This window comes from Bifidobacterium sp. SO1, assembly GCF_018555335.1.
Taxonomy (GTDB): Bacteria; Actinomycetota; Actinomycetes; order Actinomycetales; family Bifidobacteriaceae; genus Bifidobacterium; species Bifidobacterium simiiventris.
On record NZ_JAFEJR010000001.1, the window covers coordinates 57,672 to 115,342 of the forward strand.

49 protein-coding genes, 4 tRNA genes and 1 pseudogene (1 of these 54 only partly in view) are annotated in these 57,671 nt (G+C 64.7%); 25 read left to right on the top strand and 29 right to left on the bottom strand.

Annotated elements, in window-relative coordinates; genetic code table 11:
- Both JS541_RS00250 and JS541_RS00255 read right to left on the bottom strand, forming a co-directional pair.
- Window positions 1–232, bottom strand: partial view of an ABC-F family ATP-binding cassette domain-containing protein gene (locus tag JS541_RS00250; protein ID WP_214372327.1) — the start only. 2,015 nt of this gene lie to the left of the window's left edge; 232 of the gene's 2,247 nt are visible here — the first part of the coding sequence; the start codon lies at window positions 230–232; its stop codon lies off the left edge, out of view.
- A 99-nt stretch (window positions 233–331) separates the two neighbouring features.
- The gene (locus JS541_RS00255) at window positions 332–1,057 is read right to left on the bottom strand and encodes a type 1 glutamine amidotransferase (RefSeq protein WP_214372328.1); all 726 of its coding nucleotides are present in this window, start codon (window positions 1,055–1,057) and stop codon (window positions 332–334) included.
- Between the two features lie 114 nt (window positions 1,058–1,171).
- Between JS541_RS00255 and cysS the strand changes: the two genes are divergently transcribed.
- On the top strand, window positions 1,172–2,803 hold the full coding sequence (gene cysS, locus JS541_RS00260) for a cysteine--tRNA ligase (RefSeq protein WP_214372330.1): 1,632 nt from the start codon (window positions 1,172–1,174) through the stop codon (window positions 2,801–2,803).
- 154 nt (window positions 2,804–2,957) lie between these two features.
- Here the strand turns inward: cysS and JS541_RS00265 are convergent, their stop codons facing one another.
- Window positions 2,958–3,863 carry a cation transporter gene (locus JS541_RS00265; RefSeq protein ID WP_214372331.1) on the bottom strand — a complete coding sequence of 302 codons (906 nt, stop codon included), beginning with the start codon at window positions 3,861–3,863 and terminating at the stop codon, window positions 2,958–2,960.
- A gap of 438 nt (window positions 3,864–4,301) precedes the next feature.
- On the opposite strand from JS541_RS00265, the gene ffh reads away from it, so the two are divergent.
- The 8 genes from ffh (at window position 4,302) to JS541_RS00305 (ending at window position 13,513) form a co-directional block, all read left to right on the top strand.
- A complete protein-coding gene (gene ffh, locus JS541_RS00270) occupies window positions 4,302–5,942 on the top strand; it encodes a signal recognition particle protein (RefSeq protein WP_214372333.1) in 1,641 nt (546 codons plus the stop codon).
- Window positions 5,943–6,060: 118 nt separating this feature from the next.
- Complete coding sequence (locus tag JS541_RS00275) at window positions 6,061–7,185, top strand: endonuclease/exonuclease/phosphatase family protein (RefSeq protein WP_214372334.1); 1,125 nt, start codon at window positions 6,061–6,063, stop codon at window positions 7,183–7,185.
- A gap of 182 nt (window positions 7,186–7,367) precedes the next feature.
- Window positions 7,368–7,814: a 30S ribosomal protein S16 gene (rpsP, locus tag JS541_RS00280; protein WP_214372335.1), complete on the top strand. Its 447-nt coding sequence runs from the start codon at window positions 7,368–7,370 to the stop codon at window positions 7,812–7,814.
- 2 nt (window positions 7,815–7,816) lie between these two features.
- Entirely contained in the window at window positions 7,817–8,050 is a 234-nt protein-coding gene (locus JS541_RS00285; RefSeq protein ID WP_094729693.1) for an RNA-binding protein, read from the top strand.
- An 8-nt stretch (window positions 8,051–8,058) separates the two neighbouring features.
- The gene (gene rimM, locus JS541_RS00290; protein ID WP_214372336.1) at window positions 8,059–8,667 is read left to right on the top strand and encodes a ribosome maturation factor RimM; all 609 of its coding nucleotides are present in this window, start codon (window positions 8,059–8,061) and stop codon (window positions 8,665–8,667) included.
- Window positions 8,668–8,720: 53 nt separating this feature from the next.
- A complete protein-coding gene (locus JS541_RS00295) occupies window positions 8,721–10,604 on the top strand; it encodes an ABC transporter ATP-binding protein (RefSeq protein ID WP_214372337.1) in 1,884 nt (627 codons plus the stop codon).
- Entirely contained in the window at window positions 10,601–12,451 is a 1,851-nt protein-coding gene (locus JS541_RS00300; RefSeq protein ID WP_214372338.1) for an ABC transporter ATP-binding protein, read from the top strand. The genes JS541_RS00295 and JS541_RS00300 overlap by 4 nt, the downstream gene beginning before the upstream one ends.
- A gap of 63 nt (window positions 12,452–12,514) precedes the next feature.
- Window positions 12,515–13,513 carry a tRNA (guanine(37)-N(1))-methyltransferase gene (locus tag JS541_RS00305; RefSeq protein ID WP_214372339.1) on the top strand — a complete coding sequence of 333 codons (999 nt, stop codon included), beginning with the start codon at window positions 12,515–12,517 and terminating at the stop codon, window positions 13,511–13,513.
- A gap of 180 nt (window positions 13,514–13,693) precedes the next feature.
- Here the strand turns inward: JS541_RS00305 and JS541_RS00310 are convergent, their stop codons facing one another.
- The 4 genes from JS541_RS00310 to rpmB form a co-directional block, all read right to left on the bottom strand.
- Window positions 13,694–14,296, bottom strand: a complete 603-nt coding sequence (locus tag JS541_RS00310) for a nitroreductase family protein (RefSeq protein ID WP_214372340.1) — start codon at window positions 14,294–14,296, stop codon at window positions 13,694–13,696.
- 271 nt (window positions 14,297–14,567) lie between these two features.
- Window positions 14,568–15,227, bottom strand: a complete 660-nt coding sequence (gene rsmD / locus JS541_RS00315; protein WP_214372737.1) for a 16S rRNA (guanine(966)-N(2))-methyltransferase RsmD — start codon at window positions 15,225–15,227, stop codon at window positions 14,568–14,570.
- Window positions 15,228–15,440: 213 nt separating this feature from the next.
- Window positions 15,441–18,029 carry an ATP-dependent DNA helicase RecG gene (locus JS541_RS00320; RefSeq protein ID WP_214372342.1) on the bottom strand — a complete coding sequence of 863 codons (2,589 nt, stop codon included), beginning with the start codon at window positions 18,027–18,029 and terminating at the stop codon, window positions 15,441–15,443.
- A 121-nt stretch (window positions 18,030–18,150) separates the two neighbouring features.
- On the bottom strand, window positions 18,151–18,345 hold the full coding sequence (rpmB, locus tag JS541_RS00325; RefSeq protein ID WP_152357804.1) for a 50S ribosomal protein L28: 195 nt from the start codon (window positions 18,343–18,345) through the stop codon (window positions 18,151–18,153).
- 321 nt (window positions 18,346–18,666) lie between these two features.
- On the opposite strand from rpmB, the gene JS541_RS00330 reads away from it, so the two are divergent.
- The 3 genes from JS541_RS00330 (at window position 18,667) to JS541_RS00340 (ending at window position 21,849) form a co-directional block, all read left to right on the top strand.
- Window positions 18,667–19,743 carry a PfkB family carbohydrate kinase gene (locus tag JS541_RS00330; protein WP_214372343.1) on the top strand — a complete coding sequence of 359 codons (1,077 nt, stop codon included), beginning with the start codon at window positions 18,667–18,669 and terminating at the stop codon, window positions 19,741–19,743.
- A gap of 176 nt (window positions 19,744–19,919) precedes the next feature.
- Entirely contained in the window at window positions 19,920–21,218 is a 1,299-nt protein-coding gene (locus tag JS541_RS00335; RefSeq protein WP_214372344.1) for an MFS transporter, read from the top strand.
- A gap of 145 nt (window positions 21,219–21,363) precedes the next feature.
- Entirely contained in the window at window positions 21,364–21,849 is a 486-nt protein-coding gene (locus JS541_RS00340; RefSeq protein WP_214372345.1) for a hypothetical protein, read from the top strand.
- Here the strand turns inward: JS541_RS00340 and JS541_RS00345 are convergent.
- Window positions 21,846–22,019, bottom strand: coding sequence for a chemotaxis protein (locus JS541_RS00345; protein WP_214372346.1), 174 nt, complete (start codon window positions 22,017–22,019; stop codon window positions 21,846–21,848). The genes JS541_RS00340 and JS541_RS00345 overlap by 4 nt on opposite strands.
- A 114-nt stretch (window positions 22,020–22,133) precedes the next feature.
- Between JS541_RS00345 and JS541_RS00350 the strand changes: the two genes are divergently transcribed.
- Entirely contained in the window at window positions 22,134–22,499 is a 366-nt protein-coding gene (locus tag JS541_RS00350) for a VOC family protein (protein WP_214372347.1), read from the top strand.
- A 50-nt stretch (window positions 22,500–22,549) separates the two neighbouring features.
- Here JS541_RS00350 and JS541_RS00355 read toward each other — a convergent pair whose 3' ends face one another.
- From JS541_RS00355 to JS541_RS00375, 5 genes are all read right to left on the bottom strand, one after another.
- A complete protein-coding gene (locus tag JS541_RS00355) occupies window positions 22,550–23,098 on the bottom strand; it encodes a GNAT family N-acetyltransferase (protein WP_214372348.1) in 549 nt (182 codons plus the stop codon).
- Between the two features lie 136 nt (window positions 23,099–23,234).
- A complete protein-coding gene (locus JS541_RS14965) occupies window positions 23,235–23,852 on the bottom strand; it encodes a sugar O-acetyltransferase (RefSeq protein ID WP_214372350.1) in 618 nt (205 codons plus the stop codon).
- Window positions 23,853–24,151: 299 nt separating this feature from the next.
- Complete coding sequence (locus JS541_RS00365) at window positions 24,152–25,282, bottom strand: helix-turn-helix transcriptional regulator (protein ID WP_214372351.1); 1,131 nt, start codon at window positions 25,280–25,282, stop codon at window positions 24,152–24,154.
- Between the two features lie 186 nt (window positions 25,283–25,468).
- Window positions 25,469–26,353, bottom strand: coding sequence for a class I SAM-dependent methyltransferase (locus tag JS541_RS00370; protein WP_214372353.1), 885 nt, complete (start codon window positions 26,351–26,353; stop codon window positions 25,469–25,471).
- A gap of 42 nt (window positions 26,354–26,395) precedes the next feature.
- A complete protein-coding gene (locus JS541_RS00375) occupies window positions 26,396–27,631 on the bottom strand; it encodes a beta-propeller fold lactonase family protein (RefSeq protein ID WP_214372355.1) in 1,236 nt (411 codons plus the stop codon).
- A 178-nt stretch (window positions 27,632–27,809) separates the two neighbouring features.
- On the opposite strand from JS541_RS00375, the gene JS541_RS00380 reads away from it, so the two are divergent.
- A complete protein-coding gene (locus JS541_RS00380; protein WP_214372356.1) occupies window positions 27,810–29,654 on the top strand; it encodes an AMP-dependent synthetase/ligase in 1,845 nt (614 codons plus the stop codon).
- A gap of 294 nt (window positions 29,655–29,948) precedes the next feature.
- On the opposite strand, the gene JS541_RS00385 is transcribed toward JS541_RS00380, so the two are convergent.
- From JS541_RS00385 to JS541_RS00405, 5 genes are all read right to left on the bottom strand, one after another.
- Window positions 29,949–30,021, bottom strand: a tRNA-Ala gene (locus JS541_RS00385).
- Window positions 30,022–30,051: 30 nt separating this feature from the next.
- Window positions 30,052–30,124, bottom strand: a tRNA-Val gene (locus JS541_RS00390).
- Window positions 30,125–30,184: 60 nt separating this feature from the next.
- Window positions 30,185–30,256: transfer RNA gene (locus tag JS541_RS00395), tRNA-Val, on the bottom strand.
- 50 nt (window positions 30,257–30,306) lie between these two features.
- A tRNA-Gly gene (locus JS541_RS00400) sits at window positions 30,307–30,379 on the bottom strand.
- A 131-nt stretch (window positions 30,380–30,510) separates the two neighbouring features.
- Window positions 30,511–31,704, bottom strand: coding sequence for a pyridoxal phosphate-dependent aminotransferase (locus JS541_RS00405; protein ID WP_214372358.1), 1,194 nt, complete (start codon window positions 31,702–31,704; stop codon window positions 30,511–30,513).
- A gap of 293 nt (window positions 31,705–31,997) precedes the next feature.
- Between JS541_RS00405 and JS541_RS00410 the strand changes: the two genes are divergently transcribed.
- Together JS541_RS00410 and JS541_RS00415 are read left to right on the top strand one after the other, a co-directional pair.
- Window positions 31,998–33,203, top strand: coding sequence for a DUF2974 domain-containing protein (locus tag JS541_RS00410; protein ID WP_214372360.1), 1,206 nt, complete (start codon window positions 31,998–32,000; stop codon window positions 33,201–33,203).
- A 192-nt stretch (window positions 33,204–33,395) separates the two neighbouring features.
- Complete coding sequence (locus tag JS541_RS00415) at window positions 33,396–34,046, top strand: TetR/AcrR family transcriptional regulator (RefSeq protein ID WP_214372361.1); 651 nt, start codon at window positions 33,396–33,398, stop codon at window positions 34,044–34,046.
- A gap of 467 nt (window positions 34,047–34,513) precedes the next feature.
- Here the strand turns inward: JS541_RS00415 and JS541_RS00420 are convergent, their stop codons facing one another.
- Window positions 34,514–35,800 (bottom strand): Mbeg1-like protein, encoded by a 1,287-nt coding sequence (locus JS541_RS00420; RefSeq protein ID WP_214372362.1) that lies wholly within the window; start codon window positions 35,798–35,800, stop codon window positions 34,514–34,516.
- Window positions 35,801–35,921: 121 nt separating this feature from the next.
- Here JS541_RS00420 and JS541_RS00425 point away from each other — a divergent pair, with 121 nt between their 5' ends.
- Window positions 35,922–36,695, top strand: coding sequence for a mechanosensitive ion channel domain-containing protein (locus tag JS541_RS00425; RefSeq protein ID WP_214372739.1), 774 nt, complete (start codon window positions 35,922–35,924; stop codon window positions 36,693–36,695).
- Between the two features lie 64 nt (window positions 36,696–36,759).
- On the opposite strand, the gene JS541_RS00430 is transcribed toward JS541_RS00425, so the two are convergent.
- The 4 genes from JS541_RS00430 to JS541_RS00445 all read right to left on the bottom strand — a co-directional run bounded on the left by JS541_RS00430 (window position 36,760) and on the right by JS541_RS00445 (window position 40,714).
- Complete coding sequence (locus JS541_RS00430) at window positions 36,760–37,899, bottom strand: D-alanine--D-alanine ligase family protein (protein ID WP_214372363.1); 1,140 nt, start codon at window positions 37,897–37,899, stop codon at window positions 36,760–36,762.
- 104 nt (window positions 37,900–38,003) lie between these two features.
- Complete coding sequence (nudC, locus tag JS541_RS00435; protein ID WP_214372364.1) at window positions 38,004–39,110, bottom strand: NAD(+) diphosphatase; 1,107 nt, start codon at window positions 39,108–39,110, stop codon at window positions 38,004–38,006.
- 36 nt (window positions 39,111–39,146) lie between these two features.
- Entirely contained in the window at window positions 39,147–40,001 is an 855-nt protein-coding gene (locus tag JS541_RS00440) for an alpha/beta hydrolase (protein ID WP_214372365.1), read from the bottom strand.
- Window positions 40,002–40,087: 86 nt separating this feature from the next.
- A complete protein-coding gene (locus JS541_RS00445) occupies window positions 40,088–40,714 on the bottom strand; it encodes an NUDIX hydrolase family protein (RefSeq protein ID WP_214372366.1) in 627 nt (208 codons plus the stop codon).
- A 242-nt stretch (window positions 40,715–40,956) separates the two neighbouring features.
- Here JS541_RS00445 and trxA point away from each other — a divergent pair, with 242 nt between their 5' ends.
- Complete coding sequence (gene trxA / locus JS541_RS00450) at window positions 40,957–41,304, top strand: thioredoxin (protein WP_214372368.1); 348 nt, start codon at window positions 40,957–40,959, stop codon at window positions 41,302–41,304.
- A gap of 67 nt (window positions 41,305–41,371) precedes the next feature.
- Here the strand turns inward: trxA and JS541_RS00455 are convergent, their stop codons facing one another.
- Window positions 41,372–42,601, bottom strand: coding sequence for an ROK family protein (locus tag JS541_RS00455; protein ID WP_214372369.1), 1,230 nt, complete (start codon window positions 42,599–42,601; stop codon window positions 41,372–41,374).
- Between the two features lie 417 nt (window positions 42,602–43,018).
- Between JS541_RS00455 and JS541_RS00460 the strand changes: the two genes are divergently transcribed.
- From JS541_RS00460 to pgl, 4 genes are all read left to right on the top strand, one after another.
- The gene (locus JS541_RS00460) at window positions 43,019–43,933 is read left to right on the top strand and encodes a DMT family transporter (RefSeq protein WP_240539185.1); all 915 of its coding nucleotides are present in this window, start codon (window positions 43,019–43,021) and stop codon (window positions 43,931–43,933) included.
- Window positions 43,934–44,072: 139 nt separating this feature from the next.
- Window positions 44,073–45,626, top strand: a complete 1,554-nt coding sequence (gene zwf, locus JS541_RS00465) for a glucose-6-phosphate dehydrogenase (RefSeq protein WP_214372371.1) — start codon at window positions 44,073–44,075, stop codon at window positions 45,624–45,626.
- Window positions 45,623–46,609 (top strand): glucose-6-phosphate dehydrogenase assembly protein OpcA, encoded by a 987-nt coding sequence (locus JS541_RS00470; RefSeq protein ID WP_163231804.1) that lies wholly within the window; start codon window positions 45,623–45,625, stop codon window positions 46,607–46,609. The genes zwf and JS541_RS00470 overlap by 4 nt, the downstream gene beginning before the upstream one ends.
- Before the next feature lie 294 nt (window positions 46,610–46,903).
- Window positions 46,904–47,704, top strand: coding sequence for a 6-phosphogluconolactonase (gene pgl, locus JS541_RS00475; protein ID WP_214372372.1), 801 nt, complete (start codon window positions 46,904–46,906; stop codon window positions 47,702–47,704).
- Window positions 47,705–47,931: 227 nt separating this feature from the next.
- Here pgl and gndA read toward each other — a convergent pair whose 3' ends face one another.
- From gndA to JS541_RS00490, 3 genes are all read right to left on the bottom strand, one after another.
- Window positions 47,932–49,380 carry an NADP-dependent phosphogluconate dehydrogenase gene (gndA, locus tag JS541_RS00480; RefSeq protein WP_214372373.1) on the bottom strand — a complete coding sequence of 483 codons (1,449 nt, stop codon included), beginning with the start codon at window positions 49,378–49,380 and terminating at the stop codon, window positions 47,932–47,934.
- Window positions 49,381–49,598: 218 nt separating this feature from the next.
- Entirely contained in the window at window positions 49,599–50,933 is a 1,335-nt protein-coding gene (locus JS541_RS00485; protein WP_163231809.1) for a gluconate:H+ symporter, read from the bottom strand.
- Window positions 50,934–50,971: 38 nt separating this feature from the next.
- Window positions 50,972–51,745 (bottom strand): SDR family NAD(P)-dependent oxidoreductase, encoded by a 774-nt coding sequence (locus tag JS541_RS00490; protein WP_214372374.1) that lies wholly within the window; start codon window positions 51,743–51,745, stop codon window positions 50,972–50,974.
- A 332-nt stretch (window positions 51,746–52,077) separates the two neighbouring features.
- Here JS541_RS00490 and JS541_RS00495 point away from each other — a divergent pair, with 332 nt between their 5' ends.
- A complete protein-coding gene (locus tag JS541_RS00495) occupies window positions 52,078–53,100 on the top strand; it encodes a LacI family DNA-binding transcriptional regulator (RefSeq protein WP_214372375.1) in 1,023 nt (340 codons plus the stop codon).
- Window positions 53,101–53,256: 156 nt separating this feature from the next.
- Window positions 53,257–54,315: a bile acid:sodium symporter family protein gene (locus tag JS541_RS00500; protein WP_214372376.1), complete on the top strand. Its 1,059-nt coding sequence runs from the start codon at window positions 53,257–53,259 to the stop codon at window positions 54,313–54,315.
- 152 nt (window positions 54,316–54,467) lie between these two features.
- Here JS541_RS00500 and JS541_RS00505 read toward each other — a convergent pair whose 3' ends face one another.
- Both JS541_RS00505 and JS541_RS00510 read right to left on the bottom strand, forming a co-directional pair.
- Window positions 54,468–55,655, bottom strand: a complete 1,188-nt coding sequence (locus tag JS541_RS00505) for an aminotransferase class I/II-fold pyridoxal phosphate-dependent enzyme (RefSeq protein ID WP_214372377.1) — start codon at window positions 55,653–55,655, stop codon at window positions 54,468–54,470.
- Window positions 55,656–55,914: 259 nt separating this feature from the next.
- Window positions 55,915–56,454: pseudogene (locus JS541_RS00510) on the bottom strand (very short patch repair endonuclease); the annotation flags it as partial.
- A 72-nt stretch (window positions 56,455–56,526) separates the two neighbouring features.
- On the opposite strand from JS541_RS00510, the gene JS541_RS00515 reads away from it, so the two are divergent.
- The gene (locus tag JS541_RS00515; protein ID WP_214372379.1) at window positions 56,527–57,582 is read left to right on the top strand and encodes a Gfo/Idh/MocA family oxidoreductase; all 1,056 of its coding nucleotides are present in this window, start codon (window positions 56,527–56,529) and stop codon (window positions 57,580–57,582) included.
- Window positions 57,583–57,671 lie beyond the last annotated feature (89 nt).

Genomic DNA, 57,671 nt, shown 5'->3' on the forward strand with positions numbered 1-57,671 from the left:
GATCGCGCTGGTCGAGCATGCCGAACGTCAACCCGTTACGCTTGGTGACGCGGCCCGAATCCGGCTCCTGCGTGCCGCGGAACAGATGCAGCAGCGTGGACTTGCCGTCGCCGTTGCGGCCGACGATGCCGATACGGTCGCCTTCGAACACGCCCTGCGTCACATCGGTGAAGATGGTTTTGGTGGCGAAGGCGAGCGAAACGTGTTCCAATCCAATATCGTAAGTCGGCATAACCCACTAACTTAGCGGCACCACCGGGCATTGCCCGCCGCGTTCGCCGACCGGCAGATACGATCGTTCGGTCACGGCCACCCGGTCGCAGCCGTCTGCTCAGCCCAACGACTGCGCGTACGTGTTGCAGCGCGCGGCGAATCCAGAGAACACCTGCTCGGCGAGCGGCAGGATCTGCGGATCATACTGCGCGAAATCCTCACGCAGCTGCGACTTGGAGCCGCCCGCGGCCTTGAGATCCTTGACCATCGACGGCTCGTCCAACCATTCCTCCAAGAGCGGCGCGCTGACCTCGAGGTGGAACTGCAGGCCCAGCGCCGAGGCGAAGCGGAACGCCTGCACCTTGGTGGTGGCCGACCGCGCAAGCAGCTGGCCGTCGGCCGGCAGCCCGACCACGTCGTTGTGCCAGTGCAGCACGTTGATCTGCTTGTCCCACATGGAGAAGTAGTCGTTCTTGTCGACGCGCTTGAGCGGCCCGAACCCGATCTCGGGAGCCTCGCCGCGGCTCAGTTTCGCGCCGAGCGCGGTGGCGATGATCTGGTGGCCGAGGCACACGCCGAGCACCGGCTTGCCCACGCTCACCGCAGCCTTGGCGAGCTTCGCCTCGACCTTGAGTCCCGGGTATTCGTCATAGTCCTGCGCGCCCATCGGCCCGCCCATGATCACCACGCCGGCGATCTCGTCGAAATCGGGCAAATCAGGCTTCTTTTTCTTCGCGATGTTCAGCGTCTCGCTGCCCATACCAAGCTCTTCAAGGTACGTCAGGATGCGCCCCGGCTTCTCCCACGGGACGTGCTGCAGAATCAACACTTGCGGTTGCGTCATGCTTCCTATTGTGACATCACCCACGTAAACAGACGTTCACGTTTTGCACACAACCGTCACCGAAGCGGCAAAAACACTTGTGCGATGTCGGCCAACACGAATACGCTCGGCAGTATGACAGAAGCTCAAGAACCGCATGATTCCAACATTTCCGGAACCTCGGCCGTCGCCAAGGCCGCTGCCGGACTCAAGTTGTACGACACCGCGACGCATGCCGTGTCACATTTCGAACCGATCAAGCCCGGTCAAGTGGGCATCTATGTGTGCGGCGCGACCGTGCAGTCGTCCCCGCATATCGGCCATATCCGCGCGGCCGTCGCGTTCGACGTGATCCGCCGCTGGTTCCTCAAGCTCGGCTACCAGGTCACGTTCGTGCGCAACGTGACCGACATCGACGACAAGATCCTCGACAAGGCCGCGGCGGCCGGCCAGCAGTGGTGGGCGCGCGCGTACCACTACGAGCGCGAGTTCACGCAGGCGTACGATACGCTCGGCGTGCTGCCGCCGACCTACGAGCCGCGCGCGACCGGCCACATGCTCGACATGATCGATCTGATTCAGAAGATCATCGACAACGGGCACGCGTACGTGGTGCGTGACGAGGACGGCAAACCGACCGGCAACGTGTACTTCGATGTGGCGAGCTGGCCGCACTACGGCGAGCTGACCCACCAGAAGCAGGGCGCGGCGGAAGCCGACGAGGCGGCCGCGGTGGCCGACCGCATGGGCCCAAGCGTGGACGCGGCCGGCAACGACAAGTACAATCCGGTCGATCCGGCCGACATGTCTCCCGACAAGCACGATCCGCGTGATTTCGCGCTGTGGAAGGCCCCCAAGGACACCGACCCGATGGATGCGCGCTGGAACACGCCGTTCGGCACCGGCCGCCCGGGCTGGCACATCGAATGCTCGGCCATGAGCCACCGCTACCTCGACGGCATGTTCGACATCCACGGCGGCGGCCTTGACCTGCGTTTCCCCCACCACGAGAACGAGATGGCGCAGACCCGCGCGGCCGGCTACGATTCGGCGGCGCACTGGATGCACTCGGCATGGGTGACCGCCAAGGGCGAGAAGATGTCGAAGTCGCTCGGCACGGGTCTGTCGGTGCCGAGCGTACTGGCCGAGCATTCCGCGTGGGTGGTGCGGTACGCGCTCGGTTCGGTGCAGTACCGGTCGATGCTCGAATGGTCGGATCAGGCGCTGGTCGAGGCGCAGGCCGCGTACGACCGCGTGTCGAACTTCATCGAGCGTGCGGGCGTGGCGCTGGGCGAGCAGCCGGGCCGCGAGGAGATCGTCGCGGTGAGCGCGGATGCGTTGCCAGCCGATTTCGTGTCCGCGTTGAACGAGGACTTCAACGTGTCGGGCGCGACGGCGGCGATCTTCACCGCGATCCGCAACGGCAACACGCTGCTGAGCCAGCTTGCCGACCGCGCGGATTCCGAGGCGGCGCGCGCCGAGGTGCGCGAGGCGCTGGTGTCCGTACGCGCGATGCTCGACACGCTGGGTCTGGACCCGCTGGCCGAACCGTGGATCGGCGGCGGCACCGCGGCGGGCGCGGCCGGCGAGGGAGAGAACCGCGAGCATGAAGTGCTGGACGCGCTGATCTCCGAGCAGCTCGACGCCCGCGCCGAAGCCCGCAAGGCGCGCGACTTCGCCAAGGCCGATGCGATCCGCGACGCGCTGAACGCGGCCGGCATCGCCATCGAGGACGGTCCTCAGGGCAGCACCTGGAGCCTCAAGTAAGCAACCTCTCTCTCGATCCCCCTTGTCAGGGGAGTTGTCATGCACGGCATGACTAAGGGGCAGCCAAAAGCCTCGGACTGTTCCGTTGCTTCCACGCTCCCCCAGTCAGCTTCGCTGACAGCCCCCTCAAACGAGGGGGCCAAGGATAGGTTTGTCAGTCGAACACGAAATCGACGTCGACAATGTGCAGCCGCCGGGTGAGCTCCGCCTCCAGCGAACGCTTGCACTCGACCAGATCGGCCACGTCGATCGTCTCGCCGGTGCCGGAAAGATACACGTCGACCGTGTAGTTCATGCCGGTCTTGAAGATCAGGGTCTGCTCGTATTCGGTGTTGGCCGGCAGGTGACGCTGCGCGGTGGTCTCCACGAACGCGTTCGTCTCGTCGTCGTCATGCACGCCGCCGACCAGCTCGATGAACGCGTCGCGCAGCACGCCGAACGGCTCCTTGATCGTGCAGGCCACGAGCGCGACGGTGATGAAGAAGTCGCCGGTGAAGTGCAGGAAGTCGAACGGGCCGCTGGTCGGCAGGAACATGAGCACGACGGCGACCACGCCGATGCCGAACGACATCGCGCCGTCGACCAGCGTGCTTTTGCATTCGGCGGTGAGCATGGTGCTCGAGTTGCGGATGGCGCGGTTTTCGCGCCGGTAGTAGACGTACAGGCCGAAGCAGACGAGCACGGTGACGATCTCGTAGATGACGACCGGGCCGGTTTCGATGCGTTCGCCTTGGCCGAGCACGAAGTAGTCGTAGGCGACGCGCGAGACGTCGACGAGCGAGAACAGCAGCAGCGACAGCGTGAAGATGGCCTTGCAGATCGCGTAGATCGGCTCGAGCGCGAACAGGCCGTTGGGGAACCGTTCGGTGGTGCGCACGGTGCGCGAGGACAGGTAGACCGCGACGAGGCCGGAGAGCACGGAGATCGCGGTGAAGGAGAAATCGAGGAACATGGCCTTGAGGCCGGTCATGAAGAACACGGCCATGCCGGCCGCGACTTGCAGCACGTTGACGACGATGCCAACGATCAGGGCTTTGCGTTCTATTCTTTTTTGGGGCATAGGGCGGGCCTTCCATATTGCACGGCATGTCTGCGTTGACCCGTTACTTCACTGGCCGGTTCGGAACGTCGCGGTTCCGGGACGGCTCGATTCGCGAGGGCGCACGGCAGTCTGCGTATAGGTGGTGTCCGTCGGCATTTCAAAACAGCATGAGCATTCCAAAAAACCACGGATTGATTGCCCTTCTAGGATACTGGAAGGTCGCGATTGCGGGTTGCGTTCTGGGCTGAATATGAGACGGAACTTGAGTGATGGACAGTCAAGATTCGCCGCCGGTATATTCGCCGGCACGATGCCGTTGCAGCCGCGCGGCTCCGGCGATGTCCCGGCGGTCGTGCGACGGATCATACGGCCCGTCGAGATGCCGGCCGCACGATCGTCCGATCGAGCCGGCCTCCCGCCCCGTTTTCCCCCGCCACGGCTAGACTGGTGCGCATTATGGCAGCATTTAGTTCTTTGACAGACCGTCTCTCGAATGCGTTCAAGCATTTGAAGAGCAAGGGCAAGCTTTCCGAGGCCGATATCGACGGCACGATCCGCGAGATCCGCCGCGCACTGCTCGACGCCGACGTGGCGCTCGACGTGGTGCGTTCCTTCACCGCCAGAGTCCGCGAACGTGCGCTGGGCACCGAAGTCTCCGACGCGCTCAATCCGGCGCAGCAGGTGGTCAAGATCGTCAATGACGAGCTGACCGACATCCTCGGCGCGGGCGTCGACCGTCCGCTCAACTTCGCGAAGAACCCGCCGACGATCATCATGCTCGCCGGTCTGCAGGGCGCCGGCAAGACCACGCTGGCCGGCAAGCTCGGCTACTGGCTCAAGGACGCCGGCCACACGCCGCTGCTGGTCGCGGCCGATCTGCAGCGTCCGAACGCGGTGACGCAGCTGCAGGTGGTGGGCGAGCGCGCCGGCGTGCCGGTGTACGCGCCGGAGAAGGGCGTGCAGTCCGACGGCGGCGACGCGGTGTCGGCCCCGGGACTGACGAGCGGCGACCCGGTGAAGGTCGCGCGCGATTCGATCGAGTTCGCCAAGCAGAAGCTGTACGACACGGTGATCATCGATACCGCCGGCCGTCTCGGCGTGGACGAGGAGCTGATGAAGCAGGCGCGCGATATCCGCGACGCCGTGCAGCCGAATGAGATCCTGTTCGTGATCGACGCGATGATCGGTCAGGATGCGGTCAAGACCGCGAAGGCGTTCGACGAGGGCGTGGACTTCACCGGCGTGGTGCTCTCCAAGCTCGATGGCGATGCGCGTGGCGGCGCCGCCCTGTCGGTGGCGTCCGTGACCGGCAAGCCGATCCTGTTCGCCTCGAACGGCGAGGGCCTCAAGGACTTCGAGGTCTTCCACCCGGACCGTATGGCGTCGCGCATCCTCGACATGGGCGACATCCTCACGCTGATCGAGCAGGCGCAGAAGCAGTTCGACGAGGACAAGGCGCGCGAGGCCGCGGCCAAGATGGCCGAGGGCGAGTTCGGTCTGGACGACTTCCTCGAGCAGCTGCAGCAGGTGCGCAAGCTCGGTTCGATGAAGTCGCTGCTCGGCATGATCCCGGGCATGGCCGCGCATCGCAAGGAGCTGGAGCAGTTCGACGAGCGTGAGATCGACCGCACGGAGGCGATCATCCGTTCGATGACGCCGGCCGAACGTCGCAATCCGAAGATCATCGACGGCTCGCGCCGCGCCCGTATCGCGTACGGCTCGGGCAATACGGTGTCTGCCGTCAATGCGCTGCTGCAGCGCTTCGAACAGGCCGCGAAGATGATGAAGCGCATGTCGAGCAAGGCCGGCATGGGTGGCATTCCGGGCTTCGGCGGCCCCGCGATGGGCGGTGGCAAGAAGAACGCGAAGAAGGGCAAGAAGAAGGGTTCCAAGTCCGGCAACCCGATGAAGCGTGAGGCCGAGGAGAAGGCGTTGCGCGACAAGCTCGCCGGCAAGTCCAGCGGCTCGTCGTCCGGTTCCGCGTTTGCCAAGAAACCGCAGAATCCGGCGCTTCCGGCCGGTCTGCAGAATGCGCTGGGCGGCAACGGCGAACTGCCGCCGAACCTCGGTGGCGGCCTGTCCGGTCTGCTCGGCTGAGTGCAATCCGGCTGAAACAGCGATACGGCGGCTGCGATTGGCCGTCTATATCCGTTGTGAACTGAGCCCTCGCTTTGACACAGAGCGAGGGCTTATCAGTAATGAAGGAGACGTTGTCATGTTCTGGTTCCTGTGGATCGTGGTGCTGATCTGCGCGGTCTGGGTCGCTCTGTCCGCACTGCCGGCCGGCATGGATGCCCACATGCCGTTGCCGTATCTGATCGCCCTGGTGCCCCTGCTGTGGGTGCCGACGCTTCTGGTGGCCGTCGCGGCCGACGTCATGGGAGAATGGGGGCTGCTGTGCGGCGCGATCGCGGTCGGTCTCGCCTCGCAGCTGCACCAGACCGGATACTGGGCGAACTATTCGACGAAGATGTTCGATGCCCCCGCCCGTCTGACGGCATCCCCCGTCCCGGCCAGGAAACCCGCCCATCGTCAGCCGACCACCGACGAGCTGCTCGCCGAGATCCGCAAGGCGCGCCAGGAGACGGAGATCAATGCCAGCGAGACCGCCGACGACGTCCTCGACCAGCGGACCTCGGCCGCGGCAACCATCAACGTCATGACGCTCAACTGCCGGTATGGCCGCGCCGACGCGAAGTCCATCGTCGCGATGGTCCTCAGCCGCAACATCACCGTGCTCGCGTTGCAGGAACTCACCGACGATCTCGTGCGCGACCTCAACGCCAACGGCCTCGACCTGCTGCTGCCCTACCATCAGCTCGGCGAGAGCAAGGAGACCGACAACGGCGGCTTCAACGGCGTGTGGATTCGCGTCGACCCGAAGGACGCGCAACGTTCCGCGATCGAGATCCCGGCGGCCGACGTGCCGTCGATCACGATTCCGGTCGATTCGATGCGCGACATCACGTTCGTCTCCGCGCATCCGAAGTCGCCGATGCGCGGCTGCCGCGAATGGTCGGCCGGCATCATCGGACTCGGCAAACTCGCACGCAACGACGGCGCAGCCCATCCCGACCGCGACATCGCCGTCATCCTCGGCGACCTCAACTCAGGCACGCAGCATCCGAGCTTCCGCGCGCTGCTCAGGTCCGGCTTCACCGACGCGAACCTCGCCGTCGCGCAGGGACCGCAGTACACGTTCCCGCGCTGGACCGCTTGGCCGCGGCTCATCCTCGACCATGTGCTCGCCTCGAAGGGCGCGTCGTTCACCGACGTGCAGTCCACGGTCATCGAAGGCACCGACCATCTCGCGCTGACGGCCACGCTCACCATCAAGTAGCGAACCAGACCGCTCGCCCGCCCCAGCGTGTCGCGCTATCCACCCCCATGCGCTATAATGGCCCGGTTATTCGCGACCGGCGGTGCCCTCTATCCCGCTTGCCGTGAGGAACATGTGGGCTCGGCGAGCTGCGCCCCACAATGCAAACCGAAACCACGACTCTAGTTACAAGGAGAGCCATTTTGGCAACCAAGATTCGTCTGAAGCGCATGGGTAAGAAGTTCTACGCGTTCTACCGCGTGGTCATCATGGATTCGCGCACCAAGCGCGACGGCCGTGCCATCGAGGAGATCGGTACCTACAACCCGAACACCCAGCCTTCGACCATCGAGATCAATTCCGAGCGCGCCCAGTACTGGCTCGGCGTCGGCGCCCAGCCGACCGAGCAGGTGCTGAACCTCCTCAAGATCACCGGTGACTGGCAGAAGTTCAAGGGTCTCGACGGTGCCGAAGGCACCCTGAAGACCGTTGCAGCCGGCCCGGATGCCGCCGCCCGCGTCGAGGCCGTCGAGAACGAGGCCCAGAAGCTCAAGGCCGCCAAGTCCGAAGCCGACGCGAAGGCCAAGGCCGAGGCCGAAGCCGCCGCTGCCGCCGAGGAAGCCCCGGCCGAGGAAGCGCAGGCTGAGTGATCATGCTCGCGCAGGCTGTGGAACACCTCATCAAGAACATCGTTGATTTTCCGGACGATGTTTCGGTCAAGTCCCACGAGAATCCGCGCGGCGAACTGCTTCGCGTGCGCGTGAATCCCGAGGACATCGGCCGCGTGATCGGCCGTAACGGCCGCACGGCGAACGCGATCCGCACCGTGATCCAGGCTCTGTCCGATCACAAGGTGCGCGTCGACATCATGGACGTGCGCAGGTGAACCCCAACGTGGTGCGAGAAGAATTCTCAGACGACCCTCAGCAGTTCGAGCTGCTGAGGGTCTGTCGTATCGGCCGCGCTCAGGGGCTCAAAGGCGAAGTCAACGTCTACAGCTTCACGGACGAACCGGAATACCGGTTCGCTCCCGGTTCCGTGCTGTACTCGCGCGATGGCGAGAAAGAGTACATCGTGGAACGTTCCCGCTCGTTCAAGAACCGTTGGATCATCAAGCTCGAGGGCGTTGAGTCGCGTGAGGACGCGGAGGCGCTCAACGGCACCGAGCTATTCGGCGAGGCCGACGACCCGGACGACATGCTGGAGGAGGACGCCTGGTATCCGAAGGACCTGATCGGACTCGAGGTCCGCCTAGCCGAGGATAACGGGCTCGGTCTGCCGGCAGGTCAGGTGGTCGGCAAGGTCGTGGACGTGCTCGACGGGTTCCAGTCGCTGCTGAAGGTGCGGCTCGCGAATCCGGTGCGCGATCCCAAAACCGGCGAAGTGACCGAGAACTCGGCGCTCGTGCCGTTCGTGGACGAGCTGGTGCCCGACATCGATCTGGACGAGCAGTATCTGACGATCGATCCTCCCGGCGGACTCATCCCCGGTCTGGAATCCTGACCGTACTCTCTCGCCGGCACGACTACTATCGTCTTCCATAACGGGAGGCGACGGTGAGACTGATATTCCATTATGTCCGGCGGCGTTGGGCCTTGGCGCTCACCGCCGCCGGCTTTTTGCTGATCGAGACGATCGGTGATCTGTTGCAGCCGACGCTGATGTCGATGATAGTCGATCAGGGCGTGGTGCGGCGCGATATCGGCACGGTGTGGCGCTGGGGTGCGGTCATGCTCACAGTCGCCGTGATCGGCGCGGGTGCGGCCGCGATGCGCAACATCTTCGCGTCGCGCGCCTCGCAGCTCATCGGCCGCGACATCCGGTCCGACACATATCGCAAGGTGATGTCGCTCGGATTCGACACGGTCGACCGGCTGCAGCCCGGCGCGATCATCACGCGCATCACCAACGACGTGGTGCAGATCCAGAACTTCGCGCAGGGGCTGATGCGCATCATGCTCAAGGCGCCGATCACCTGCGTGGGCGCGATCGCGCTGATCATCGTGCAGATTCCGGACCAGACGCCCACGGTGGCGGCGATTCTGGCGGTGGCGGCGCTGCTGATCTGGGCGAACATGCATCTGAGCTTCCCCCGGTTCCTGCGCGTGCAGCAGACGCTCGACCGGCTGGGCGTGGTCAGCCGCGAGTTCCTGCGTTCGATCCGCGTGGTCAAGGCGTTCGTGATGGAGCATGAGGAGCGCGCCCGGTTCGCCGGTGCCGCGCGGCGGTTCGCGGATGCGAACGTCGCCGCGACGAGGGTGAACGCGACGTTCGGCCCGATGATCAACCTGAGCGTGAACGTCGGCATCGTGGTGATGCTGTGGCTGTCGCGCACGCAGGACGCGGCGCATATCGGCACGTTGATGGCCTCGATGAACTACATGACGCAGATCCTGTTCGCATTGAACCGCGTGTCGATGATCGTCAATTCGGCGACCCGCGCGAGTGCTTCGGCGTCGCGTATCCAGGAGATCTTCGACTGCCCCAACGAGTTCGCGCAGTCGCCGGATTCCGCCATCGGCACCGATCAGGCCCATGATACGGTCCGCGGTCCGGCTCCCGATTCAAGCAAGCCCTCCGCCGATTCCAACCCAGCCCTCACGTCGGCGCCTACGCCGCCGCTGCCGTCGCACGAACCGGCGACGCGACCCGAATCGTCCGACGGCTCCCCCACCGTCGAATTGCGCAACGTCACCTTCGCCTACGCGCAGTCCGCCGCTCCCGCGTTGCGCGACGTGACGTTCGCCATGCCGCGCGGCGCCACGCTCGGCATCATCGGACCGACCGGTTCCGGCAAGTCCACGCTCGTATCGCTCATCGCGCGCCTGTACGACCCGCAGTCCGGCACGCTCGCCGTCGACGGCCGCGACCTGCGCGCATGGGATGTGGACGAGCTGCGCGCAAGCATCGCGCTCGTCTCGCAGCAGCCGACCCTGTTCACCGGCACGATCCGCTCGAACCTGCGCTGGGGCGACCCTCAGGCAAGCGACGAACAGCTGCGCCAGGCGGCACGGCTGGCCTGCGCCGACGAGTTCATCGACCGGCTGCCGGACGGCTATGACGCACGCGTTGGTCAGGGCGGCGTGAATCTGTCCGGCGGGCAGAAGCAGCGGCTCAATCTCGCCCGCGCGCTGGTGCGCGGGCCGAAACTGCTCATGCTGGACGACTGCACGAGCGCGTTGGATGCAGTCACCGAACATCAGGTGCTGTCAAATCTGCGTACGTTGTCTGCCGCCGCTTCGACCGGCCAGACCAGCGAGCGCCGCCGGACCAGCGTCGTCATCATTTCGCAGCGTATCGCCACCGTGCGCACCGCCGACCGCATCGTCGTCATGGACGGCGGCCGCGTCGCCGGAGTCGGCACGCACGACGAGCTGCTGCGAACGTGCGCACTGTATCAGGCCATCTCCGCGTCGCAACTCGGAGGCAGCCGATCATGAGTCACGCAGACAACGCAACCCCATCATCGCCATCCGCAACCCCATCCCCGACGTTCGACCGCCGCGCGACCGGACCGCAGTTCGGCGGCGGCATGGCCCGTCGCGGCGCGCCGGTCGTCAAACCGCACAACATGCGCGGTACGCTGCGTCGTCTGCTCGACGTGACGCGCGGCCACCGGCGCGGTCTGGGCCGCGTGTTCGTCCTGTCCGGACTGGGCGCCACGTCCGGCGTGCTCTCGCCGCTGCTCATCGGCATGGTCATCGACCGCATCTCGGCCCGCGCGTCGGTCACGTTCGCGCTCGCGCTGCTGGCCGGACTGTACGCGGTCGACTGGCTCATCGACTTCGGCAAGCAGTGGATGATGGCCGCGGTCGGCCAGCGGATCGTACTGCATCTGCGGCTTGCGCTGTTCGAATCAATGGAACGGCTCCCCTTGCGTTTCTTCGACCGGCATCAGCACGGCGAGCTGATGAGCCGCCTGACGAACGACGTGGACAACATCAGTTCCACGATCTCCGATTCGCTCGCCCAGCTCATGGTGTACGCGTTCACGATCGCGGGCACGCTGGCGTGCATGCTGTGGCTGAGTCCGCCGCTGACCGACGTCTCGCTCGTTTCGGTGGCGCTCGTGCTGCTGCTCGCGCGCACCGTGACGCGCCGCACGCGACCGCTGTTCGCGAAGCAGCAGCGCGTGCTCGGCGAGCTCGACGGGCATGTCGAGGAGACGGTCTCGGACATGGCGACCGTGAAGGCGTACGGTCAGGAACAGGCGATGATCGACGATTTCGAACGGCTCAACGACCGGCTGTGCGCGACGGCGACGCGCGCGCAGACCTGGTCGGGATTCATGATGCCGCTGTCGAACGCGATCAACAATTTCGGGTTCCTGCTGGTCGCGGTCACGAGCGGCGTGATGGCGGCCCGCGGCATGATCGGCATCGGCGTGGTGTCGAGCTTCCTGCTGTACGTGCGCCAGTTCTCGCGCCCGTTCGTGGACATCGCGAACATCTACAACACGTTCCAGACGGCGGTGGCCGGCGCGGAACGCATGTTCCAGGTCATGGACGAGGAGCCGGAGCCGGCCGACGCGCCGGACGCGGTGGATGCGGCCGGGCCGCGCGGAGACATCGTGTTCGATCATGTCTCGTTCGGCTACGATCCGGCGCATCCGGTGATCCATGACGTGACGCTGGCGATTCCGGCCGGCGCGCGCGTCGCGTTCGTCGGGCAGACCGGCTCGGGCAAGACGACGATGGTGAGCCTGCTGACGCGCTGCTACGATCCGGACGCGGGGCGCGTGCTGCTGGACGGGCGTGATCTGCGCGATTATCGGATGGCGAGCCTGAGGCATGCGTTCGGCAGCGTGCTGCAGGAGCCGTCGCTGTTCGAGGACACGGTGGCGGCGAACATCGCGTTCGGGCGTCCAGACGCGACGCGCGAGCAGATTCGCGATGCGGCGCGGGCGGCCGGTGCGGACGGGTTCATCGAACGGCTGGAGCATGGCTACGATACGGTGCTGACCGGCGGCGGCAGTGCGATGAGCCAGGGCGAGCGGCAGCTGCTGACGATCGCGCGGGCGCTGCTGGCCGATGCGCCGATCGTGATCCTCGACGAGGCGACGAGCGCGGTCGACACGGTGACCGAACAGTCGATCCGGCGCGCGATGATCCGCATGACCGCGGGACGCACGAGCATCGTGATCGCACATCGCCTGTCCACGATCCGCGATTCCGACCTGATCGTCGTGTTCGAGCACGGCAGGATCGTCGAGCAGGGCACGCACGAGTCGCTGATGGCGGCGGGCGGCGTCTACGCGCGCATGGTGGCCGATCAGACGGCGGGGTGATATTCACGTCGCCGGACGGTCGGACGCATGGCAGAACCAGCCCACACGCTAGGCTAGGGGTTCATGAAGATCGATATCGTTTCCGTGTTCCCGGAGTATTTTGACGTGCTGAACCTGTCGCTGTTCGGCAAGGCGCAGGCCAAGGGGCTGGTCGAGGTGAAGGCGCACAACCTGCGCGACTGGACGCATGACGTGCATCATTCGGTGGACGACACGCCGGTCGGCGGCGGCGCCGGCATGGTGATGAAGCCCGCGGTGTGGGCCGAGTGCCTTGACGATCTGCTAGGCCTTGCGCCGGCGGTCGTGACTGCGCCGTCCGGCGAGTCCGACGAGTCCGACGAGTCCGACGGGGTTCCGGCTTCCGTCTCGCCGGACGATACGACCTCGGCAACCATCCCGACGGAATCGCGGTCCGACGCGCAGTCATCATTCCCGTCATCCCAGCCCTCTGAACAGTCTTCCTCCTCGTCATCTCGAGCGGAGGCGCAGCCGGAGTCGAGAGATCTTCCATCCTCCCCCGTCCTGATCTTCCCCAATCCGTCCGCGCCGCTGTTCACGCAGCGCGACGCGACCGAGCTGAGCCACGCCGGTCACCTGCTGTTCGGCTGCGGCCGCTACGAGGGCTACGATGCCCGAATCCCCGCGTATTACCGTGCGCAGGGCGTGGACGTGCGCGAGTATTCGATCGGCGATTATGTGCTCAACGGCGGCGAGGTGGCCGTGTCGGTGATGCTCGAGGCGATCACGCGTCTGCTGCCCGGGTTCATGGGCAACGCCGACTCCATCGTCGAGGAATCCTACACGGGCGAGAACGCTCTGCTCGAACACCGTCAGTACACCAAGCCGGCCGAATGGCGCGGGCTCAAGGTGCCGGACATCCTGCTGTCCGGCGACCACGGCAAGGTCGATCGCTTCCGCCGCGACGAGGCGATCGCCCGTACGGACGAGATCCGGCCGGATCTGATCGAGCAGCTGGACTGCAAGGCGCTCGACAAGGCCGACCGCAAGACGCTGATGGCACTGGGCTGGGAGGTCTCGGGCGCGCATCCGCGGCGCAAGTAGCGGCGGGCAAACAAAAACGTCACTAAGTTCGAGCGAGCACGATGACGGCTCGAACATAGTGACGTTTCAAGTACCGTAACCGTCACTATGTTCGAGGCGATGTCGTTATCGCTCGAACATAGTGACGGTCAGAAGCAGCCGGAGATGGTCGGATGCGACCACCGGCCAACCACGCATGGCTTACAGGCCGAAGACCTTGACGCGGGCGTCGGCCGGCTGCTTGTCGACCGGGCCGGCCGGCTGGGCGACGGTGCCGAACGGCATCTGGGCCTGCAGCTTCCAGCTTGCGGGCAGGCCGAACTCGGCGGCGACGGCCTCGTCGATCAGCGGGTTGTAGTGCTGCAGGGACGCGCCGAGGCCCTTCTCGGACAGAGCGGTCCACACGGCGAGCTGCAGCATGCCGGCGGCGTCACGCGCGAAGCCCGGGAAGTTGGCGGCGTAGGCCGGGAAGTTCTCCTGCAGCTGCTTGGTCACGTCCTCGTCGTCGAAGAACAGGACGGTGCCGTGGCCGGCCGCGAAGGAGTTGATCTTCGCCTCGGTGGACTTGAACGCCTCTTCGTCATTGACGACCTTGCGCAGGGTCTCCTTGACGATGTCCCACAGCTTCTGGTTGGCGTCGCCGAACAGCACGACGGCGCGCTGCGGCTGGGAGTTGAAGGCGCTCGGCACGGCGACGGTGACGTCTTCGATCAGCTTGACGATGTCCTGATCGGCGATCGGAGAGGCGTTGGTCAGCGCGTACTGCGAACGACGGGCCTGGAGTTCCTCGACAAAGTTCGACATGATGGTTCCTTTCGGGTCATACAATATTCAGATCATCGGTATATCTCGATTCGACATCTCGATTCGAGATATACCATCCGCATACCACGATACGAGATATCGCCGGAACGCCACGCCGGTTTCGCCGAGGGAGAAATTCTGCTGGTTCCCGGGATTCGCGCCGACGGTCCCGGGAACCGGAAATCTCACATTATGCAACACAATTCACACCCAAGATCGGCCATATTCCGCGGAAACGACGCTCAAAACCGTATATCGCCAGTTCCCGGGATTATTCGCCGTCAATCGCGGGAACCGCAGTCTCCAGATAGAACACCGCCGTCTCGCCATAGTCGCGCCGCTCACTGATCTCCCAGCCGGCTGGCATGGCCGGCTCCTCGGACCGGGCGGATCGCTCCAGCACGATCACGGTGCGCTCCCCCGCCATACCCGAGGCCACCAGATCGGCCAGCAACCGCTCGCACGCCTGGGTCTCGAACGCATACGGCGGGTCGATGAAGATCACGTCAAACGGCCGGGCGGCCGCCGCACCCGATGCCGCGGGAGCCGCGAACTTCTCCGCCTTCGCCTTGATGACCCGCGCGCCCATGTCCGGCCGCCACGCCTTGTTGTGCTTCAGCGCGGTCAGCGTCTTCGCGATCAGCGCGGCGGCCGGTCCGTTCGCCTCGATGGCGACCAATTCGCGCGCGCCGCGGCTCAGCGCTTCAATGCCGAGCGCCCCGGTGCCGGCGAACAGGTCGAGCACTCGGGCGTCGTCCAGCACGCCCCACGAGTCGAGACGCGAGAAGATCGCTTCCTTGGTGCGGTCGGTAGTGGGCCGGGTGCCGGTTTTCGGCGTGGTCAGCGCCACGCCCTTGAATCGTCCAGAAATCACGCGCATACGCCCTACTGTAGCGGTCGGCCTATGCACCGGTCTTTCAATCCGGCCCATCATTCCGGTTAAGCCTCCCACCATGTCATTTCGACCGAGCGAAGCGAGCGGAGAAATCTTATGCCGCCGCCTCAGCAAGATTTCTCCGCTCGCTTCGCTCGGTCGAAATGACAATGTCCCACTGCGGTTAGGTCGAAATGACAATATGTGACCAGCTCAGTCGATATGGCAACGCCTCGCCCCGCCTGGCCGAAATGACACGTCACGCAGCAATCACGACGAGGTCAAAAACGCCTCGTTGCCGCGCGTGAAGTCGAGCACCGCGCCGGCGAGCTGCACTTCGCCGCCCAGATCGGGGTCGTCGGTCAGCAGTCGTCCGGCACGTTCGCGCGCATCGGCGATCATGCCCGCGTCCTTGACCACGCGCAGCAGTTTCAGGCTCGACTTGCCGCCCGACTGCGCGTCGCCGAGCACGTCGCCCGCGCCGCGGAATTCCAGGTCGGCCTGCGCGATCTCGGCACCGTCCAAAGATCCCTGGATCACCTGCAACCGCTGTTCGGCCGGCGAGCCGGGTTCGGCACGCGAGATCAGGAACGCCCACGAGTTCGTGCCGCCACGCCCCACGCGACCGCGCAGCTGGTGCAGCTGCGACAGGCCATACCGGTCGGCGTCGAAGATCACGATGCAACTGGCCTGCGGCACGTCCACGCCAACCTCGATCACCGTCGTGGCGACCAGGATCGGTGTCTTGCCGCTCGCGAAGTCGGCCATCACGCGGGCCTTCGTCTCGTCGTCGTCACGGCCGGTCAACGTCGCGAACTCGATCCCGGCGAACTGCGGCAAGCTCGCCAGCCGGTCGGCGATCTCGGTCACCGAGTGCAACGGCGGGCGCTGCGGCTGCTCGTCGCCGTCCGTCCCGGTCATGCCGGCATCAGAGCGGTCGTATACGTCCATTTCGGAGCCGCCGGTCACCGACGAGTCGGCATCGTCGGTCTCGGAATCCGCGTCGATGCGCGGGCAGACCACGTACGCCCGCTCCCCTGCGTCGATGCGCTGGCGAATGTGCGCGAACATGCTGCCCATCGTGCGGCCGTCCGCTTCGGGCACGATGAACGTGCGGATCGGCTTGCGGCCGCCCGGCAGTTCCGTCAGCCACGAGATGTCGAGGTCGCCGAACCATGTCATCGCGGCCGTGCGCGGGATCGGCGTGGCGGTCATGACCAGTAGGTGCGGGGCCTTGTCGGCCTTGCCGCGCAACGATTCACGCTGTTCGACGCCGAACCGGTGCTGTTCGTCGATGACCGCGAGCGCGAGGTTCGGCGCCTGGAAAGTCTTGGAGAACGCGGCGTGCGTGGCGACGATGATGCACGGCCGGCCGCTGGCTGCGACGGCGAGCGCGCGGCGGCGGGCGGCGAGTTTCATGCCGCCGGTCAGGAGGATCACTGGGACGGAGTCGGCGTTTGCCGACGGATCGTCGAACAGTCCGTCGGAGGATGCGACGACGGTCGTACTGCGACGGCTGCGCCGTTGGCCGCCGGCAGTCACGTCATCATCGTCGTCCGTCGCGCCGTTGCCGCCGTCCGTCATATGCAGCCCGGCGACCATCTTGCCGATCGTGGCGACATGCTGTTCGGCGAGCACCTGCGTGGGCGCGACGAGCACGGCCTGATGGCCGGAGCCTACCGCCTGCAGCATCGCGGCAAGTGCGACGACGGTTTTGCCGGAACCGACCTCACCTTGCAGAAGGCGTTGCATCGGCGTGTCACGGGTCATGTCGGCGGCGATGTCGTCGACGACCTCGCGCTGGCCGCGCGTCAGATCGAACGGCAGAGATGCGATGAACCGGTCGCGCAATGCGGTGTGCGGACAGGGTTCCGCGACCGTGTGATGCGCGTGCTGGCGTGCCTGCAGCAGCGAGGTCTGGCAGATGAACGCTTCCTCGTATCGCAGCGTGTCGATGGCGCGTTTGAAGTCGTCCGTGGAGTCCGGGTCGTGGATCGCGGCGAACGCTGCGGCGCGGTGCATGAGCTGTTTGGCGGCCCGCACCGGTTCAGGCAGGATGTCGGGGATGGCATGCGCGAGTCGCATGATCTGGGCAGCGTCGGCAGGGCCGTTTACGGAGTCGGCGGCACCGTCGTCAGTCGCTGTCGTGTCGCGGAGCGTATCGTTCCGCGCAGCCCGGCCGGCGTCCGCAATATCCGCAACATCGTCGCGTTCCAGCATTCGCATGAACGAGAGGATCGACTCGTGGATATGCTCGCTGGAGATGCGCGAGGTCGCGTGGTACACCGGTCGCGGCCGGCAGACGCGACGCAGGCCGGCCTCGACCGTGTCCGCATCGTACTTGAGCGATGACGTTGCGGGAACGAACATCGCATCGTCGCCGAATTCGTCATCCGACATCGGTTCGGGCGCGACCGTCACGATCTCCGGATGCGTGAACTGCAACTGGCCGCCGTATTCGCCGGGAGTCCCCGAGATCACGACGGTCGATCCGGCGCGCAGACGAAGGCCCAGCCAGTCGACGTACTGCTTCTTGTACGAGAAGAACGTGAGCCGCGTGATCGCGCCTGCCATGCCGCGCGAACGGGCGAAATCAGAGTCGTCGGCGAGCGCTTCGAGTCGGTAGCCGCGCCGCGCGTTCATCGGCACCACCCGCAGGTCGCGGATCACCGCGGCGAACGCCATCGCCTCGCCGATCCGAGCCTCACGCAGCGCGCGCAGCGGCACCGGGTCGGTCACACGGAACGGATAGTAGGTCAGCGCGTCGCCGATCGAGACGATGCCCAAGGATTTGAGCGCACCGGCACGCCGTTTGTTCGTCATCAACGACGACACCGGGGTGTTCAGGGTAATGCTCATAACGCTCCATTGTGTCGGGGCAAGCGGACAGCTGCCTTCGGTCAACGGCCCGGACCGCCTGCGATATGAAAAACCCCGGCGGTCTTGCGACTACCGGGGTTTAAGCTTGCTATCTCGCGATTCACGCGGCCACACGCTGAACCTTGCCAGCCTTGAGGCACTTGACGCACACGCGAACGCGGACGTTCTCGCCGTCGATCGTGGTGCGAACCGGCTGCAGGTTCGGGCGGAAGGTGCGCTTATTGCGGATATGTGAGTGCGAAACGGTGTAACCGGTCTGCGGTCCCTTGCCGCACACTGCGCAACGAGCTGCCATAATGGACTCCCTATAATGTTCTTTGACTTGCAAGTCTTGCGTTCGCGCCACGCATTTTACCGCACGGCGGAACACACAACTTCACTACTATAGCGCACAGCACCGGACAACGCAAAACAGGCACGCGAAATCTCCCTGCAACCGACCAGCCCGCCCGAGCGCATCATCATCCGCCGTCTCGCGAAACTTCACGCAATCATACCTAGTACCTATTGCCGCATTCAGGAAACATTCATAAACTTGCTGTACAACGTGACTAATTAATGGCGATGGCTCGCGACATCGACGCGCAGCCCATCCGCAGCAGTCAAGGAGGATGCCATGCTCAGCCGAATCGGTGAACGCTTCGCCCAGTTCAAGGAAACGCAGGACGACGAACCGCAGCATGCCGTCATCTCGCTCGGCCACATCTGGGTCGACATCATGATGAACGTCAACGATTTCCCAAAACCCGGCGGATTCGCCGTCTCTGATCACACCAATGCGGCGGTCGGCGGCAGCTACCGTGTGCTGCAGGCGGCCACACGCATGGGCGCGAAGGCCGAACATGCCGGCATCATCGGCACCGGGCCGTGGGCCACGATCGTACGCGAGACGCTCGCCGCCAGCGGCATCGACCACATCGGCCAGGACCGCCTCGACACCGATTCCGGCTTCCGCCTCGTGCTCGCCGACGAGGATCGCCGCAAGACCTACATCGCCACCTACGGCGCGGAGGCACAGGGCGACGGCACGACGTTCGACTGCGTGGAGCCGCACCCCGGCGACGTGGTCCACATCAGCGGCAACACGCTGATGGACCACACCGCAGCGGGCGTGGACGAATTCATGCACCGAGCCGGCAGCGACCCGGCCGGCCGCGAGTTCACGATCGTGCTCAACCCGACGAACACGCTGTCACTGGTCAACGACCATCTGCTCGAGGATTTGGTGCTGGCGCGCCCGATCTGGTCGTGCAACCGGCAGGAGGCGAACACGCTGGCCGACCGACTCGGCGTGCTGCGCGACGACGACATGCTGATGACCGTGGGCGGCGGGTTCGACCGGTCAATGGCCGAACTGTGCGAGGTGCTCGGCGAGACGCTGCGCGCGCCGCTGGTGGTGCGGGCCGGTTCGCGCGGCGCATGGGTACGCACGCCGGGCGGCGACGTCGTGCACGTGGACGGATTCCCTACCAAGGCGACGCACACGCGTTCGGCCGGAGCGCCGCATACCGGCGCATTGTGCGCGATGCTGGCGCAGGGCTGGTCGCTGACCGATGCGGTGCGCATCGCGAACGCGGCCGCGTCGATGGCGATCCAACGCGCGGTCAACGGCGTGCCGAGCTGCCCGGAATACGAGGACGCGATCGCGCTCGTCGACGCGGCCGAAACGGAAACCGGCACATCTCAGGCATAGGCGCCCCACCCCCAGACAGACATATCGTCCCCACACCTTGGCATACGTTTGTCGGCAGCATGCGGCCAACCACCGCCAGCCGCCGGCAAACGACAATTCACTGTGCGTTCATCTCCATTCTTCCGGCCGCACGGCACGTCCCGTACCATTAAAGATGGTTATGAACAGGAGTCGTTATGTCTGAAAGCACCACCGACATGTCCGCCGCGCCGGCCCCGGCGGCACCGGCCGCATCCGCGAAACTCACGAAACGCGAGAAGCAGTGGATCGTCTACGACGTCGGCAATTCGGCGTTCGTGCTGCTGAGCACCGCCGTCGTCCCGATCTACGCGAAATCGCTCATGCCCGCGGACGGCAACATCGTGTCGGCGTGGGGCTACGCGCAAACGATCGCATCGCTCGTCATCGCGCTGCTCATGCCGCTGCTCGGCTCGATCGCCGACGTGCAGGGTATGAAGATCAAGTTCTTCCTCGGCTTCTTCGGTACGGGCGTGGTCATGTGCTGCGCGATGGCCCTGCCGCTGACCTGGCTGCCGTTCCTGATCGTGTATGTGCTCGCGACGATCGGACTGAACGGCTCGCTCACGTTCTACGATTCGATGCTCATCGACACGACCGACAACGATCGCATGGACAAGGTGTCGTCGCACGGCTACGGGTGGGGATACGTCGGCTCGACGATCCCGTTCATCGCGTGCATCGCGCTGATCTTCGGAGGCCCCGCTCTGTTCGACTGGTCGACGGTCGCATGCACGCGCGCGAGCTTCGTGATCACGGCCGCGTGGTGGGTGGCGTTCACGATCCCGCTGCTGACGAGCTACAAGCAGGTGCATTACCGCGCGACCCGAGAGCACACGCGCGAGGCGATCCACGGCACGTTCACCGAGCTGGGCGGCACGTTGCGCAAGCTTGTGCGCAACAAGCCGCTGTGGATGTTCATGATCGCATTCTTCTTCTACATCGACGCGGTGAACACGGTCATCTCGATGAGCACGTCGTACGGCACGCAGCTCGGCATCGACTCGACGCAGCTCGTGGTGGCGCTGCTGGTGACGCAGTTCGTCGCGTTCCCGTGCGCGATCCTGTACGGACGGCTGGCGGGCCGTTTCGGGTGCAAGCCGATGATCATGGCCGCGGTCGTCGCATACATGTGCATCGTGTTCTTCGCCGCGTTCTTCCTGCGTTCGGCCGTGCAGTTCTGGATCCTCGCGATTCTCGTAGGCATGTTCCAGGGCGGCATTCAGGCGCTGTCGCGCTCGTACTACGGCAAGATCATCCCCAAGGAGCACGCCAACGAGTACTACGGCCTGTACGACATCTTCGGCAAGACGGCCTCGATTCTCGGCACGTTCCTCGTCGCCACCACCACGTCGCTGACCGGCAACGCGTCGCTCGGCGTCCTCTCGATCGCGATCCTGCTCGTCGTCGCACTCGTGTTCCTCACCCTCCAGAAGGACCCGACCAAGACGGCCTGACGGCGGCGCCTGCCTCCGCCCGCCCGTCCGATTCCTCCATGCGGGTGCACAGATGTCCGCATGCTCCCCTGCGGCCGGTTGCGGACTGATACATTGGGACGCATTGGACCGTTGGGGATCATCAATCCGGCCGGAAGGAACGCCAATGCGCAGCGACAATCCTGGGAACAGGCCACGATACGGCCATATGCTTGGTGGACATCTGACGCTGGATGCGGTCGTCTCGTTCCCGATCAGTCTGCTGGTCGCGTGGCTGGGATTGCGGTTCATCACGCACGCCGCGTTCGATGTCGGCGAGCTGGCCACTCTGCTGGCGGTCACATGGCTGGGCGTTTCGCTGATCGATTCGCGTCTCGACTACGAACTGCGGCGAGCGACGAACCGCACCGCACCGCCGATGCCGTGGCCGATGATCGCCGCCAAGATGGCGCTGCCGTTCGCCCTGCCGTGGATCGCGGCCTTCGCGGCCCTTGGCCATGCGGACATGACGACCGTCGCGGCCGCGAGCGTCGCCGCGGGAGCGGTCCGTCTGGCGGAGATCATCGGCCTCGAACAGCCATGGAGAGGTGAGGATCAGGAGACGATCGACCGGCGACGGCGAGGGCCGAGGCGCGGCATCCAAGTCGGTTAACGTCCCAGCAGCCCCGAGATCTGTCCGATGACGTCGGTGGGTAGACCCGTCCGGTCGGCGATCGATCCCAGATCGAGGTTCTCGCCCTGTTCCCGGATCGCGCCGGCGACCGCACCGATCTGATCGACGGAGATGTGCTCCTCGACGAGCCCGCCAAGCGCGTCACCCAACGCGCCGGACGCGAGATTCTCAAAACCGCCCAGCCGCCCACGTCCCGCCGACTAGACTGGAAACCGATGGGATCACCGGGAATACGGCGGTTCCGCCGATGCAAGGAGGTCAATATGATCGATCATGTCGGATTGTTCGTCAAGGACGCGAACGAGCGCGCGGGCTTCTACGAGCAGTTGCTCAAGCCGCTGGGCTACGTGAAGAAATGCGAGTTCCCGGGCGCGGTGTGCTTTGCGAACGACGAGGACGGCGACAGCGTGTGGCTGGAGTCGCCGAAGGATGGCAACCCGGTCGTGCCGACGCATCTGGCGTTCCACGCGGCCGACGAGGATGCGGTGAAGGCGTTCCATGCGGCCGGCCTTGCGGCAGGCGGCGTCGACAACGGCCAGCCCGGTCCGCGCCCGAACTACAGCCCGACCTATTACGCCGCGTTCATCCACGACCCGGACGGCAACAACATCGAAGCCTGCCTGCAGTAGCGGTGCATCGGCTGTGGTGGGTGAGGCGACTCTCCCGCCACAGCAGCAAGTCACATTCGTTGAAACTCTTCGTTCAGTATCGCGTATTCCAGCTCATCTTCCCAATGCGTGCCGGCAGCACCCACATATTTCACCTTTTGAACGTAATGGGCCTCTTTGCGTAAACCGCATTTCTCCATCACCTTCCATGAGCCGATATTATTCGGATGACAAAGCGCGCACACGCGATGAACCTGCATCACATCGAAGCAATATTTGAGCAATGATTTGGTGATTTCCGTGGCATACCCCTTGCCCCATTCAGATCGCACGAGCAGCCAGCCAAGCATCGCGGTATCACTTTCATAATCCATATGGATTCGCGCCCGCCCAATTTTTCGCGAATCGGATTTCGCGATCACCGCCATCTCATAATTCGTCTGCGGCCGCACATCCCAGTCAGACACCACCTGCCGCACATGATCCCGAATCCCCTCATCCGTCAAACAACCGCACGGCATATACGTCATGATCTCTGGGTCGCCGTACAGCGCGGAGATGATATCCTCATCATCAAGCGTGAACGGGCGCATCATAAGACGCTGAGTTTCTATCATCATTCTCGATCTTTCTTATATGCAGATTCGTTTTCGGGTTCCATATTCCCACGTATCGAGAAGGCAGATCACGCATGACACAAAAGCCTTTACGGAAGTGCACACATGCTCGGCCGAGTACGCTCGCTCTGGCACGCGCTCACTCCCACACGTCTAGGCGACGGTTCTTGTAGTAGAACTCGCGGTCCTTCTCCCCGATCTCGCGTACGGCTTTGCACGGCACGCCGTAGGCGACCGTGTTCGCGGGAATGTCGTGGCTGACGACCGAGCCGGCGCCGATCACGCAGTTGTCGCCGATGGTCACGCCCGGCAGGATCGTCACGTTCGCGCCGATCCACACGTTGCGACCGATCGTGACCGGGATGCAGTACACGTAGTGGTGTTCGCGCAGCACCGGCAGCACCGGATGCCCGGCCGTGGCGATGACGACGTTCGGCCCGAACATGCAGTAGTCGCCGATCGTGATGTCGGCGTCGTCCACGCAGGTGAAGTTCACGTTGCAGTACACGCCTTTGCCCATGTGCACGTGGTGGAATCCCCAGTTCGCGTGCGCGGGCGTCTCGACGTGGCAGCCGTCGCCAATCTCGGCGAACATCTCCTTGAGGAGCTTCTGCTTGCCGTCCGCGTCGGTGGGGTGGGTCCGGTTGAACTCCCACAGCTTCTCCTGATATTCGAGCTGGCCACCCATGATGGACGGATCGTCGTAGTGGTACGGCAGTTGTTCGGTACGGCGTTGCGCGTTATTGAGTTCGGCCATATTGACACTCCTCGTCAAATCCCAATGATTGCAACTATGTTTGCGTTATCATTATAGATCGAGCATATACGGTTCCACGCGGCGTGTTATACGATTCACTTCATCCATGCACGGTGACACGACGCATCCAGCGATATCGTGCGCCCGGGCGGCCGCGACCTGATCAACCGCATGCCACCCCTATCCTTGTTTTGCGAGGCCGACGCCGCCAAGCCACAGCCTCTCGATCGGCGAACCGACGCACGCAAACCGCCAAATCTGCCTCTCAATCGGCGAACCGTCCCAAAAGACCCCGCCCATCAGCCGTCAAGACGATCCTTGCACAGCCAGATGACGAGCGCCGCGATGCCGCACAGTGTGCCGCCGACCGGCCACGGCAGCCAGAACAGCGTGAACGCCGACCACACACCGGCATCGGCACCGGGCATGAGTAGCAACAGACATAGGGCGATGATCGTGGCGACCAGCATGATGACACCGCACACCGCCACGGTGAGTCTATTGGAGAACGCCTGTTGTCCGGTTCGCCGCTCCTCACCTCGATCGTTCTCGGCCGCACGGTTGTAGGCGTCGATGTTCAGCAGACCATACCGCATGCCGCAGTAGACAAAGCCGAACACGGCAAGCGCGCTGAGCAGCAGCATGACCGCGTTCGGCCAGCCAGAGGCAATACCCAGCACATCATCCGCATACACGACCACCACGATGCCGACCAGTATCGCCACCATGCCGCCTACGATACCGGTCGCGAGCAGTCGTATCTCCCGATCGCGATCGTCCTCGGTATACGGATCCTCGACGTACGGATGCCGGCGCGCGAAGACGACATGAGACATACCGCCCGGAATAAGCAGCGCCAGCCCGACGACCATCCCCATGCCGATGCACACGAACATCAGCAGATCGTTGAACGGCGACGATCCGATGATCGAGTTCACAGGATCGAACAGGTTCGCAACGCCAACCGACGCGACGACCGTTGTGACGCCGGACGCGATCAGCAATGCGAACCGGCGGCGATGCGCATCGTAGCCGGTCGGGTCCTGAGGGATGGCCGGGTCCTGCGTTCGCACTGATGCGGCGTCGATGCCGTCGCACCCGACCGGCCGATTCCCGCCATGCCCGTCGGAGTCGGAACGATCACCTTCGGCCGTCGGCAGCGACGCCGACCAATCGGCCGCATCGACCATGTCCGCCGCATCACCCGCATCACCCGTATCATCCGCCCGAGTCACGTCGCCGAGCACGAGATCATCCAGCGTGCAGCCGAACAGGTCGCAGATCGCCAGCAGCTTGTCCATTTCCGGGTACGCCTTCTCGGATTCCCATTTCGAGATCGCCTGCCGCGAGACGCCGAGCAGCATGGCGAGCTGTTCCTGTGTCATGTTGCGCCGCGCGCGCAACGCCTGCAGATTGGTGCGGAATGTCATGGTGATCCCCCTTCTTTCCACGGTGTCGTCATGTCGTGTTCGGCCGATGACCCCACTATGGCAGACCACGCCGCCGCCCGCCACCATCTTGCGGTTGCACACGCCGATCCCGACCGCAACCGATGCGCAACCAGCGGTTGCATCGGCGGAATTCTGCGGTTGTCGGCCGGGTCGGTGTCGGTTCGGTCATCGCACGTGGATACGTTCGCTGGCGATCATGGTGACGTTGTCGTCGGTGAGGATGCCGTCGACCGACCGCGCGTCGAAGATCGCGTCGACCCACGCGCGGTGTGCAGGATACGCCGGGTCGGTCGGCAGCGGGCTGTGCGAGTGCGAATCCATGTAGGCGCGCCACGATGCGCGCGTGTAGCGGATCGGGTTGGGGAACCGGCGGATCGTCGGATGCGTGAAAAATGCGGCGGCCGTGTCGCGAAAGTGCCGCGCACTGACGCCGATGTCGGCGGCATCGCCGGCCGAGACGGCGGTTGCGCCGACCGCTTGCGACGCGTTGGCGGAGTCGGCAGGACCAGTCGTGTTGCCGCCGCCGGAAGACACCCCCGGCACGCCACGGTCCACGCCGCGCATCATCGCCGAATCGAACGACGTGCTGTTGTAGATCGATATCAGCAGGAACGATTCGTCTCGGCTGATGCGCGCGCATTCGGCAAGGAACGCGTCGTGGTCGAACCAGTGCAGCGCCTGCGCGCAGGTGATCGCGTCCACGCTACGATCGCGCAGTCCGGTGCGCTCGGCCGTGCCGTCGGACACCGTCACGTTCGCGTACGGACGGGTCGTTTCGGCCAGTACGCCGCGCATGTCGGCGTCCGGTTCGACCGCCGCAATCTCGTATCCGAGCCGGGCCAGCGGCACCGTGAACTTGCCGGTTCCCGCGCCGATGTCCGCGATCCGCGCACCGTCCGGCAGCAGCGAGGCGATGTATTGCATGGCCGCGTCCGGATATCCCGGCCGCGCACGGTCGTAGGCTTGCGCCTTGCCGTGGAATTTGGTCTGGATTTCGGACGGCTGTCGCGTAGACGGTTCCGTTGACGACTCCGTTGATGGTTCAGTCACGATGCATCCTTTCCTCACCTGTTCGGGCAGCGGCTCGCCCGATCACAGCGGCAAGATCGTCGTCGGCGAGCCGACCGAAACGTTGCCGAGCATGATCGGCTCGCCGTTCGCGGCGATGCGGAAGACGGTCAGATTGTCGGTGATTTCGTTGGCGGCAACCAGATATCGGCCGATCGTGCGCAGATGCCGCGGACGGCTGCCGCCGCTGGGGATGCCGCGACCGGTCCAGCCGGGCGTATCGGGCGAGGCAAGACGTTGCAACCGTTCGCCGTCCCAGCGCAAGGTGACGATGCGTTCGGAGCCGCGCAGACCCACGTACGCGAATCCCGGATATGCCGATGCGATCGCGGCCTGACCGTCAGATTCAGCGCCAGCATGTGTTTCAGCATCGCTGGATGACGCCTCGGCGAGCGCGGCGTCCGGCACATACGCCAGCGATGCGGCCTGATCGAGATCGTCGCCGCCGAGGTCGACGGTGTGCAGCACTTGCAGATCGCCATCGTTCGCATCGCACCCCAGCAGCGTGACCGTATCACCCCATTCGTCCACGACGGCGACCCGCAGCAAACCGTCACGACTCGGCAGGATGTGCATGTCGCGCGGGCCGGTTCCGGGCGCAAGCATCACTGCACCGACGCGCACCAGCTCGCCGTTGTGCCAGCGGTGCACGTATACGCGGTCCGCACCCAGGTCAGTGGTGAGCACGCGCCCGTCCGGCAATGGCAGGATCCAATGCGCATGCGGCCCGTCCTGCGCCGGCAGCGGCCCGCGGCCTTCGCCGTGCAGGTGCTGTGTTGCCGCCTCGAGCGAGCCATCGTCGCCCACCGGAAACACGCTGACCGTGCCGCTGACATAGTCGGCGGTGACCGCATGCCGTTGATCCCGGTCATCGACGGCTATGGCGACGTGGGTCGGGCCGTCGCCGGGAACCGGCATCCGCGACACCAGCGAGAGACGCACCTGCCGGACTGCCGGATCCGTGGACGTGCCGCCGGGCACAGGTTCAGCGATCGTTGCATTGTCCGCTTCGATGCGCAGCGCCGCCAATTCGTTGCTGTTTTCCAGCACCGCATACACCATGTCCCCATCACGCTCCAGCCACGACGGGGACGGCACATCGGACAGCAGACCCCGGTTCTTGGCGTCGAGCCTGCCGGCTGCCGCGCCGCGATTGTCTGCCGCGCCGTCGACCTGCAACGAGTACTGTTCGATGCCCGGGCTATGAGACCCCTGCAACGCGCCAAAGCCTCCGACCAGTATGTCAAACTCATCAGTCATGGCTACCAGTGTAGATCCGGTATCTGCCGACCGTCCGGCAACGGCGAACCGACACACCCGACGGCATCTTCCCGCATGACAGGCCGCCGTCATCGGCGTGTCGCCGGGCGAGGACGGTCACATTCCGCATGTTTCCAATGGCCGTCACGATGTACTGCATCGGTGCCATGCTTGAGCCATGACAGTCAATTCCACCACCATCGTCAAAGAGTTCACCAACCCGCTCAAGGAACCCATCGACGACGATATCAATCTGTTCGATTTCCTCGACCGGCGCGCCCAACGCGATCCGGACGGTTCCACCGTCGAATACAAGGCCAAGGATGAATCCGGCAAGGACATCTGGAAATCGTTCTCGGCCGCACAGTTCCGCGACCTGGTGATCGAGCTCGGCAAGGGCCTGATCGCGCTCGGCGTGCAGCAAGGCGACGCCGTGTCCATCGTCTCGCACACCCGCTGGGAGTGGACCGCGCTCGACATGGCGATCATGGCGGTGGGCGCGCTCACCGTGCCCGTATACGAGACGAACTCCGCGGAGCAGGTCAGCTGGATCTTCAACGATTCCGAGGTCACCATCGCGTTCGCCGAGGACGATGGCCAGCGCGACAAGGTCGAGTCGGTGCACGCGCAGGTGCCGACGCTGCGCAACGTGTTCATGATCGAGGCCGGTGCGCTCGACACGCTGCGCGAATACGGCAAGACCGTGTCCGACGGCGAGTTCTGGGATCGTAAGCGCTCCGCTCACGGCGATGACCTGGCCACGATCGTGTACACGTCCGGTTCGACCGGCACCCCGAAGGGCGTGGAGCTGACGCACCGCAACCTCGCATTCCTGTGTCTGTCGGCCATGCAATACATGCCGCGCGCCTGTGCATGGCCGGATCGCCGTCTGCTGCTGTTCCTGCCGCTGAGCCATGTGTTCGCGCGGTTCATGGAACTGCTGAGCTTCTGCGGCACGCTGACGCTGGGTCTGAGCTCGAACATGAAGACGATCGTCAAGGATTTCGAATCGTTCGGGCCGACGCTGCTGCTGGCGGTGCCGCGCGTGTTCGAGAAGGTGTACAACGCGGCCTCCCAGCGTGCGGGCAGCGGGCTTGCGGGCAAGATGTTCCTGCGAGCGGCCGACGTGGCGCGCGAATGGTCGAAGGCCGAGCAGGCCGGCGAGAAGCTGGCGTGGAACAGGCGGCTGGCGCACGCGTTTTACGAGCGCGTGGTGTACCGCAAGATCCGCACGATCTTCGGGCCGAACGCCGATTTCGCGATCACCGGCGGCGCGCCGATGGACGCCGACCTGTCGCACTTCTTCAACGGCATCGGTATGCCGCTGCTCGAGGGGTACGGCATGACCGAGACCTGCGGCCCGGTGTGCGTGAGCCTGCCGGAGAACAACCGCATCGGCACGATCGGCATGCCGATGAGCGGCGTCACGGCCGGCATCGCGGATGACGGCGAGCTGTGCGTGCGCGGGCACCTGGTGTGCCGCGGCTATCACAACCATCCCGAGGTCACCGCCGAGCAGATCGTCGACGGCTGGCTGCACACCGGCGATCTGGGCGATATCTCCGAGGACGGGTTCATCTCGATCACCGGACGCAAGAAGGATCTGATCATCACCGCCGGCGGCAAAAACGTCTCCCCCGGACTGCTGGAGGCTGCGGTGATGACCTCGCCGGTGGTGAACCAATGTCTGGTGATCGGCGACCGCAAGCCGTTCGTCGCGGCGCTGGTGACGCTCGACCTGGCCGACGCGAACGCGTGGCTGGAGTCGCAGGGCGCGAAGACCGAGCCTGATCTGGCCGCGCTGGCCCGCAACCCGATCGTGCACGCCGAGGTGGAGCGCGCGGTGAATCAGGCGAACGACAGCGTGTCGCGCGCCGAGTCGATCCGCAAGTTCGAGATCCTGCCCGACGAGTTCACACAGGACAACGGCATGCTGACGGCGAGCCTGAAGACGCGACGCGCGCAGATCGTCAAGCATTACCGCGAGCTGATCGACACGGTGATCTACGCGCCGCGAAAGTAGGATGACGGATGCGCGCCGATCAGCAAGCGTCCGCTTTCCGCCGGACCCCTCCCCGTTCTCGCGGTAAACGGACGCTGCCGGCATGGTGCGCGTCCGTTTCCCACTAGGATCCTTCCCGTTCTAGAGGAAAGTGGACGCCACCGCGGCTCCCAGCGTCCGTTTCCCGTTAGGGTCTGCCCGTTCTGGCAGTAAACGGACGCTGCCGGCACCTCAAGTGTCGGGTTGCCGCCAGGATCCGCAGAAGATGTCCGCAAAACGCAAGAAGGGCCTGCCCGAAGGCAAGCCCTTTGTCTGTGGAGCTAAGGGGATTCGAACCCCTGACCCTCTCCATGCCATGGAGATGCGCTACCAGCTGCGCCATAGCCCCAAAATTCACCCGCGGCAAACCACGAGATCGTGGGTGATGTAGGAATCGAACCTACGACCCCTTCCGTGTGAAGGAAGTGCGCTAGCCGCTGCGCCAATCACCCAGTCGCACGACCAGACTCGCGTCCGATCCAATCGGTCAACAGTCTCCTGCCGATCAATCGTGGGCGATACAAGATTCGAACTTGTGACCCCTTCCGTGTCAGGGAAGTGCGCTACCTCTGCGCCAACCGCCCGGGTCTTCGCTCCCGTAGCGCCGAATCGCTTCGACACCACGAAAAACTAGAGCGGACAACGGGACTCGAACCCGCGGTCTCAACCTTGGCAAGGTTGCGCTTTACCAACTAAGCTATGTCCGCAATCTGTCGCCGTGAGGCAACAGATGGATAATCTACACGAACCCGATGCCAGACGCAAATCCCGGCGTGTCGCCCGGAATTCCGCGGCATCATGTGGCACGCCACACTCGATGCCCGGCACCCCGAAGCCGTCAGGCCTTGCCGTACACCTCGCGTGCGAACCGTTCGAGCGCCAGGATCGAACGCTTCACCTTCTCCGTGTCGATGCAGTACGCCATACGGAAGTAGCCGGGCACGCCGAAGCTCTCCGACGGCACGAGAATCAGGTCGTACTCCTTGGCCTTCATGCAGAACGCGGTCGCGTCCTCCTCGAGCGCCTTCGGGAAGATGTAGAACGTGCCGCCGGGGCGCACCACGTCGAATCCGATCGAGGTGAGCGCGTCGTACAGCAGGTTCATGTTCGTCTCGTACACGCTCAGGTCCGAGGTCTCGTCGAGCACCTTCTCCACCGCGAGCTGCATGGTCGAGCTCGGGCAGTTGTGGCCAGTGCCGCGCGAGATCTGGCCGCACATCGGCACGATGAGCTCGGCGTCGGTGGCGCGAGGGTTGACGGCCACGTAGCCGATGCGCTCGCCCGGCAGCGAGATCGACTTCGACCACGAGTAGCAGGTGAGCGTGTTGTCGTAGAACTTCGCCGGATACGGCTGCTCGCCGCCGTCGAACACGATCTCACGGTACGGCTCGTCGCTGATGAGGAAGATGTCGTGGCCGTATTCGGCCTGGCGTTCGCGCAGCAGGTCGGCGAGGCGCTGGAGCGTGGCGGCCGAGTACACCGCGCCGGACGGGTTGTTCGGTGTGTTGATGAGCACGGCCGCAGTCTGGGGGCCAAGCGCCGCCTCGAACGCGTCGAAGTTGATCTGGAAGTTCTCGGTGTCGGCCGGCACGACGGTCAGGTGCGCGCCGGTGCCGTTCACGTACGGCTGATATTCGGGGAAGTACGGCGCGAACGTGATCACCTCGTCGCCGGGCTTGGTCACCGCGCGCAGGGCGTGCGCGAGCGCGCCGGCAGCGCCCGTGGTCGGGAAGATGTAGTCGGCGGTGTAGTCGGTGCCGAATCGGCGGTTGAGGTTGTCGGCGACGGCCGCGCGGAACGATGGCAGGCCGAGCGACGGGCTGTAGCCGTGCAGTTTGACCGGTTCAGCGGTCTTGTACATGTCGATGACCGTCTTGGTGAAGTCAGGCGGGCACGGCACGCTCGGATTGCCGAGACTGTAGTCGAATACGTTGTCATAGCCGATTTCCGCGCCACGGGCGGTCGCGTATTCGCTTAGGGTTCGGATCACGGACTTGCCGCCGAGCATCGCCTTGTATTCTTCGTTGATCATATGCAACCTCCTCGTGCTGCCTCGCAAACGTTCGCGGAACGACGTGCCGTCATACCAGCCATGCGCCGGCAACGGCCACAGCCCGATGCCGCGCCGTTCCCGCGTATGGTTCCGTTTCTACCACCGGCATGGCACATCCGCGCCGCAACACTCCAATTTCACGCGGTTCGTCGGATCAATCCGCCGATTTTCGCGCGGGTTCGCCTGCAGCGAGACCGTCATTCACTATGATTTTCCTAGGAGGCCCGCACAGCAGACACAGCGGAACCGGCCCGTGGCGAAGGAGGTGCGCGATGGGCAACATCACCGATTACGCGCGCACCGAGACGCGTGGTTTCGCGACGCGCCCGTTCTGCGCGGCTGACGCGCTCGCGCTGGCGATCCTTGTCTACGACGACGTGCCGGACGACGTGCCGCACCTGGCCGACGAGTTGCACCGCTACGGCACGTTCCGCGACCGCCTGCAATCGTTCTCCTTCCGCCATCCGATCACGTCGCTGCACCACCTGAACCATCCGCCGTTCGACGGCATGACCATCGAACAGGCCGACCGCGAACTGCATCAGGGCCAGGTCGTCAGCGACCACGACGTCAACGCGATCGCACTGGTCAGCCCGCAGCTCACGCACGATTTCTATCGCACATGCGCCGCCAATCCGCGGTTTTCCGGCATCGTCATGGGCGCATACGCCGCGGAGTTCAGCGCGGACCGGCAGACGCAGTTCGCCGCGCTGACGTACCGGCTGCCGGACGGCACGCTGGTCGTCTCGTATCGCGGCACCGACGACTCGCTGGTCGGCTGGAAGGAGGACTTCAACATGTCCTTCCAGTATCCGGTGCCGGCGCAGGTGTCGGCCGCGCAGTACCTGCGGCAGGTCGCCGGACTGTGGGACGGGCCGATCATCCTGACCGGACACTCGAAGGGCGGCAACCTGGCCGTGTACGCGGCGATGAACGCGCCGGACGACGTGCGCGAGCGGGTCGTGCGCATCTATTCGCTGGACGGGCCGGGATTCCCGGCGGATGTGGTGCACGGATACGAATACGGCACGGTGAAGGACCGGATCGTCAAGATCGTGCCGGATTCGTCGATCATCGGCATGATCCTGGAGACGCCGGAGAAGTGCACGGTGGTCAAGTCGGACGTGGAGGGCGTGATGCAGCACTTCGCGTTCTCATGGCAGATGTGCGGCGGCGAGTTCGTGCAGGTGGAGGATCTGGCGCACAGCTCGAAACTATTCAACGAGTCGCTGAACCGTTGGATGGCGGGGCTGAGCCAAGAGCAGCGCGAGCATGCGGTGGACGCGCTGTTCGCGGTGCTCGAGGCGAGCGGCGCGAACAACATCGGCGGGATGATGGCGGCCGGCGCGAAGGCGATCCCGGATATGCTCGGCGCGTATGTGGGCCTGAGCCCGGAGGATCGGCGCAACATCACACAGGCGATGATGATCCTGTTGCAGGCCGCGCTGGCGCGCAACACCAAGGTGTCACGGCGCTAGATTTCTCCGCTCGCTGCCGCTCGGTCAAAATGACAGATAGGCATCACTTCCGATCACTATAGACACGTTGTCCAATAACGGTGTATCATATCAGTTCAGACACCTTGTCTAGACAGACTGTCTAGACACTTCGGCCAATAATCACCAGCCGGGCAAGCTCAGCCCGCGCCGCATCTCATCCAAGGAGCCGCCATGCCTCGCCCACGTCGCGATTCCGAAATTCTGCCCGCCAAGGAACGCATGGAAAACGCGTTCTGGGACCTTCTGGCGGACCGCGAATACCACAAGATCACCGTCACCGACATCGTCCACGAGGCCGGCGTCAACCGCAACTCGTTCTACTACCACTACAGCAGCCTGCCCGAACTCGCCGATTCGGCCATCATGCACGTCGTGCAGGAAGCCAAGCCGGCCCTGCCCACGCCCGACTCCGACCCGGACGCGACATGGCGCGAGAACATGACCAACCTCATGCAGTCGCCCGAACACCGCGAGCGCCTCGACCGGCTCGCGCTCATCGCCGGCCCGCACAGCTCGCCCGAACTGGTCGATTCGCTGCGCGACTTCGGCCGGCTCACCATCATCCACAGCCTGCAACTGCCCGAGCACATCGACCTGAAAACCGATCTCATGCTCGACTTCACGGTCGGCGGCATGCTCGCCGTGCTCAGCCGCTGGCCCGATCTACGCGACACCGTGGAACTCGGCGACCTGCTCAACGAGGACGTGGCCGTGCTCGCGATGAGCATGTGCCTGTCGCTGTCGCGCGCGGACCTGCTCAGCTACTGGCACCGTATCTTCCGCAACAACCTGCCGTCCGCATCCGCCGGTTCCGACGCCTGACGCCCGGCGAGCCGTCATTCCCTCCCGGGCTTACGGCCGGTTCCGCACCCTCAGCCGGGCTTACGGCCGGTTCCGCACCCTCAGCCGGCCGTAAGCCCGGGAATGAACCCTCAACCGCCATCATCCCGCGCACCCCTCCCGGGCATACGGCCATTCAAAGCGCCAAAACCGGCAGTATGCCCGGGAACAAACACAGAATCAGCGGGCATCCTGCGCACCCCTCCCGGGCATACACCCACAGTGCGCACACTCCTCCCCGGGCATACGGCCGCCGAAAGGGGTGGAACCGGCCGTAAGCCCGGGAACACAGTCCGAGAACACACCCAACCAGCATTACCCCGCACGTATCTCCCGGGCATACGGCCATTCGAGGAGGCGGAACCGGCCGTATGCCCGGGAGGAACATGCCCGGGAAGGAACAACTGTGCCGCGCGCATATGTTTCCGCCCGTAAGACCGAAGGTCCAGTCAGCGCTGGGCGTCATGCTGCACCAGCGATCGCATGGCGCTGGATGGCAGCCCTTTGAGCACCGAGGTGATGAGCTCGCGGGTCTTGCGGTCGGTGCTTGTCGCGGCCATGAGGATCTTCGGCAGAGCGTCGGTCCAGTTCGCTGCCAGATCGGCGAAGTTCGTGTATCCGGCAGCGGCGACGACGTCGTACACCTGATCGATGGTGACCTCGCGCTGCCGCTGGTCGACGCCGGCCAGCCACGTACTGATCGTGCGGTCCGCGAACTGCGCGCCGGAGGTCAGCTCGGACGCGGTGACGAACCGGCCGTCTTCGACCTGCCAGCTACCGCCCATGTGCTGCAGGATGCCGATCGCGTCGGCCTTGACGATGGTACGTCCAAGACCGCCGTCATCGAGCAGCATACCGATGACCGATGCTTCCGGCACGGTTTTGCTGATGCGGTCGAATACGGCACGATAGGCGGGCGACGCGGTGATGGCCGCGTCGAATCCCGGACCGTCGTGGCTGAAGATGCGCGCGATGCGCGGCATGACAATCCTTCCATCGGCATCACTACGGCTCTTACGGACGTCATCGCCGTCTCGGGCACCATCATCGACTCCATGACAAGCATGATCAGGAAATGCCACGTTCCGTTTCGGCGCAAACGTATCGTTGTCATTCGCAGCATCATCAACCATGCGCATGGCCGCGTAGATGGCCATGTTGCCGCCTTTGGAATGGCCGCCGACCATCAGCCGCGCCGGCACGGCCCCCGGCACCCCTGCGGACCGGTCCGCAATCGACCGCAGGTACTCGGCGGCCGACCGTTGCGCCGGCACCGGGCATCGCACGGCCATGTTGAAATCCTCTTTCCATCCGATCAACGTGCCGTCCGTGCCGCGGAATGCCACGTACAGCAGCGCCCCGCCCACACCGTCACAGTCGGTCAGGTCGAACGTCATCGCGGCGAACTGCGTCTGATCTCCGGCGTCCAGCTGTTCGGCATACTCTCCCACGCGGATGCCGCGGTATCGCGGCGATTCGCATACCGCACGCAACAGGCCGAGCCGGTATTCGTTGACCGAATCCGATCCGGTCGTGAACATGGTCGGGTAATCCTCGGCACGCAACGCGGTACCCAACGGCACGCTCGCCACGGTTTTCGCCGCGCCGAATCGCGGCACCGAATCCGGCATATGGATGTACGCAAGTTCGGACAGCACCAGCGAATCGACCTCGTTGAACGGCAGCTCGCCGAATCCCCGGAAATTTGTGCGAGCATTATCGAGAATATTGCCCATGCTTTCATGGTAGTCACAGATTCCGCCGCATGGGCCGGCTAGGATGAAGGCGGACATGCGATGGAAACCGACAGGACGGGAGCGTGCGATGAGCGACACGGCTGATGCGGGGCTGGACATGATGAGCTTGATGATGAAGTGGCTGGCGGCGAACGCCGGCAAGATCATCTTCTTCGTGGTGGTGCTCGCCGCGGCGTGGGTGGTGGTGAAGGTGGTCAGCAAGGTGCTGCGCAAGGTGCTGAACCATACGAACATGCCGAGCGCGTCGATTTTCATCAATATCGTGCGTGTGCTGATCTGGGTGGTGGCCGCAACGATCGTATTGAAGCCGGTGTTCGGCATTGATCCGACCACGCTGATGACGGCGCTCGGCGTCGGCGGCATCGCGGTGTCACTGGGTTTGAAGGACACGGTGGCGAATGTGATCTCGGGATTCGGACTGATGCTCGGACGGGTGATCCAGCCGGGCGATCTAGTGACGGTGGCCGGCACGACCGGCGTGGTCAAGGACATCACATGGCGGCAGACCGTGGTGCGCGAGCGCAACGGCAACGAGATGGTGATTCCGAATTCGGTGCTCAACACGGCGTCGTTGGAGAAGCTGACGCCGGTGAACGAAGGATTGGTGACGGTGCCGTTCACGGCGAAGGCGGGCAGCGATGTCAAGGATGTCGAGCGGCGGATCGTCGAGGCGGTCAAGCGCGGCACCGTCGACGTGGCGACGGAAGGAACCGTGCCGATCGTCAAGTTCACGGGATTCTCGCCCTATGGCATCGAAGGGCAGGTGCTGGTGTTCGCCAAGCCGGACCTGCTGCTGTCGACCGCACGCGATGCGGCCGCCCGCGCGCTCACGGACGTCGACGCCCTTGAGCAGCGTGCCGCCGTCGGCGCATGATCCGTTTACGGCGAGGCCCCGTGTTCTGACCGGAACACGGGGCCTCGCCGTCAAGCGCCGCGAATCAGCGCAGTACGCCTTCGATGAGGGTGGTGATGAGGTCGGTGTAGCTCACGCCGGTGGCCTCCCACGCCTTCGGGTACATGGAGATCGGCGTGAAACCGGGCATGGTGTTGATCTCGTTGATCATCACGTCGCCGTCCGGGGTCACGAACGTGTCCACACGGCTCAGGCCCGCGCCGTCGACTGCCTTGAAACCGCGCACCGCGATCTCGCGCACGCGCTCGAGCAGTTCGTCGGGCAGGTTGGCCGGCACCTCGACGTGCGAGGCGCTGGCGTCCATGTATTTGCTGTCGAAATCGTAGAACTGGTCGTCGCCGCCAGCGCGCTTGTCGAGCACGATCTCGCCCGGCCAGCTGGCCTTCGGCTCCTCGCCGGCCTTCGGGCACAGCACCGCGCATTCGATCTCGCGCGCGTCGATGCCCTGTTCGACCAGGATGCGCCAGTCGTGGTGGCTGGCCTCGAACACGGCGGCGGCGAGTTCGGCCGCGTCGCCCTCGTGCTCGACCTTGGTCACGCCGAAGCTGGAGCCGGCGCGCGACGGCTTGACGAACAGCGGGTACTGAAGGCCCGCCGCCTCGACCTGCGCGAGGATGGCCTCGCCGTTCGCCGCGAACTTGGTCGCCTGGTCGAAGCCGCGCGCGTCGAGCGTGATGCCGGGCGCGACCGGGATGCCGGCGGCCGCCAGCAGCACCTTCGTGTAATGCTTGTCCATGCACGTGGCGGACGCGAGCACGCCGCAGCCGACGTACGGAACGTTCATCATCTCGAACAGGCCCTGGATCGTGCCGTCCTCGCCGAACGGACCGTGCAGCACCGGGAACACGGCGTCGATGTGGCCGAGCGATTCCAGCGTGCCGTCCGCGTTGCGCGCGAAGAAGCCGTCCTGCCCGAGCGCCACGTCGAGCACGACGTCGCGCGAGGAGGCGGTCTTCTCGACGGTCGGCAGCGCGGAACCATTCAGATCCCAGCCTCGCGGGTCCTCTCCGTCCACGATCCACTGGCCGGCCTTGGTGATGCCGACCGGAATCGGCTCGAACTTGTCGGTGTCGAGCGCCTTCAGCACGCCGGCGGTCGAGATGCAGGAGATCGAATGCTCGTCGGCCTTGCCGCCGTACATCACCACAATGCGCTTCTTGGTCATGTTCTTCCTTTACCGTTCACGAAACGATCAGCAATACTGGGGCACAAGACTACTAGCCCCGCTGGTCGTGCCGTGCAACGGTTCGCGCGCTTCGCCTCGAGTCTTCACAACTCGCGTCCGTACCACTCCTCGATCATGTACCGCGCGATCGTGGCCTTGCCCGGCGCGACCATGCGGCCCGTCACGAGTTCGTTTGTGTATTCGTCGCGCGTGACCCACCGCGCGGTCATCGTCTCCTCGCCGTCCACGTGTACGTCGGTGGTGACGGCCTGCGCTTTGAACGCCATCATGAGCGATGCGGGGAACGGCCACGGCTGCGAACCGAGATACTTGACCGCGCCAAGCGTGAGCCCGACCTCCTCCTTGGCTTCGCGGCGTACCGCGTGCTCGAGGTTCTCGCCGGCCTCCACGAATCCGGCTGACACCGAGTACAGCCGCGAGTCCTTCCACGCGACGTTGTGCTGGAGCAGCAGCCGGTCGTCGCCGTCCACGATCGCGGTGATCACGGCCGGTTCGACGCGTGGGAACAGCAGTCGGCGACCGTCGGCGTCGTTCGTGCAGCGTTGCGCCCAGCCGCCCATCGCGGTTTCGACCGGAGCGCCGCAGGTCGGGCAGAACCGCTGGCGCGTGTGCCAGATGCTCAGCGAGATCGCGCTGGTGGCCTGGCCTGCCTCGCGCGCGGTGGCGTGCGGCGCGAATCCGCGCAGGTCGACCCAGTCGAAGCGGGTGACGGCCTGCTCGAGCAGACTCGGTTTGACTGCCGGACGGGATGACGATTCGTCGTCGTGTTCATCGAACGCATCGTCCGCGCCGGTGCCGGCCGAGTCGGGGACCGCAGCCGGTGATTGACCGGCCGGCGTGGCCGGTTCGACGCGAGTGATGTCAATGTCAATGACGTGCTCGTTGCGTTCGCCGCCGTAGCTGCCGAGGAACATGGCGACGGCGGCCGGGTGGGATGCCAGTTCGCTGCGAACGTATGCGCCGGGCAGTGTTGCAAGTCTCATGCGCACGTTTTCATAGTCGACGATGCCGCCCTGCCCCTTGGGTACGGCGATGCGGCCGCCGCGTGTGAGGATGACCTTGGTGCTCGGTTCGTTCAGCAGCGAGTCGATCAGGCCGTCCTCGCCACGACGTTCGGTCTGATAGTCGATGTCGCCCTGTGCGAGCGGCAGGAACGGAAGCGCTTGGGTCAGCGCCAATGGTGAAAACATGAAATCAGACTTCCTTTCGCAATCACCGACGGTCGTTCACAAGGCCCGCTGCATCAACGACACGAGCGAGGTGGCCACAATGGCCGGATGCTCGACCGCGCTAAAATGACCGCAGTCGTCCACCAGCGTGTAGGCGGCCTCGGTACCGGTCATCGCGTCGGCAATCGCACGCATGCGCGTCTCGTCGGCGAACGGGTCCTTGTCTCCGCAGATCACGGCGGCCGGCGCTTGCACGCGCGGCAACTGGTCGTTCAGGTCGGGCCGCCCCGCGGCCATGCGCTGCCGCCATGCGATGCCCTCCGGACGCTGCTCGCGGATCCACCGTGCGAACAGCGCCTTGCCCGCTTCGGACTGTTTGAAGCTCGAATCGGCTTCGTCCGCATCGGCAAAGTGCATGACCGGCTCAACTGACTGCGAACGCTCGCACGTATCGGCCACGCGCACGCGGTTCGCCCGTTGCGCCGGCGTGTCCGCGTCACCCTTCGTGTCGCACATCGCGAATCCGGCCACCACATCCGGATGCCGCCGCTGGATGTCGAGGATCACATAGCCGCCCATCGACAGTCCGGCCCACACCGCACGCCGGTAACCGGCCTTGTGCAGCAGGCCGACGTACGCATCGGCCAGCAGGTCAAGCGCATGATCGTACGCGCCGTCCGCGGCACGGCCGCCCGACTCGGCGTCACTCGGAATCGGCCCTTCGCCGGCACCGGGCATATCCGGCGCCCATACTGCGAACGCTGGCATGCCGGCCGCGTCGGCCTGCCGGATGATCTCGGCCGCACAGTCGTCCCACATGCGGTGGTCGACCGGGAACGCGTGGACGAGCACCAGCGGTGCCGCTGAGCCGTTCCCCGCACGGTACACGTTGTTGTTCAGTTCAATCGTCATGACATATCGCCTTGATTCAGTAATCCCGTATCAGTAATCCCGTATCATCCTGCGCGCGCCGCGCATCCAGTACGGCGCTCAGCAGTTCAGTCGCCCAGCCAAGCCAGTGCGCGGCGCACGATGTCGCCATGACCGTTGACCATCTGCTCGATGAACGTGTCCATCACATCGCTCGACGGATCGACCCATTCCACGTCGAGTGTCTCGTCCTGCGGCTTGCAGTCGCCGGCGATCGGCACCACATAGCACAGCGCGATCGCGTGCTGACGCGGATCGTAATACTCGCTCATGCCGGGCGTGGGAAAGAACTCGGCCACGCAGAACGGCTGCAGGCTCTGCGGCAGCACCGGCAGCGCGATGTCGCCCAGATCCTTGGCCACATTGCGGGCGATCGCCTCGCGCAACGTCTCATGGAACAGCACACGGCCGGTGATCAGCGTGCGCTCGATCGACCCGTCGTCGGCCACGCGCAGCAGCGAGCCGACCTGCGCGACACGGCCGAGTTCGTCGGTGCGCACCGGCACGATCTCCACGTACGCGATCGGCATCTGCCGCCGCGCCCGCTCGATGTCCTCGCGGCCGAGCCATCCGGGTGGGTTGCCGTGGCCCGTGCCGCGGATGAAATCCTCAGGCGTGATGTTGTCGAACTCGCCGCGGCGGCGTCCCGCGTCGAAATCGCCCTCGTCGGGCACTTCATCATTCAAGACTGGCATACCCTCATTATCACCCCGGCCGCGTAACGGAACGCGCATGTTCGGGCGCGTCGGCCTGGTTTCGCAGGGCCCGTACCGTTCACGCGCCGGGGTTCCTGCCGGATTCGGCTCACAGTGGAAGTTGTTCCGCTCGGCTGAGATGCTGGGGTTCAACTATTGTCTGTTATGGAAACGTTCGCGGGCAGCGTGCTGGTCCGGCATGACGGCTGCGAACAGGAGTTTGGATAAGGGAAGGATCGAGCATGGCGACCGTCGCGCTCAACACGCAGGATTTCGAGAAGACGCTGAACGACAACGAGCTGGTGTTCGTTGATTTCTGGGCGACGTGGTGCGGACCGTGCCGCGCGTTCGGCCCGATCTTCGAACAGGCCAGCAACGAGAACCCGGACATCGTGTTCGGCAAGGTGGATATCGACGCGAACCAGGATCTGGCCGCGGCGGCCGGCATCCAGGCGGTGCCGACGCTGCTCATCGCGAAGAACGGTCAGGTCGTGTTCAAGCAGGCCGGCGCACTGCGCGCCTCCGATCTCGACGATCTGATCGAGCAGGCCAAGAAGCTCGACGTGTCCGCGGCCGACGACGCGCAGTGACATAGCCGGGCAACGGTTTTGCGGCATGGCAAGCGGCCGACCATACTTTGGTCGGCCGCTTTCGTATTCACTCGACGGTGAGGAAGCGCATCGGGTTGTGCACGAGGTTGTGCAGACCCATCACGGCCGCGCCATACATGGCCGGATGCCCGGTCAGCGGCGGGAACATGAGCTTGACGCGCACCACGTCGCGGGCGAGAATCTGCGACTGCACACGTCGTTCGAGGTCGGCGCGCAGGTTGTCACCGAACTCGCTCCACAATCCGCCGACGATCACATTGCTCATGTCGACGATGTTCACGGTCGACGCGATCGCCGCGGCCATCGCCGCCATCGCGTCCTCAACGGCGAGCACGGCGGTCGTGTTGCCGCCATGCCACGCGGCGACCAACTGCCGCGGTAGGTCGGTGCCGGCCGCGTGATCCGCATCGGCCAGGCCGGACGCGATCATCACCGCGCGCCGTCCTGCGTACATTTCCAGGCATCCGTGACGTCCGCACCGGCATCGTGTGCCGTGCACGTCGACGCACATGTGGCCGATCTCGCCGGCGAACCCGTGGTCGCCGCGCACGACCTGCCCTTCGCGAACGTATGCACCACCGATGCCGACATCCGTGGAGACATACACGAACGAGTCGGACGACGCGACCGGCCAATCCTCCGCCGGGCGCTGCGTCGCGTATCCGGGGATCTGCGCGATCGCGGCGAGCGCGGCCTCGTTGTCGGCCACCGCACCAAGCCGTTCGATCACCGCATACCGGTTCAAGTCGATGTCGCGCCAACCGAAGTTGCGCGCAATGAGCAGCCGGTTGCCAGTGGACACGAGTCCGGGCAGCGCCAGCTGGGCGCCGGCCACCACATAGCCGTCGTTGGCAAGCTGTTCCTCGACCGGCCGCATCATCTCGTCCAGTTTGGCGAAGATCTCGTCGGGATTCACGTCGTCCATGGCGCGGTCGTGCCAGTCGCTGGCCACGACGGAACCGTCGAGGTCGAGCACGGTGTAGCCGTAGCCGTCAGTGTTGATCTGCATGCCGATGCCGGCCCAACGGCCCGGACGGAACGCGAGCGGCGTGCTCGGCCGGCCATATGACACACCGGCGGCCGGCTCAAGCTGGCGGATCACCCCGTTCTTGAGCAGGATGTCGCTCAGCAGCGAGAGCGTGGCTTTCGTCAGACCAGTCTGTTTCGCAAGTTCGGCGCGGCTGAGCGGCGTGCGGGACCGGGCCATCGTGGACAGCACCACGGACAGGTTGTGGTTGCGCAGATCGTCCTGATTGATGCTTTTGGACACCGGCATCGGGACCGCCTCCCTCCTCGCAAGCGCACTGGGTTGCGCATGATAACGTATGCAACACGGTACACCGCATCGCTTCGTACAATGATTTTACTATATGTTCGCGGCGTGTCGTCCTCCCTGTGCGCGCATCCGAATCCTCTCTCATGCAAACGCGCGTATGCGCAACGGCCACATCCGCATCATCCAATGCCCCTCAATGCTCCCATCACATCGCATGTAACCCGAAAACCCCATCTTTCGAGCCGAATTTCACCCCATGCAAACGCGCGTATGCACAGGCAGCGGCAGCCGACACGCACATCACCGCGCATCCGCCGATTGACCGTGCGCCACACTAAGCTGTTGGCGGGTTTATCGATGTCTGTCAACCGGCATCGATACCCGCAACCATCGGCCACGCAAAAGGAGCATCCGGCAATGACGCGCAAGTTCCAGCTCTCCCCCACCATCGGCAAGCTCATGCTGCTCGCATGCGCGATGCTCTGGGGTGGCAGCTACCCGACCGCGAAAGTCGCGATGACCGTCGTCCCGCCGCAGTGGCTCATGGCCATCCGCCTGTTGGCCGCCTCGCTCATCATGTTCATCCTGTTCCGCAAACAGATCACGCCGTATCTCAACCGTCACATCATCGTGCCCGGCCTGCTGGTCGGCGTGACGTATTGGGGCACGATGTGCAGTCAGACGGTCGGTCTGACCATGATCGAGCCGGGCCGCAGCGCGTTCCTGACCGCCGCGTACTGCGTGATCGTGCCGTTCACGTCGTGGCTGCTCATGAAGCAGCGGCCCACAATCCGCAACATCGTGGCCGCCGTGCTGTGCCTGACCGGCGTGGGCTGCGTGTCGCTCAGCTCCGGATTGGGCGGCATATCGATCGGACTGGGCGACCTGCTCACACTGCTGTGCGCGATCGTGTTCTCGTTCAATCTGGTGTGGCTGGGCAAGTTCGGACGGGTGATCCACCCGGTGGCGCTCACGTTCGCGCAGTTCATGACGGCCGGCACGCTGTTTCTAATCGGCGCGATCGTGACCGAGCCGGCACCGTCCGCGACCTGGCTGCGGCCGGGCATTCTGCTGTGTCTCGTCTACCTGTTCTTCGGCGCGACGATGACCGCACAGATCATGCAGAACGTCGGACTCAAGGTGACACCGCCCTCCCAGGCGTCACTCATCATGTGTCTAGAGACGGTGTTCAGTCTGCTGTTCTCGGTGCTGTTCTACGGCGAGCGCGTCGAAGCGGCGGCCGGCATGGGCTTCGTGCTGATCTTCTCCGCGATCCTGTGCTCGCAGATCCATCTCAACGGCCGCATGCTCGAACGGCTTTCGCGCAAGTGACGGTTCGCAGCGATTCCGAGGCCGGCGCACTGCCAGCCGCGAACCACCAACCTCGGTAACGCCACACCTCGCCGTTACCCGCGAATCAGGATACGCTGCGCTCGAAATTCCCCGGCGCGCCGCCCGTCTGCCCACTAGGATGGGGCGTATGAGCGAATCAACATCAACCGAGTGGGTCAACCCGCTGCGCGACCCGCGCGACCTGCGTCTGCCGCGCATCGCCGGCCCGTGCAGCATCGTGATCTTCGGCGTGACCGGCGACCTGTCACGCAAGAAGCTGCTGCCCGCCATTTACGACCTCGCCAACCGCGGCCTGTTGCCGCCGAGCTTCGGCCTGACCGGCTTCGCCCGGCGCGACTGGACCGAGGACCATTTCAAGGATTTCGTGCGCGAGAACGTGATCGCGCACTGCCGTACCCCGTTCAAGGAGTCCACGTGGACGCAGCTGGCGGCCGGCATCCGCTTCGTGCAGGGCACGTTCGACGATCCGAAGGCGTTCGAGCGGCTGTCGAACACGGTTGCCGAACTCGACCGCGACCGCGGCACGCGCGGCAACCACGCGTTCTACATGTCGGTGCCGCCGCGCGCGTTCCCGATTGTGGCGCGTCAGCTGGCCGACTGCGGCCTGTCGCGCTCTTCCGAAGGCGCGTGGCGTCGCGTGATCATCGAGAAGCCGTTCGGCCATGATCTCGAAAGCGCGAAGGAGCTCGACCGCGTCGTCTCCGAGGTGTTCGACCCGTCGAGCGTGTTCCGCATCGACCACTACCTCGGCAAGGAGACCGTGCAGAACATCCTCGCACTGCGTTTCGCGAACGCGATGTACGAGCCGATCTGGAACGCGAACTATGTCGACCACGTGCAGATCACGATGGCCGAGGATATCGGTGTCGCCGGTCGTGCCGGCTACTACGACGGCATCGGCGCGGCCCGCGACATCATCCAGAACCACCTGCTGCAGCTGCTTGCGCTCACCGCGATGGAGGAGCCGGTCTCGTTCGCCGCATCCGACCTGATCGCCGAGAAGACGAAGATCCTGTCCGCGGTCCGTCTGCCGCGCGATCTGGCCGCGCACACCGCCCGCGGCCAGTATGCGGCCGGCTGGCAGGGTTCGCACGAGGTCGTCGGCTACCTCGAGGAGAAGGGCATCGACCCGTCGTCCACGACCGAAACGTACGCGGCGATCCGGCTCGATCTCGACACGCGCCGCTGGGCCGGCGTGCCGTTCTACCTGCGCACCGGCAAGCGTCTGGGCAAGCGCGTGACCGAAATCGCGGTCGTGTTCAAGCGCGCGCCGCACCTGCCGTTCGAGTCGACGGCGACGCGTGAACTCGGCAAGAACGCGATCGTGATTCGCGTGCAACCGGACGAGGGCGTGACGATGCGGTTCGGCGCGAAGGTGCCGGGCGGCACGTCGATGGAGGTGCGCGACGTGTCGATGGACTTCAGTTACGGCCGTTCGTTCACCGAGTCGTCGCCGGAAGCGTACGAACGGTTGATTCTGGACGTGCTGCTCGGCGATCCGCCGCTGTTCCCGACGACGAAGGAGGTCGACCTGAGCTGGGAGATCCTCGATCCGATCGAGGACTTCTGGTCGACGCTCGGCCAGCCGCAGCCGTACCGCGCAGGTACGTGGGGACCGGAAGAGGCCGATGAGATGCTCGCTCGCGATGGACGCCATTGGAGGATGCCATGATTATCGATATGCCGAACACGCGGACCCGTGAGATCTCGCGCAAGATCGACGAACTGCACGAGGAGCGCGGCGAGTCCGCGACCGGCCGCGTGCTCACGCTGCTCATTTCGACCAACGAGGATGAGCTGGAGCATGCGCTGGAGCTGGCGAATGCGGCGAGCCGCGAGCATCCGTGCCGTGTGATCGCGATCAGCCCGAAACGCGGGGCGGCCGCGGCGGGCGGTCAGAAGGGCGCGGTGGCCGAGAACGACGCGGACGCGCAGGACGAGGAGTCGAACCTCGACGCGCAGGTGCGTTTCGGCGCGGACGCCGGCGCGGGCGAGATCATCGTGCTGCATCCGCGCGGCGGACTCGTGCACCATCAGGACACGCTCGTGATTCCGCTGCTCGTGCCGGACGCGCCCGTGGTGGCGTGGTGGCCGACCGAGGCGCCGGCGAACCCGTCGAAGGATCTGCTCGGCGCGATGGCCCGCACGCGCATCACCGATGCGATGCGCTCGTCGAACCCGTACCGCACGATCGCCGATCTGCGACGCAACCGTTCGTCCAAGAACGTGGATCTGTCGTGGACGCGACTGACCGTGTGGCGCGCGATGCTGGCGACGATGCTCGACCAGCCGCCGCATCTGCCGATCAGCACCGTGCGCGTGACCGGCCCGAAGGGCTTCCTGCCGATGGACATGCTGGCCGCGTGGCTGCGGCTGCGGCTCAACGTGCCGGTGACGGTGGAGGATGTGCCGGGCGCAACCGCGGTGACCGGCGTGTACCTGACCCGTTCGGACGGCGTGCTGAGCCTGGAGCGGCCGGATGCGGATGGCGGCGTGGCCGTGATCAGCATGCCGGGCGCCTCGCCGCAGACGATCAGCGTACCCGCACGCACGCTCGAGGAATGCCTGAGCGAGGAGCTGCGCCGACTCAACCCCGATGAGGTCTACGCCGAGGTCATCACCGAAGGCTGGGACCTCATCCACCCCACCGACTGACATGGAAACGGCCTACGGCCGATGCTGTATTGCCGACGGTCTTCGGCCGTGACGCTCCCTCAGTCCGCCTTCGGCGGCCAGCTCCCTCAGCTGAGGGACATTGCCGTTAAGCAAACAGCAGAGCTGTTTGTAGGCGATGTGCGAGCCGACAGGCGAGCCAGCAAACAGTCAGCCGTAAGGCTGTCCTTAATTGCAGGACGCTGTCAGCGAAGCTGACTGAGGGAGCGTCGCGGCACACAGTGCCGCCAATATCACAGCATCGGCCTGCGGCCGATTCCTACTCCAAGGAATGATATGACCAATCGTAAAACCATCATCTATCGCGATCCGACCATCCTCGCGCAGACCGTGGCCGCGCGTACGCTGCTGACGATCGGCGATCTCTTGGCCGAACCGGGCCGCACGCGCGTCGACATCGCTGTGACCGGCGGCACCGACGGCAACCGCGTCTTCCACGAACTGCTGGCCAGCCCGCTCACCGAAGCGGTCGACTGGTCGCGCGTGCACCTCTGGTGGGGCGACGAACGGTTCGTCGCCGCCGACAGTGACGACCGCAACGTCAAGCAGGCCCGCGGCGAGTTCCTCGACGCGATGACCGGCGCCGGACTGCTGCCCGAGGCGAACATCCACCCGATGCCGGACGACACGCGCTCCGCCGATGAGATCGCGGCCGCCTCCCCCGAGGAAACCGACGCCGTGCTCGCTGCCGCTGCGGCCGAATATCAAGCCGAACTGGTCGCGGAACTCGGGTCCGAACCGGCGCTGGACATCGCGATGTTCGGCATGGGGCCGGACGCGCATTTCGCGTCGCTGTTCCCCGGACTGCCGCAGGTGCTCATCGATGACCCGCATGTGCTGGTCGCCGGCGTGCGCGACTCGCCCAAGCCGCCGCCGCTGCGCCTGACGCTCACCGTGCCGATGATCGCCCGGTCACGCCACACGTGGGTGTTCACCTCCGAGGAACGCAAGGCCCCGGCCGTGGCTGCGGCGTTCGCCCAGCCGCGCAACCCGCAGGCCCCCAGCTCCTTCGCCGACGGTCAGGAACTCCTCTGGCTCATCGACAAGGGCGCGGCAAGCAGGCTGCCCCGCGAATAGGTCTTGTCATTTCGAGCGAGCGGGTATTACGTTCCTCTTGTCATTTCGAGCGAGCGCAGCGAGTCGAGAAATCTTTCAAAGCGGCTGGCCGCAAGAGATTTCTCCGCTCGCTGACGCTCGGTCGAAATGACACGGTTGAGGTCATAAACGACGAGTGGCGGTTTCTTCCACTGAGCATGTGCCCAGTGGGAGAAACCGCCACTATCTATATCACAGATCAGAAGCGATCAGGCTTCGATCTCTTCGCGATCCTTAGTGGCCCAGAGCGTGTGGAATGCACCCGGCATGTCGACGCGCTGGTAGGTGTGGGCGCCGAAGTAGTCGCGCTGGCCCTGGATCAGGGCGGCAGGCAGACGCTTCGAGCGCAGGCCGTCGAAGTACTCGAGCGAGGAGGCGAACACCGGGACCGGCACGCCGAAGGAGATCGCACGGGTCACGACGCGACGCCACGAGGTCTGCGCGGTCTCGATCGCATCCTTGAAGTACGGCGCGAACAGCAGGGAAACGTTGGCCTCGCCGGACTCGAACGCGTCGGAGATGCGGTTGAGGAACTTCGCGCGGATGATGCAGCCGCCGCGCCAGATACGCGCCACCGCGGCCAGATCGATCTTCCAGTCGTACACCTTCGCGGCCTCGGTGATCTCGTTGAAGCCCTGCGCGTACGCGACGATCTTGGACGCGTACAGCGCCTCGCGGATGTCGTTGATGAACGCGGCCTTCTCGGCGGAATCCATCGGCACCACGCCTTCCGGACCCTCGAACGCCTGCTTCTGGGCCTCGGCGCGCAGCTCGCTCTGGCCGGACAGGCCACGGGCGAACACGGCCTCGGCGATGCCGGTCACCGGCACGGCCAGGTCAAGCGCGGACTGCACGGTCCACGTACCGGTGCCCTTCATGCCGGCGTGGTCGACGATCACGTCGACAAGCGGCTTGCCGGTCTTCTTGTCGACCTGGTGCAGCACGTCCGCGGTGATCTCGATCAGGTACGAGTTCAGCTCGGTCTTGTTCCACTCCTCGAACACGTCGCCGATCTCGGCCGGGTTCATGCCCAGCGCGCGACGCATCAGATCGTAGCTTTCGGAGATGAGCTGCATGTCGGAGTATTCGATGCCGTTGTGCACCATCTTGACGAAGTGGCCGGCGCCGTTCTCGCCGATGTGCGTGACGCACGGCTCGCCCTCGGCCTTCGCCGCGATCGACTCGAAGATCGGCTTCAAGGTCTGCCAGGACTCCTCGGAGCCGCCGGGCATCATGGACGGCCCGAGCAGCGCGCCTTCCTCGCCGCCGGAGACGCCGCAGCCAACGAAGTGCATGCCGCGGGCGGAGATGGCCTTCTCGCGACGGATCGTGTCCGGGAAGTGGGCGTTGCCCGCGTCCACGATGATGTCGCCCGGCTCCATGAGATCGGCGAGCTGGTTGATCATGTCGTCGGTCGGTTCGCCGGCCTTGACCATGATGATCGCGGTGCGCGGCTTCTTCAGCGAGTCCACGAACTCGGCCATCGTCTTGGCCGGGAAGAACTGGCCTTCGTCACCGTGCTCGGCGATGAGCTTCTCGGTGCGCGAGTAGTGGCGGTTGAACACGGCCACCTTGTTGCCGTGGCGTGCGAGGTTGCGGGCGAGGCTGGCACCCATCGCGGCAAGACCGACAACGCCGACGTTTGCTTCAGCGGACATTGTTATCCTTTCGAATATTTGGCATACATATTCCATAGATCAGTCTATAACCCGGCCGCACCAATCGGCCATGCCCACGGCAAAAACCGGCAACGGCCGCATGCGACCGAAGACTGCCGTCTCCGCCGCATGCGACCGGCCGATCCGATTGATCCGACCGATGCGACCGGCCGATCCAGGCGGCACGACCGAACCGACCAAGACGATACGGCGGCCGTTCAGACGAACAGCGACAGGCCGAGCACGGAGACCAGGCCCATCACCGACATAACCGTCGTCGCGGTCGTCCACGACATGAACGTCTCCTTCAGCGACAGTCCGAAGTACTCCTTGATCATCCAGAATCCGGCATCGTTGACATGGTCGGCGATCACCGATCCGGCCCCGACCGCCAGCACCATGAGCGCGGGGTTCACGGTGGTCATCGTCATGAGCGGCGCAACCAGTCCGGCCGCGGTCAGCGAGGCGACGGTGGCCGAACCGAGGCAGACGCGCAGCACGGCGGCGACGAGCCATGCGGCGATCAGCGGCGGCATGTTGATGTTCTGGAACAGCGTGGAGACATAATCGGAGATGCCGCCATCGACCAGCACCTGCTTGAATGCGCCGCCACCACCGATGATGAGCAGCATCATGGCGATCTGCTTGACCGACTCGGTCATCGACTGCGCGATTTCAGGCATCTTCTTGCCGCGAGCGAAGCCCATGCTCCACACGGCGAACAACATCGACAGCAGCATGGCGGTATCCGGCGCACCGATCGCCTGGATCACCTCGTTGACGAGGGCGTCCTTCGGCAGCGTGAACGAGCAGACGGTGGCGACGGCGATGAGCAGCACCGGCATCATGGAGGTGAGCACGGAGATGCCGAACCCCGGGGTTTCATCCTCGGAGAACTCCTTGAACTCGCCAAGCACGGCGATGTCGAAGTTCTTGCGGTACAGGCCCGGCTTGATGCGGTGCAGCAGCATGTTGAACAGTGGACCGGCAACGATCACGGTCGGGATGGACACGATGATGCCGAACAGCAGCACATGGCCCATGTTCGCGCCGAGCGTTTCGGTGATGGCGGTCGGAGCGGGGTGCGGCGGCAGGAACGCATGCGCCACGTTGAGCGTGATCGCCATCGGGATGCCGAGGAACATGAGCGGCATGTCGAGCTCACGCGCAATGACGAAGATGATCGGCAGCAGCACGACCAGACCGACCTCGAAGAACAGCGCGATGCCGACGATGAACGACGCGACGACCACCGCGATCTGGATGTGTTTGCGGCCAAAGCGGTTGATCAGCGTCATGGCGATGCGGTGCCCGCCGCCCGAATCCGAGACGAGCTTGCCGAGCATCGATCCGAAACCGAAGATAATGGCGAGGTGGCCAAGCTGGCCGCCGATGCCGGTCTCAATGGTGGAGGGGATCTTGTCGACCGGGATCTGCAGTACCAGCGCGGTGAGGAACGCGGTGATGATCAGCGAGACGAACGTGTTGAGCTTGACCTTGACGATCAGGAAAATAAGCACTGCGACGGCGCAGGCCACGATGAGCAATGGCATGGGACTTCCTTATCCGTTGACGTTTCGATCGCTGCAGATTAACGCAGCAGGTAGCCGCCGTCGACCGGCAGCATGACGCCATTGATGTAGTTGGACGCATCGGAGCACAGGAACACCATCGCGCCCATCAGCTCGCGCGGTTCGGCCCAGTGACCGGCCGGAATGTGTTCGCGGATCTCGACGCTGCGGACCGGGTCCTCCTGCAAGGCCTTGGTCATCGGCGTGTTGATGTAGCCGGGGGCGAGGCCGTTGACCTGGATGTTGTACGGAGCGAGCGCGTCGGCGTAGGCGCGGGTCAGGCCCATCACGGCGTGCTTGCTGGCGGCGTACGGGTAGATGAACTTGCCGGCTCGGTAGGACTGCATGGATCCGATGTTCACGATCTTGCCGCGGTTCTGCTTGATCATGACCTTGGCGACCTCATGCGACAGATAGTACAGCGCGTTGAGGTTGAGGTTGATCACGGCCTGCCAGTCTTCGTCCGGAAAATCGACGAGGTCGTGGCGACGCTGCATGCCGGCGTTGTTGATGAGCACGTCGATGCGGCCGAATTCCTCGAGCGCCTTGTCCACGATCTTCTTGGCGGCACCGGGCTCGGTGATGTCCTGCTGCATGAAGACCACGCGGCGGCCGTTCGCCTCGACCGCCTTACGGGTCTCCTCCCAGCCACGCTGCTCGTTGGCGACGACGAACACGTCGGCGCCGACCTTGCTCACGGCCTGCGTGTAATACTCGCCCAGACCGCTGGCGCCGCCGGTGATAAGCACGACTTTGTCGGTCAGTTCGAAGGTGTGAATCGAAAACTCTTCCATGATCATTGCTCCTCGTCGATGATGGAGGTTCGGCGTGCCGGTTGGGTTCGGTTTCCCAACGTTCATCGCAGCCGATGCCGATGTGTTGCAGTTAGGTATATCGTTGCCCCTAGCTTACGTCAACCGCTGACGTTCGCCGTGGTGTATCGATACCCCAAAGCATATGACCGACGATTGACGAAGTCAAGTCGGATGGTGTATCGTTTTCCTCGACGATCGGAAAACGGCGGATTCACTGGCGTCCGTCGGAGTGTCGCACCGCCGACACGCACGGCGCCACGCAGCATGCGGCATACGGAGCGCATGCACAACCCATACGGAAAGGACCGCATATGGCCAAGGTGACCATCGCCGACATCGCCCGCGAATCGCAGGTGTCCGTGACCACCGTCTCGCGCTACCTCAACGGCAACTACGGCAAGATGAGCGCCGCCACCAGAACACGCGTCCAGGAGACCATCGAACGGCTCGACTACCATCCCAACGCATCCGCGCAGCGCATGCGCCAACAGCACACGCATATCGTCGGCGTCATCGTCGCCGACATCTCGAACGTCTTCTCGTCGCTGCTCTTCAAGGGAATCTACAACGAGCTGGAACCGGCCGGCTACGACGTCATGCTCATGAACTCGAACAATTCGCTCGGCGAAGAGCACGATGACATCGACCGACTGCTCTCGCAACGTGCCGACGGACTGATCATCCAACCGAACGCAAGGACCGCCGCCGCATACGAATCCGTCATCAGTGCGCGCAAGCCGCTCGTGCTCGTCGACCGCGAGCCCGACGAACGCCCCGCCGGTATCAGCCAGATCGTCGCCGACAACAGCGAATCCTGTCATCGGCTCGGACTCGAACTCGCGCAACGCGGGTACGACAACATCGTCGTCTGCAGCCGCATCCGCAGCGAGATCTCCGCGCAGACCAAACGAGTCGAAGGCTTCCGCGCGGCCGCCGAGGAAAGCCACCGGTTCATGGTTCACATCGAGGTCGCCTCCAACGACGTCGACTGGCTGACGCGCGAACTGTCGGTGACGCTCGGTCATCTGCATGGCCGCACCGTCGTCATCTCACTGATGGGACCATTGCTGTTCGACTTGCTCGCCGCATTGCGCACGCTGGACATCACGTTCCCCGACGACATTGGCTTGGTCAGTTTCGACGACTGGCAATGGTCGCAATACGTGCGGGACGGCATCTATCTGCTTGAGCAGGATCCTCAGGCACTCGGCCAGGCCGCAGCACGCAACCTACTCGACCAGATTCGCGCCGGTTCGTCGCCGGACGGTGACCCATACGCCGCCAGCGACGTCATCACGTTGCCGGTACGCACGGTATCCGCGCCATCAATCTAAATCGTTCACCACGACACCATTACGTAACACGATCCTTAACACAACGTTCACAACGTGAGACGCGCGAGAACAATCGGACGCAGACTCTTACGATGTTCGGGTACATCCGCAAAACGGACAACGTATTCCACAGTTGTATTAAGAGAGAGATTTTCGATGGAAAACGTGAAGAAATTCGCCGATTGGCTGACCAAGTGGTTCACGGCGATCGTGGTCGTGTGGGCCGTGTTCAACTACTTCGTGCCGCAGGCAAGCCTGTGGGGCAAGCCGTACACCGGCTACATGCTCGGCATCGTGCTGTTCGGCATGGGCCTGACGCTGACGCTCGACGACTTCAAGCGAATCCTCACCCAGCCGCTCATGGTCATCGTCGGCACGATCGCGCACTTCGTGATCATGCCGCTCATCGCCGTGCTGCTGTGCTGGATCTTCCGCCTCGACGGCCCGCTGGCCGTCGGCGTGATCCTCGTCGGCTGCTGCCCGTCCGGCACCTCCTCCAACGTGATGAGCTACCTGTCGCGCGGCGACGTGGCGCTCGACGTGTCGATCGGCATCCTGTCGACCCTGTGCGCGCCGTTCATGATCCCGCTGCTGATGCAGTGGTTGGCCTCCCAGTATGTGACCGTGCCGGTCGAGTCCCTGTTCCTCAACGCCGTCAAGGTCGTGCTCTTCCCGATCGCCCTCGGCGTGATCTGCCACATGATCTTCGGCAAGAAGATCGAGACCATCACCGTCGCCCTGCCGATCGTCTCCCAGGTCGCCATCCTGCTCATCATCGGCGTGGTCGTCGCGGTCAACGGTTCGAAGCTGTTCGTCGCCTCCTCGCTCATGGCCATCCCGGTCGTCATCCTGCACAACCTCTCCGGCTACGCGCTGGGCTTCGGCTTCTCCAAGCTCATGTACAAGATCTACCCGAAGGGCTTCCGTTACGCGCAGCAGAAGGCCATCACCTTCGAGGTGGGCATGCAGGACTCCGCCCTGGGCGCGACGCTGGCGCTGACCTCGTTCGCCTCCAACCCGATCGCGGCCGTGCCCTCCACGTTCTTCTCCGTGTGGCACAACATTTCCGGCTCCATCCTCTCCAGCTGGTGGCGCAACCACGATGACCGCCACGAGATCCACTGGGATTCCGACAACGGCGAGAAGGGTTCCGCCAAGGACGCGACCAGCGAACACGCGTTCGACGCCGACAAGAAGGCCGCCGCGGCCAAGTGAGTTGATCTCCTCGCCGCAGCCTTATGAGTGAGGCCGTAACTGAGTCCGTATGACATACGGGATTCGGTTACGGCCTTTCGCATATCTACCGCGAGCGCAGCGAGCCTTGGCTCCCTCGGCTGAGGGAGCCAAGATTTGCCTAATGCGAGCGACTACAGCGTCTTGACGAACTCGCCCAGGCGACGCAACCCCTCGGCGAGCGCCTCGCGCGACGCCGCATACGACAGGCGCACATGCGTGTCGGCCGTGGCCGGCCCGAAGTCACGACCCGGCGTCAACGCCACGTGAGCCTCGTTCAGCGCACGTTCGCAGAACGTCCACGCGTCCAGTCCGGTCGAGGAGATGTTGAAGTACGCGTAGAACGCGCCGTTCGGCTCCACTTCGAGCGGCAGCCCGATCTCGCGCAGCCCGTCGACCACGATGCGCCGGCGCGCGAGCAGTTCCTGCCGCCGTTCCTCGCACACCGCAAGGCTTTCGGGAGTGAAGCATGCGACCGCCGCGTGTTGGGTGGGCGTGTGCGCGCACAGGTAGAAGTTCGTGGCGAGGTCGTCCACCGCCTCGATCGTGTTCTCCGGAATCACGGCCCAGCCGAGTCGCCAGCCGGTCATGCCGAAGAACTTCGAGAAGCTGTTGCATACGATCGCATCCGGGTCGGCGAGCAGCACGGACCGTACCTCGCTGCCGTCCGCCTCGCGATCGGCCAGGTCGAGGTACGTCTCGTCCACGATGCGCCACGCGCCGCGTTCACGAGCCAGATCGCACACGGCCTTCAGCATGTCGAATTCGATCGTCGTGCCGGTCGGGTTCGACGGCGACGTGATCATCACGGCCTTCGTATGCTCGCTCCACGCGCCGTCCACGAGTTCGGGCGTCAGGTGGAACCGGGTCGCCGCGCTGGTCGGCACGTCCACCACGGTGCCGCCGAACGAGCGCACCAGTTCGCGGTTGCACGGGTACGACGGGTCGGCGATGATCACCTCGTCGCCCGGATCGACGGTCAGCGCGGTCGCCAGCAGCAGCGCCGCCGAACCGCCCGACGTGATCACGATGCGCTTCGGGTCGATCTCGACGCCGTGTTTGGTCCGGTAGAAGTCCGCGATCGCACGGCGCAGTTCCGGCAGACCGAATGCGGCGGTGTACGGCAGCGGACGGCCGTCGTACTGCTCGCGCATCGCCTCGCGCACGGCCGGCGGCGCACCGAAGTCCGGCTCTCCCAAGCTGAGTTTGACCACATCGACGCCGTTCGCGATCATATTGTCGGCCTTTTCGCCGAACACCATCGCGCGGAACGGCTGCGCCTCGCGCGCCCGCTGCGCCATCACCGGCTGCCTGTCTGCCATATCACGCTTCCTTTCGTTCGTTTCCGTTCCCGATTCTAGTGTCGTGCGCGTCGATCGTGCCGATTATGCCCGTTTCCGGCGGCCGCGGATCGGTCGAGTCGTCCACGCCGTCAGCCGTCGCGCCGCTGCCGGCCGTCGCATCGCCGTCATCCGTCGTTCCGCCAATCGGCACGTCACCGTCACCCATCGCCGTCGCATCGCCGTCAGCAGACCCGCCGCCGGCCGCATCACCAGTCGACCCGCCGCCGGCCGCTCCCGTAATCTCGCGCACCAACCGTGCCAGCCGCTCCTCGCGCACCGGTTTCGCCAGCTCGCACTCCCACACGACGATCACCTTCCAGCCGGCCGCCCGCAGTTCGGCATGCTGCCGCACGTCGCGATCGTGGTTGCGCACGAGCTTCGCACTCCAGAATTCGACGTTCGACTTGGGCATGGAATGCTTCGCGCAGCCCTCGTGCATGTGCCAGAAGCAGCCGTTGACGAACACGATCGTGCGGTATTTCGGCAATACGACGTCCGGATGGCCCGGGTAGCGTTTGTCGTTCTTGCGAAAGCGCAGTCCGTGGCGGAACAGGTAGCTGCGCACGAGCACCTCGATCTTCGTGTCCTTGCCGCGGATGTGCGACATGGTGTAGCTGCGCGTGCCGCGTTCGTACCGTTCAGGTTGGGTGGACCGGCCGCGACCGGACCGATCGGATCGGCCGGACTGTCGCGGCGCACGTTTGGCCTGCCTTTTGGCCGTTCGATCAACTGACCGTTCGGACGACTGACCGGCTGCTCGCTTGGATTGACTGTTCACGAGATTCCATTATCACCCGTGCGGATTCTAAAATGGTACTGTTTGCGATTCCACACGATTCAAGGAGGAACGATGAGCCGACTGAACGGGCGACGGGCCGAGGCCGAGGCGCAGGGACTGAAGGTAAAAGTGGCGATTCTCGGCGCGGGCCGCATCGCGATCCACATGGCCGAGACGCTGACGAAGATGGCCGCGGACCCGCGCTATGCCGGGCTGGTCGAGCCGTATGCGGTGGCCGCCCGCGACGGGGAACGTGCCGCCGCGTTCGCCGCCAAGTACGGATTCCCCGTGTCGTACGGCTCCTACGACGAGCTGCTGGCCGACCCGGACGTGGATCTCGTGTACATCGCCACACCGCACAGTCTGCACGCCGAGCAGGGCATCGCGTGTCTGCGGGCGGGCAAGAACGTGCTGGTGGAGAAGTCGTTCACCGCGAACACGGCCCAGGCGCGCGACTTGCTGGCCGTGGCCGACGAGACGGGACTGCTGTGCACGGAGGCGATCTGGACGCGGTACATGCCGTCGCGCGCGATCATCGACGACGTGGTGGCGTCCGGCGTGATCGGCGAGGTGCAGTCGATCGCGGCGAACCTGTGCTATCCGATGGCCGGCAAGGCGCGTATGACCGATCCGGCGCTGGCCGGCGGTGCGCTGCTGGATGTCGGCGTGTATCCGCTGAACTTCATCGACATGGTGATGGGCGGGCACGGCGACGTGGCGATCGACCGCGTGGAGACGTCGATGATGCCGTACGAGACGGGCGTGGACGCGCAGAATTCCACGACGATCTACTATGCGAACGGCGTGATGGCGTCGGCGCAGTCGTCCATGCTGGCCGCGTCGGATCGTGGCGGCTATATCTGGGGCGAGCGCGGGTACATCGTGTGCCGGAACATCAACAACGTCGAGGCGGTCGACGTGTACGGACTGGATCACCTGCCGCTCGCGCACTACGACGTGCCGGAGCAGCTGACCGGCTACGAATACGAGGTGGCTGCCGCCGCGAACGCGATTCTCGACGGACTCGGCGAATGCGCCGAGATGCCGCACTCGGATACGCTGCGCATCATGGAGCTCATGGACGTGCTGCGCGGCAAGTGGGGCCTGCGCTACCCGTTCGAGGGGTGACATCGAGTCGGTAACGAAAAAGCCCGGCATGCGCCGGGCTTTTCGCTTGGTACCCCCAGAGAGGGGGATACAGCCCAGCGTCGTACAGG

Bases quoted from the DNA above. Each gene is read 5' to 3' on its own strand.
- JS541_RS00330 (WP_214372343.1), top strand. From the start codon at position 18,667: ATGCTCAGCCGAATCGGTGAACGCTTCGCCCAGTTCAAGGAAACGCAG.
- JS541_RS00460 (WP_240539185.1), top strand. From the start codon at position 43,019: ATGACGCGCAAGTTCCAGCTCTCCCCCACCATCGGCAAGCTCATGCTG.
- JS541_RS00485 (WP_163231809.1), bottom strand. From the start codon at position 50,933: ATGCCATTGCTCATCGTGGCCTGCGCCGTCGCAGTGCTTATTTTCCTG.
- JS541_RS00285 (WP_094729693.1), top strand. From the start codon at position 7,817: ATGCTCGCGCAGGCTGTGGAACACCTCATCAAGAACATCGTTGATTTT.
- JS541_RS00320 (WP_214372342.1), bottom strand. From the start codon at position 18,029: ATGAGCATTACCCTGAACACCCCGGTGTCGTCGTTGATGACGAACAAA.
- JS541_RS00455 (WP_214372369.1), bottom strand. From the start codon at position 42,601: ATGCCGGTGTCCAAAAGCATCAATCAGGACGATCTGCGCAACCACAAC.
- JS541_RS00490 (WP_214372374.1), bottom strand. From the start codon at position 51,745: ATGGAAGAGTTTTCGATTCACACCTTCGAACTGACCGACAAAGTCGTG.
- JS541_RS00420 (WP_214372362.1), bottom strand. From the start codon at position 35,800: ATGGGCAATATTCTCGATAATGCTCGCACAAATTTCCGGGGATTCGGC.
- JS541_RS00495 (WP_214372375.1), top strand. From the start codon at position 52,078: ATGGCCAAGGTGACCATCGCCGACATCGCCCGCGAATCGCAGGTGTCC.
- JS541_RS00300 (WP_214372338.1), top strand. From the start codon at position 10,601: ATGAGTCACGCAGACAACGCAACCCCATCATCGCCATCCGCAACCCCA.
- JS541_RS00410 (WP_214372360.1), top strand. From the start codon at position 31,998: ATGGGCAACATCACCGATTACGCGCGCACCGAGACGCGTGGTTTCGCG.
- cysS (WP_214372330.1), top strand. From the start codon at position 1,172: ATGACAGAAGCTCAAGAACCGCATGATTCCAACATTTCCGGAACCTCG.
- JS541_RS00500 (WP_214372376.1), top strand. From the start codon at position 53,257: ATGGAAAACGTGAAGAAATTCGCCGATTGGCTGACCAAGTGGTTCACG.
- JS541_RS00350 (WP_214372347.1), top strand. From the start codon at position 22,134: ATGATCGATCATGTCGGATTGTTCGTCAAGGACGCGAACGAGCGCGCG.
- JS541_RS00470 (WP_163231804.1), top strand. From the start codon at position 45,623: ATGATTATCGATATGCCGAACACGCGGACCCGTGAGATCTCGCGCAAG.
- JS541_RS00255 (WP_214372328.1), bottom strand. From the start codon at position 1,057: ATGACGCAACCGCAAGTGTTGATTCTGCAGCACGTCCCGTGGGAGAAG.
- JS541_RS00515 (WP_214372379.1), top strand. From the start codon at position 56,527: ATGAGCCGACTGAACGGGCGACGGGCCGAGGCCGAGGCGCAGGGACTG.
- JS541_RS00430 (WP_214372363.1), bottom strand. From the start codon at position 37,899: ATGACCAAGAAGCGCATTGTGGTGATGTACGGCGGCAAGGCCGACGAG.
- JS541_RS00305 (WP_214372339.1), top strand. From the start codon at position 12,515: ATGAAGATCGATATCGTTTCCGTGTTCCCGGAGTATTTTGACGTGCTG.
- nudC (WP_214372364.1), bottom strand. From the start codon at position 39,110: ATGTTTTCACCATTGGCGCTGACCCAAGCGCTTCCGTTCCTGCCGCTC.
- JS541_RS00505 (WP_214372377.1), bottom strand. From the start codon at position 55,655: ATGGCAGACAGGCAGCCGGTGATGGCGCAGCGGGCGCGCGAGGCGCAG.
- pgl (WP_214372372.1), top strand. From the start codon at position 46,904: ATGACCAATCGTAAAACCATCATCTATCGCGATCCGACCATCCTCGCG.
- trxA (WP_214372368.1), top strand. From the start codon at position 40,957: ATGGCGACCGTCGCGCTCAACACGCAGGATTTCGAGAAGACGCTGAAC.
- JS541_RS00310 (WP_214372340.1), bottom strand. From the start codon at position 14,296: ATGTCGAACTTTGTCGAGGAACTCCAGGCCCGTCGTTCGCAGTACGCG.
- rsmD (WP_214372737.1), bottom strand. From the start codon at position 15,227: ATGGGCCGGATTGAAAGACCGGTGCATAGGCCGACCGCTACAGTAGGG.
- JS541_RS00340 (WP_214372345.1), top strand. From the start codon at position 21,364: ATGCGCAGCGACAATCCTGGGAACAGGCCACGATACGGCCATATGCTT.
- JS541_RS00275 (WP_214372334.1), top strand. From the start codon at position 6,061: ATGTTCTGGTTCCTGTGGATCGTGGTGCTGATCTGCGCGGTCTGGGTC.
- JS541_RS00380 (WP_214372356.1), top strand. From the start codon at position 27,810: ATGACAGTCAATTCCACCACCATCGTCAAAGAGTTCACCAACCCGCTC.
- JS541_RS00355 (WP_214372348.1), bottom strand. From the start codon at position 23,098: ATGATGATAGAAACTCAGCGTCTTATGATGCGCCCGTTCACGCTTGAT.
- JS541_RS14965 (WP_214372350.1), bottom strand. From the start codon at position 23,852: ATGGCCGAACTCAATAACGCGCAACGCCGTACCGAACAACTGCCGTAC.
- JS541_RS00405 (WP_214372358.1), bottom strand. From the start codon at position 31,704: ATGATCAACGAAGAATACAAGGCGATGCTCGGCGGCAAGTCCGTGATC.
- JS541_RS00265 (WP_214372331.1), bottom strand. From the start codon at position 3,863: ATGCCCCAAAAAAGAATAGAACGCAAAGCCCTGATCGTTGGCATCGTC.
- JS541_RS00365 (WP_214372351.1), bottom strand. From the start codon at position 25,282: ATGACATTCCGCACCAATCTGCAGGCGTTGCGCGCGCGGCGCAACATG.
- gndA (WP_214372373.1), bottom strand. From the start codon at position 49,380: ATGTCCGCTGAAGCAAACGTCGGCGTTGTCGGTCTTGCCGCGATGGGT.
- JS541_RS00415 (WP_214372361.1), top strand. From the start codon at position 33,396: ATGCCTCGCCCACGTCGCGATTCCGAAATTCTGCCCGCCAAGGAACGC.
- rpmB (WP_152357804.1), bottom strand. From the start codon at position 18,345: ATGGCAGCTCGTTGCGCAGTGTGCGGCAAGGGACCGCAGACCGGTTAC.
- JS541_RS00375 (WP_214372355.1), bottom strand. From the start codon at position 27,631: ATGACTGATGAGTTTGACATACTGGTCGGAGGCTTTGGCGCGTTGCAG.
- JS541_RS00445 (WP_214372366.1), bottom strand. From the start codon at position 40,714: ATGCCAGTCTTGAATGATGAAGTGCCCGACGAGGGCGATTTCGACGCG.
- JS541_RS00425 (WP_214372739.1), top strand. From the start codon at position 35,922: ATGAGCTTGATGATGAAGTGGCTGGCGGCGAACGCCGGCAAGATCATC.
- zwf (WP_214372371.1), top strand. From the start codon at position 44,073: ATGGGGCGTATGAGCGAATCAACATCAACCGAGTGGGTCAACCCGCTG.
- JS541_RS00440 (WP_214372365.1), bottom strand. From the start codon at position 40,001: ATGACGATTGAACTGAACAACAACGTGTACCGTGCGGGGAACGGCTCA.
- JS541_RS00335 (WP_214372344.1), top strand. From the start codon at position 19,920: ATGTCTGAAAGCACCACCGACATGTCCGCCGCGCCGGCCCCGGCGGCA.
- ffh (WP_214372333.1), top strand. From the start codon at position 4,302: ATGGCAGCATTTAGTTCTTTGACAGACCGTCTCTCGAATGCGTTCAAG.